The 57,671-nt window shown below is 37.7% G+C and carries 51 protein-coding genes and 1 rRNA gene (1 of these 52 running past the window's edge); 1 reads left to right on the forward strand and 51 read right to left on the reverse strand.

Going from position 1 to position 57,671, the window contains the following annotated elements; all coding sequences use genetic code 11:
- The 29 genes from NV377_RS23160 to NV377_RS23300 form a co-directional block, all read right to left on the reverse strand.
- Nucleotides 1-107: ribosomal RNA gene (locus tag NV377_RS23160) — 16S ribosomal RNA — on the reverse strand; the annotation flags it as partial.
- Between the two features lie 1,256 nt (nucleotides 108-1,363).
- On the reverse strand, nucleotides 1,364-2,128 hold the full coding sequence (locus tag NV377_RS23165; protein WP_258203195.1) for a prolipoprotein diacylglyceryl transferase: 765 nt from the start codon (nucleotides 2,126-2,128) through the stop codon (nucleotides 1,364-1,366).
- Between the two features lie 23 nt (nucleotides 2,129-2,151).
- Nucleotides 2,152-2,760, reverse strand: a complete 609-nt coding sequence (locus NV377_RS23170) for a TetR/AcrR family transcriptional regulator (protein ID WP_258203196.1) — start codon at nucleotides 2,758-2,760, stop codon at nucleotides 2,152-2,154.
- A gap of 335 nt (nucleotides 2,761-3,095) precedes the next feature.
- A complete protein-coding gene (gene lacZ / locus NV377_RS23175; protein ID WP_258203197.1) occupies nucleotides 3,096-6,128 on the reverse strand; it encodes a beta-galactosidase, LacZ type in 3,033 nt (1,010 codons plus the stop codon).
- A 78-nt stretch (nucleotides 6,129-6,206) separates the two neighbouring features.
- Complete coding sequence (locus NV377_RS23180) at nucleotides 6,207-7,031, reverse strand: carbohydrate ABC transporter permease (protein WP_258203198.1); 825 nt, start codon at nucleotides 7,029-7,031, stop codon at nucleotides 6,207-6,209.
- Nucleotides 7,028-7,900 (reverse strand): carbohydrate ABC transporter permease, encoded by an 873-nt coding sequence (locus tag NV377_RS23185; RefSeq protein ID WP_373425850.1) that lies wholly within the window; start codon nucleotides 7,898-7,900, stop codon nucleotides 7,028-7,030. Before NV377_RS23185 ends, NV377_RS23180 begins: the two co-directional genes overlap by 4 nt.
- Nucleotides 7,901-8,042: 142 nt before the next feature.
- Nucleotides 8,043-9,341, reverse strand: coding sequence for an ABC transporter substrate-binding protein (locus NV377_RS23190; RefSeq protein ID WP_258203200.1), 1,299 nt, complete (start codon nucleotides 9,339-9,341; stop codon nucleotides 8,043-8,045).
- A gap of 159 nt (nucleotides 9,342-9,500) precedes the next feature.
- Entirely contained in the window at nucleotides 9,501-11,288 is a 1,788-nt protein-coding gene (locus NV377_RS23195; RefSeq protein WP_258203201.1) for a cache domain-containing sensor histidine kinase, read from the reverse strand.
- A gap of 14 nt (nucleotides 11,289-11,302) precedes the next feature.
- Nucleotides 11,303-12,856, reverse strand: a complete 1,554-nt coding sequence (locus NV377_RS23200; protein WP_258203202.1) for a response regulator transcription factor — start codon at nucleotides 12,854-12,856, stop codon at nucleotides 11,303-11,305.
- 270 nt (nucleotides 12,857-13,126) lie between these two features.
- On the reverse strand, nucleotides 13,127-13,807 hold the full coding sequence (locus NV377_RS23205) for a DnaD domain protein (RefSeq protein WP_258203203.1): 681 nt from the start codon (nucleotides 13,805-13,807) through the stop codon (nucleotides 13,127-13,129).
- 247 nt (nucleotides 13,808-14,054) lie between these two features.
- Complete coding sequence (locus tag NV377_RS23210; RefSeq protein WP_258203204.1) at nucleotides 14,055-15,248, reverse strand: acetate/propionate family kinase; 1,194 nt, start codon at nucleotides 15,246-15,248, stop codon at nucleotides 14,055-14,057.
- Nucleotides 15,248-16,117 carry a 3-hydroxyacyl-CoA dehydrogenase family protein gene (locus NV377_RS23215; protein ID WP_258203205.1) on the reverse strand — a complete coding sequence of 290 codons (870 nt, stop codon included), beginning with the start codon at nucleotides 16,115-16,117 and terminating at the stop codon, nucleotides 15,248-15,250. Before NV377_RS23215 ends, NV377_RS23210 begins: the two co-directional genes overlap by 1 nt.
- 107 nt (nucleotides 16,118-16,224) lie before the next feature.
- Nucleotides 16,225-17,718 carry an AAA family ATPase gene (locus tag NV377_RS23220; RefSeq protein WP_258203206.1) on the reverse strand — a complete coding sequence of 498 codons (1,494 nt, stop codon included), beginning with the start codon at nucleotides 17,716-17,718 and terminating at the stop codon, nucleotides 16,225-16,227.
- Nucleotides 17,711-18,253, reverse strand: coding sequence for a hypothetical protein (locus NV377_RS23225; protein WP_258203207.1), 543 nt, complete (start codon nucleotides 18,251-18,253; stop codon nucleotides 17,711-17,713). The genes NV377_RS23220 and NV377_RS23225 overlap by 8 nt, the downstream gene beginning before the upstream one ends.
- A gap of 111 nt (nucleotides 18,254-18,364) precedes the next feature.
- A complete protein-coding gene (locus NV377_RS23230) occupies nucleotides 18,365-18,892 on the reverse strand; it encodes a hypothetical protein (protein ID WP_258203208.1) in 528 nt (175 codons plus the stop codon).
- Between the two features lies 1 nt (nucleotide 18,893).
- On the reverse strand, nucleotides 18,894-20,189 hold the full coding sequence (locus tag NV377_RS23235; protein WP_258203209.1) for an amidohydrolase: 1,296 nt from the start codon (nucleotides 20,187-20,189) through the stop codon (nucleotides 18,894-18,896).
- Nucleotides 20,182-20,826, reverse strand: coding sequence for a redox-sensing transcriptional repressor Rex (locus NV377_RS23240; RefSeq protein WP_258203210.1), 645 nt, complete (start codon nucleotides 20,824-20,826; stop codon nucleotides 20,182-20,184). The genes NV377_RS23235 and NV377_RS23240 overlap by 8 nt, the downstream gene beginning before the upstream one ends.
- Nucleotides 20,813-23,701: an ATP-dependent DNA helicase DinG gene (gene dinG / locus NV377_RS23245; RefSeq protein WP_258203211.1), complete on the reverse strand. Its 2,889-nt coding sequence runs from the start codon at nucleotides 23,699-23,701 to the stop codon at nucleotides 20,813-20,815. Before dinG ends, NV377_RS23240 begins: the two co-directional genes overlap by 14 nt.
- Nucleotides 23,702-23,717: 16 nt before the next feature.
- On the reverse strand, nucleotides 23,718-24,461 hold the full coding sequence (locus tag NV377_RS23250; RefSeq protein ID WP_258203212.1) for a tetratricopeptide repeat protein: 744 nt from the start codon (nucleotides 24,459-24,461) through the stop codon (nucleotides 23,718-23,720).
- A gap of 107 nt (nucleotides 24,462-24,568) precedes the next feature.
- The gene (gene panD, locus NV377_RS23255) at nucleotides 24,569-24,952 is read right to left on the reverse strand and encodes an aspartate 1-decarboxylase (protein ID WP_258203213.1); all 384 of its coding nucleotides are present in this window, start codon (nucleotides 24,950-24,952) and stop codon (nucleotides 24,569-24,571) included.
- Nucleotides 24,945-25,838: a pantoate--beta-alanine ligase gene (gene panC, locus NV377_RS23260; RefSeq protein WP_258203214.1), complete on the reverse strand. Its 894-nt coding sequence runs from the start codon at nucleotides 25,836-25,838 to the stop codon at nucleotides 24,945-24,947. The genes panD and panC overlap by 8 nt, the downstream gene beginning before the upstream one ends.
- Before the next feature lie 26 nt (nucleotides 25,839-25,864).
- A complete protein-coding gene (panB, locus tag NV377_RS23265) occupies nucleotides 25,865-26,716 on the reverse strand; it encodes a 3-methyl-2-oxobutanoate hydroxymethyltransferase (protein ID WP_258203215.1) in 852 nt (283 codons plus the stop codon).
- 297 nt (nucleotides 26,717-27,013) lie between these two features.
- The gene (locus NV377_RS23270) at nucleotides 27,014-28,018 is read right to left on the reverse strand and encodes a biotin--[acetyl-CoA-carboxylase] ligase (RefSeq protein WP_258203216.1); all 1,005 of its coding nucleotides are present in this window, start codon (nucleotides 28,016-28,018) and stop codon (nucleotides 27,014-27,016) included.
- Nucleotides 28,015-29,286 (reverse strand): CCA tRNA nucleotidyltransferase, encoded by a 1,272-nt coding sequence (locus NV377_RS23275; protein WP_258203217.1) that lies wholly within the window; start codon nucleotides 29,284-29,286, stop codon nucleotides 28,015-28,017. Before NV377_RS23275 ends, NV377_RS23270 begins: the two co-directional genes overlap by 4 nt.
- A gap of 17 nt (nucleotides 29,287-29,303) precedes the next feature.
- Nucleotides 29,304-30,476: an N-acetyl-alpha-D-glucosaminyl L-malate synthase BshA gene (gene bshA, locus NV377_RS23280; protein WP_258203218.1), complete on the reverse strand. Its 1,173-nt coding sequence runs from the start codon at nucleotides 30,474-30,476 to the stop codon at nucleotides 29,304-29,306.
- 830 nt (nucleotides 30,477-31,306) lie between these two features.
- On the reverse strand, nucleotides 31,307-31,999 hold the full coding sequence (gene bshB1 / locus NV377_RS23285; RefSeq protein ID WP_258203219.1) for a bacillithiol biosynthesis deacetylase BshB1: 693 nt from the start codon (nucleotides 31,997-31,999) through the stop codon (nucleotides 31,307-31,309).
- On the reverse strand, nucleotides 31,999-32,421 hold the full coding sequence (gene mgsA / locus NV377_RS23290) for a methylglyoxal synthase (RefSeq protein WP_258203220.1): 423 nt from the start codon (nucleotides 32,419-32,421) through the stop codon (nucleotides 31,999-32,001). Before mgsA ends, bshB1 begins: the two co-directional genes overlap by 1 nt.
- A gap of 36 nt (nucleotides 32,422-32,457) precedes the next feature.
- Nucleotides 32,458-33,255, reverse strand: coding sequence for a 4-hydroxy-tetrahydrodipicolinate reductase (dapB, locus tag NV377_RS23295; protein WP_258203221.1), 798 nt, complete (start codon nucleotides 33,253-33,255; stop codon nucleotides 32,458-32,460).
- Nucleotides 33,245-33,601 carry a nucleotide pyrophosphohydrolase gene (locus NV377_RS23300; protein ID WP_258203222.1) on the reverse strand — a complete coding sequence of 119 codons (357 nt, stop codon included), beginning with the start codon at nucleotides 33,599-33,601 and terminating at the stop codon, nucleotides 33,245-33,247. The genes dapB and NV377_RS23300 overlap by 11 nt, the downstream gene beginning before the upstream one ends.
- A 134-nt stretch (nucleotides 33,602-33,735) precedes the next feature.
- Here NV377_RS23300 and NV377_RS23305 point away from each other — a divergent pair, with 134 nt between their 5' ends.
- The gene (locus NV377_RS23305) at nucleotides 33,736-34,605 is read left to right on the forward strand and encodes a YitT family protein (RefSeq protein ID WP_258203223.1); all 870 of its coding nucleotides are present in this window, start codon (nucleotides 33,736-33,738) and stop codon (nucleotides 34,603-34,605) included.
- 25 nt (nucleotides 34,606-34,630) lie between these two features.
- On the opposite strand, the gene NV377_RS23310 is transcribed toward NV377_RS23305, so the two are convergent.
- The 22 genes from NV377_RS23310 to trpD form a co-directional block, all read right to left on the reverse strand.
- On the reverse strand, nucleotides 34,631-35,506 hold the full coding sequence (locus tag NV377_RS23310) for a sporulation protein YpjB (RefSeq protein ID WP_258203224.1): 876 nt from the start codon (nucleotides 35,504-35,506) through the stop codon (nucleotides 34,631-34,633).
- 44 nt (nucleotides 35,507-35,550) lie between these two features.
- Nucleotides 35,551-36,189, reverse strand: a complete 639-nt coding sequence (locus tag NV377_RS23315) for a DUF1405 domain-containing protein (RefSeq protein WP_258203225.1) — start codon at nucleotides 36,187-36,189, stop codon at nucleotides 35,551-35,553.
- A gap of 61 nt (nucleotides 36,190-36,250) precedes the next feature.
- Nucleotides 36,251-37,117: a menaquinol-cytochrome c reductase cytochrome b/c subunit gene (locus NV377_RS23320; protein ID WP_258203226.1), complete on the reverse strand. Its 867-nt coding sequence runs from the start codon at nucleotides 37,115-37,117 to the stop codon at nucleotides 36,251-36,253.
- A gap of 19 nt (nucleotides 37,118-37,136) precedes the next feature.
- On the reverse strand, nucleotides 37,137-37,808 hold the full coding sequence (qcrB, locus tag NV377_RS23325) for a menaquinol-cytochrome c reductase cytochrome b subunit (protein WP_258203227.1): 672 nt from the start codon (nucleotides 37,806-37,808) through the stop codon (nucleotides 37,137-37,139).
- A gap of 15 nt (nucleotides 37,809-37,823) precedes the next feature.
- Nucleotides 37,824-38,354 (reverse strand): Rieske (2Fe-2S) protein, encoded by a 531-nt coding sequence (locus NV377_RS23330; protein ID WP_258203228.1) that lies wholly within the window; start codon nucleotides 38,352-38,354, stop codon nucleotides 37,824-37,826.
- A gap of 240 nt (nucleotides 38,355-38,594) precedes the next feature.
- Nucleotides 38,595-39,017 carry a DUF2487 family protein gene (locus tag NV377_RS23335; protein WP_258203229.1) on the reverse strand — a complete coding sequence of 141 codons (423 nt, stop codon included), beginning with the start codon at nucleotides 39,015-39,017 and terminating at the stop codon, nucleotides 38,595-38,597.
- 107 nt (nucleotides 39,018-39,124) lie between these two features.
- Nucleotides 39,125-39,304, reverse strand: coding sequence for an IDEAL domain-containing protein (locus NV377_RS23340; RefSeq protein ID WP_258203369.1), 180 nt, complete (start codon nucleotides 39,302-39,304; stop codon nucleotides 39,125-39,127).
- A gap of 22 nt (nucleotides 39,305-39,326) precedes the next feature.
- Entirely contained in the window at nucleotides 39,327-39,833 is a 507-nt protein-coding gene (locus NV377_RS23345; RefSeq protein WP_258203230.1) for a gamma carbonic anhydrase family protein, read from the reverse strand.
- Between the two features lie 53 nt (nucleotides 39,834-39,886).
- Nucleotides 39,887-41,062 (reverse strand): hypothetical protein, encoded by a 1,176-nt coding sequence (locus tag NV377_RS23350; RefSeq protein ID WP_258203231.1) that lies wholly within the window; start codon nucleotides 41,060-41,062, stop codon nucleotides 39,887-39,889.
- 213 nt (nucleotides 41,063-41,275) lie between these two features.
- The gene (locus tag NV377_RS23355) at nucleotides 41,276-42,418 is read right to left on the reverse strand and encodes an SEC-C metal-binding domain-containing protein (protein WP_258203232.1); all 1,143 of its coding nucleotides are present in this window, start codon (nucleotides 42,416-42,418) and stop codon (nucleotides 41,276-41,278) included.
- Nucleotides 42,419-43,232: 814 nt separating this feature from the next.
- Complete coding sequence (locus NV377_RS23360) at nucleotides 43,233-45,053, reverse strand: ABC transporter ATP-binding protein (protein WP_258203233.1); 1,821 nt, start codon at nucleotides 45,051-45,053, stop codon at nucleotides 43,233-43,235.
- Nucleotides 45,043-46,899, reverse strand: a complete 1,857-nt coding sequence (locus NV377_RS23365) for an ABC transporter ATP-binding protein (RefSeq protein ID WP_258203234.1) — start codon at nucleotides 46,897-46,899, stop codon at nucleotides 45,043-45,045. The genes NV377_RS23360 and NV377_RS23365 overlap by 11 nt, the downstream gene beginning before the upstream one ends.
- Before the next feature lie 801 nt (nucleotides 46,900-47,700).
- Nucleotides 47,701-48,429 (reverse strand): histidine phosphatase family protein, encoded by a 729-nt coding sequence (locus NV377_RS23370; RefSeq protein ID WP_308860215.1) that lies wholly within the window; start codon nucleotides 48,427-48,429, stop codon nucleotides 47,701-47,703.
- A gap of 576 nt (nucleotides 48,430-49,005) precedes the next feature.
- Nucleotides 49,006-49,614 (reverse strand): anti-sigma factor family protein, encoded by a 609-nt coding sequence (locus tag NV377_RS23375; protein ID WP_258203235.1) that lies wholly within the window; start codon nucleotides 49,612-49,614, stop codon nucleotides 49,006-49,008.
- Nucleotides 49,611-50,207 carry an RNA polymerase sigma factor gene (locus NV377_RS23380; RefSeq protein ID WP_258203236.1) on the reverse strand — a complete coding sequence of 199 codons (597 nt, stop codon included), beginning with the start codon at nucleotides 50,205-50,207 and terminating at the stop codon, nucleotides 49,611-49,613. The genes NV377_RS23375 and NV377_RS23380 overlap by 4 nt, the downstream gene beginning before the upstream one ends.
- 506 nt (nucleotides 50,208-50,713) lie before the next feature.
- On the reverse strand, nucleotides 50,714-51,805 hold the full coding sequence (locus tag NV377_RS23385) for a prephenate dehydrogenase (RefSeq protein WP_258203237.1): 1,092 nt from the start codon (nucleotides 51,803-51,805) through the stop codon (nucleotides 50,714-50,716).
- 3 nt (nucleotides 51,806-51,808) lie between these two features.
- The gene (gene hisC / locus NV377_RS23390) at nucleotides 51,809-52,906 is read right to left on the reverse strand and encodes a histidinol-phosphate transaminase (protein WP_258203238.1); all 1,098 of its coding nucleotides are present in this window, start codon (nucleotides 52,904-52,906) and stop codon (nucleotides 51,809-51,811) included.
- Between the two features lie 255 nt (nucleotides 52,907-53,161).
- Nucleotides 53,162-53,968: a tryptophan synthase subunit alpha gene (gene trpA, locus NV377_RS23395; RefSeq protein ID WP_258203239.1), complete on the reverse strand. Its 807-nt coding sequence runs from the start codon at nucleotides 53,966-53,968 to the stop codon at nucleotides 53,162-53,164.
- A 272-nt stretch (nucleotides 53,969-54,240) separates the two neighbouring features.
- Nucleotides 54,241-55,452, reverse strand: coding sequence for a tryptophan synthase subunit beta (gene trpB, locus NV377_RS23400; RefSeq protein ID WP_258203240.1), 1,212 nt, complete (start codon nucleotides 55,450-55,452; stop codon nucleotides 54,241-54,243).
- On the reverse strand, nucleotides 55,449-56,150 hold the full coding sequence (locus NV377_RS23405) for a phosphoribosylanthranilate isomerase (RefSeq protein ID WP_258203241.1): 702 nt from the start codon (nucleotides 56,148-56,150) through the stop codon (nucleotides 55,449-55,451). The genes trpB and NV377_RS23405 overlap by 4 nt, the downstream gene beginning before the upstream one ends.
- A complete protein-coding gene (gene trpC / locus NV377_RS23410) occupies nucleotides 56,147-56,947 on the reverse strand; it encodes an indole-3-glycerol phosphate synthase TrpC (protein WP_258203242.1) in 801 nt (266 codons plus the stop codon). The genes NV377_RS23405 and trpC overlap by 4 nt, the downstream gene beginning before the upstream one ends.
- Nucleotides 56,937-57,671 carry the 3' portion of an anthranilate phosphoribosyltransferase gene (gene trpD / locus NV377_RS23415; protein ID WP_258203243.1) on the reverse strand. 309 nt of this gene lie beyond the right edge of the window, so only the last 735 of its 1,044 coding nucleotides appear in the window; its start codon lies beyond the right edge, outside the window — the gene reads right to left on this strand; its stop codon occupies nucleotides 56,937-56,939. The genes trpC and trpD overlap by 11 nt, the downstream gene beginning before the upstream one ends.

Here is a 57,671-nt window from a genome sequence, read left to right on the forward strand (position 1 = left end):
CGCCGCTAAGTATCAGAGAAGCAAGCTTCTCTTCAACTCCGCTCGACTTGCATGTATTAGGCACGCCGCCAGCGTTCGTCCTGAGCCAGGATCAAACTCTCCATTAAAGTGTTTGACTTGCTCATTTTGTTTCGCTTGTTATTATCATTTTCACGGGGTGAAAATGATAATGGCAGTTCTTACTCGTTGTTCAGTTTTCAAAGATCAAGCGAAAATATCAAAGCGTTTCTCATTTACTTATGTAAGTGTGATTCGCATTTCGTTTTCGTGTGTGTCTCGCAATCTCTCGCGGCGACAAGTAGTAATTTACCATAGAACTTATAGGCTTTGCAAGCTTTTTTGTATATTATTTTTAATTATTTTATTACACACTATATCATGATGTATTACTTCAAATTAATACTAGATGATGTGTTATTTCAATTTTTCTGAAAACTATTAAATTAATGATATATTATTTTTTCTTTAATCATAATTATTTTATTTAAAACACTTAGTCATTTTCTTGCTGGTAATTTAACTTAGAAACATATAAAGCCTTTAATAAACGTCTCTCTCACATAAGATCTGCTACTCTATCTAATCTAGAATTACTTATATTGTTAATAGGAGAATTACTATAAAAATTTATAAGTCGACAAAATAGGCAGTTCCTAAAACAATACATAGTAATATAGATAGCAACAATGGTGTATTAGTGCTAGTGATAGCCAGAAAACAATGTTCTCTGTTGTTTTTGGACGTAGACTTATTCGGACAACATAATTAAATGAGGCTCTTGGTGATTATTTATCAGATGCGAATGTAGTTCGTACATATTTATGACGGACATTAAGATCATAAGCTAATTCGAAAGGGTTAGAGCATTTCCGCTACAAGTCTGATGGAAACAACGAGTTAAAGGTGTATCCGACATTCAGACTGTGAACAGTTATCAAAGTTGTTTAAACCGTTGTATTGATCATTTCGATTGTGTTGCAACCAAGTATTTATAACATTATTTGTCTTGGTTTCGTTATCAAGGTAACAAGGAGTATGAGAACACAATGTCAAATAAACTATTAAGTTTACAATTAAGTAATAAAACTCGTACCGGGTAATACACTTTTGATAACCATCACAAAAACAACCGTGGTGATTTTTTTGATTTCAAGAAAGGTTGTGAAATATGTTAAATAAGAAATTCATACTACGTTTCGGTTTAACTGGATAATATTGGACCCTTCAACATTTTTCTGATTTAGCCTTTTAGAATTAACTTGAGTCATTACTACCAAGTAAGGTAGCATTGGCAACAGGGAAACGAACAGCGCTACAATCAATACTATATTTACTATACGGATGTACCTCAAAACCTCTAAGTTTAAGTTATCCTCAGACTCAGTTTCTTGAAAGATATCACAATCATTCCGATACTGATTATAATTAGAATAATTGCTATAAATTGAGACGTGGATAACATGCCCACATTTCCGCGGATGATATCTCCTCTGTAAAATTCAAGTACAAATCTTCCGCTGCTATATAGAAGTAGATATAATGCTGCAACTTGTCCATGAGCTTTTTTCTTCTTAGCAAAGAAAACCAATATAAGAAAGAGAAGAAAATCGAGCACGCTTGAAATCAATTGCGTAGGGACTAATGCAACGCCACTAGGAGCAAACGAGGATGCAGGAAATACGACACCAAACCAACTAGTTGTTTCTTGACCATAGCAGCAACCCGCGAGAAAACATCCGATTCGACCAAAGCCTTGCGCCAACGCTACAGATGGAATTATCAGATCAAAGCATTGCATGAAATTAAGATTAGACTTTCGGCAATACAAATATCCTGCCAAGATCCCCCCAATAATACCTCCATAAACCACGAATCCATCAGTAAAGTTTAACAAAATCATCGGGTCCTGTAAGATGCTCTTAACTTGAGTCGTCCAGTACAATAGTTTTGCACCTAATATTCCGCCCACCAAACACCAAATTATTAATGAAGCAATATGATCACTCTGTAGATGAAGACGCTTGGCCCAATATAAGGTTGCCGAGTACGCGACAACGATACCCAGCGCAATCATCAAGCCATAACCGTGAATCGTCAACGGACCGATGGTTAACAAGTCATTGTGCATACGTTCACAACCTTCCTATATTCTCATTCTTTAAAGCGAAAATTCTTTTCATCTGCTCCAAGTAATAGTGAAACTAGTTTTGATGACTGAGCAAAAATGTGAGATGCATTTTCATTGGATGAAAGGCGGTTTCTTTCTTCCTGGGTTAGCCCAAATAAGCCATAAACCAATACGATGGCGGACTGACGACTATTATCCGTGATCATCAATCCCCTTTTTATACCTTCATCTATATACAGTGTGACAGGATGAATTGCTCCGCTCAACATTTTTCCTGATAGTATTCGAAACACTTCCACATCATGTTGCGTACCACGTACTTTATCACGCCCAAGAATTAACTCCAGCCAATGCGAAAAAACGAGTTGATACCGTTGCTCAAAGGGAATTTCTGTATTTTGCAAAATATCAGAAATTTCCTTTACAAACTGATCAGTATACTTAGCCATCGCAGCCTCAAAAATTTCTTCCTTCGACTTAAAATGGTAATAAAACATACCGAACGAGCCATTGACCGCCATATAAATGTCTTTGACTGATGTATGGACATACCCCTTTTCCATAAATAGCTTTATTGCAACTCCCAGTAATTCTTCTTTTCTTTCTTCGGGTTGTTTAACGACTCTTACCACCAGAAATCATCTCCTAACAGAGCGATGCTCTGTCTATATTTTGAATGATGTTACGTTGTTTTGTCAATAATTTTTGCCAATATTAACTTTTAATGTAATTATGACTATTTAAAAGACTATCCTTTGCTATGGTCTTTTTCGTACAGAACATATCGTAACTTCTCTAACCATCTTCATTAGATAAGTTTGTTAAGACAATATCTAGCAAATATCTTATTTATTAAAACACAAAAAATCCTCAACCTCATGAGATTGCGGATTTACATGGTGGAGACCAGGGGAAGTTGATCCCCTGGCTCGACAATTTCTATACTATTATCTTTATAAACTTTGCTCTAAGCTCGCTCGATCGTGAACTCGAAGCTTAGGTTTTGATTTGCTTGAATTAGATACTCGTCATGAACTGGAGCTCCCCAGCTATCATCACCGCCAACACCCATCTGCTTCCCAGCTACCGTTACAACGGTATAGTGAACATTTGGTAATTCATAATGATGCATTGCACTTTCAAGCTCAAAAGCAGTGTACGGTGAAATATTACATTCCACTGGTGTTGTTGCAGGAGAAGTTAACTTAATACCTTGACCTAGCTTATTCGTTACAGCTACTCGACGTACGCCAGTACGGTTACCTGATTCTTGTGGTACAACATATGCTGACACATTGTCTTTCGCTTCATTACTGAATGACATTAGACGGGCACCGAAAGCACGATCAATATAGTTCTCATCTGGTCCCATTGCATACCAGTCTAATTGATCGTAATCGGCTGGAACTTTGAAGGAAAGTGCGAAGATCGGAAGTTTTGGTAAGTTCTCTGCACCAAAGTATTCTGATTTCACATGAATCGCTCCACTTTCTGATACCGTATAAGCAACAGTTACCGTTACTGCATCACTAATGTTTAGTTTATAAGTGTATTTCACAGTTACGGAATTTTCTGTTTCGATAAGCTCAAGATTAACACATTTACGAGTTAAGCTAGCTGCGAACCATGCACCTGACTCAAAACCTTGTGCAAAACCTTTATCATTGTCCGTCATAGCTCTCCAGAATAATGGTGCTGGTTGGCCAGCAATCATCTCACGACCAGCATAGTTCACTGAGATTAGTGTTCCTGCTTGCTTAGAGAACATGATGCTAAAGTCTCTACCATGAACACCAATATTAACATCACCTTCAGCTACGCGGAATGTACGTTTCATTGGTGCTACTACTTCCTCAGCTTCAATTACGAAAATATGCTGACCGAAAGCAACTTCATGCCCAGCTTCTGCCCACAGCGTCGCTTCTTTCAAATTCAATGAAGCCGTAACTGAATACTCACCCATTTCAAATTCTGTATAGAAATCGACAGGAATGTATGATTCATTACCTGCTGGTACATCGATATCCAATGCAATATCTTCAACTAATTCACCGTTATGATGTAATGCAATTACAAGTTCATAACCTTCAGTACCAATGAACAAATTCTCATTGACGATATTAACACCATTTGCATCAGGTGTTAATTTCATGTTCTGATATAGGAATTTCACTTCTTGCATTTTTGGTGATACCCGGCGATCTGCGTATACAATACCATTAGTACAGAAGTTGTAATCTGTTGAACGATCATCAAAATCTCCACCATAGGCAAGGAACTCCTTACCATAACGATCTTCTTTCACGATCACTTGATCGATGTAATCCCAGATAAAACCACCTTGATACATTGCATATTTATTTTCAAGCTCAGTGTATTTATGCATACCTCCGACAGAGTTACCCATCGCGTGCATATACTCACAGCTAATATAAGGCTTGTCAGGATTATCATTCAAATACGCTTCAATATCTGCTGGTTTCGCGTACATACGACTTTCCATATCACTTGTATCATTGTACTTACGGTTATGGAATACTCCCTCATAATGTACAAGTCGAGATGGGTCAATACTACGGAAATAGTTAGCAACATTTAATAATACTTGCCCTGCATATGCTTCGTTACCTACGGACCAGATTAGAATGGAAGGATGATTCTTATCACGTTCAACCATAGAAATCGCACGATCCATTACGATATCTTGCCATTCTTCCTTGTTCTCTGGAACGTTCCAAGAAGGTTCTACTGCCCCCATCTTCTGCCAAGAACCGTGAGTTTCTAGATTCATCTCATCAATTAGATAGATTCCATACTCATCACAAAGCTCATACCAAAGCGATTGGTTAGGGTAATGTGAGGTACGAACAGCATTCAAATTGTTTTGTTTAATTGTTTTAATATCCCATCGCATATCTTCATCCGTAATTGCACGACCGCGACGGCTATTGAATTCATGACGATTCACACCTTTAAACACAATACGTTGACCATTAATATGCATTACTTTATTAATCATCTCAAAGCGACGGAATCCAACACGATAAGTAATAACTTCAATTAATTCCCCTTGCTCATCTGAAACCATAACGAAAAGTTCATAGAGATACGGAGATTCTGCACTCCAAGAATTAACTTCTCCAGCATCTAGACTAACAGTAACTTTATTAGCTGAACTTAACGTAGAGTTCGTTTCAGCAACTGGCTCTCCACTTGCATCATATAATTGCATAGCAATGCTGTAACCTTTATCTGCTTGCATAGTAAAGTCTACAGAAAGAGCACCTTTTTTATACGTATCATCTAGATCAGCATGGATAAACATATCTTGCACATGAATTTCCGGTACAGCATACAAGTATACATCACGGAAAATACCTGAAAAACGCCAAAAATCTTGATCTTCTAGCCAACTACCGGTACTACGTTGATACACTTCTACTGCTAGTTTGTTTTCACCATCGATTAAGTAAGGACTTAATTCAAATTCTGAAGGTGTAAAGCTATCTTCACTATAACCAACAAATTGACCATTAAGCCAAACGTAAAATGCTGATTCTACACCTTGAAACGAAATATATGTTTTTTTATCTTTCATAGTAGATGGAGTATTAAAGTAAGTAATATAGCTACCAACTGGATTATCATTCATCGCAACTGCTGGTGGTCTAAGTTCGTGGTGACCATCCCATGGGTACATCGTATTCACATATTGTGGCTTACCATGACCTTGAAGTTGAATATGACCGGGAACTTCGATATATCCCCAGCTTGAACTATCATGATTACTTTCAAAGAAAGTCGTAGGACGATCTATTGGGTTAGGTGAGTATTGAAATTTCCAGTTACCATTTAATGAATGACGTAATGCCATCGGTGCTCTTTGAATGGCTTCATCAAACGTCTCATAATATTTGTGATCAGAATGTGCTTGTACGCGATTCACTGCAAATACTTCTGTATCCGTTAGCCAGTCTAGTTTCGGTGTAGTTGTTGTCATTAATAAATCCTCCAATACATAATGTAAAAGCCAGATAATGCCCACAAGGAGCATTGCCTGGCTTTAGGTAAGATAATGTTATTTCACAGAACCTGTCATACCTGCCACGAAATGCTTCTGCATGAAGAAGAATACAAGTGCTGTAGGAATCGTAGAAATAACGATTGCTGTCATTATAATACCATAATCAGGTGTGTAACTTGAACCTAGATTGGATATTAACATTGGCACAGTTCTCTTCTCTGGAGATTGAAGAATAATTAGTGGCCATAAATAGTTGTTCCAGCTTGACATGAACGTAATAATACCTGCTGCTGCATAAGTTGTTTTCATTGTTGGCATAAATACTTTGAAGAATAATCCAAGCTCTGTCAACCCATCAATTCGGCCTGCTTCCAAAAGATCTTTCGGGAACATTTTCGAGTTTTGACGGAAGAAGAAAATCAAGAATGCAGTGGTTACAGTTGGTAGAATCACCCCTGCTAATGTATCAACACCGATGCCTGGTGCAGTAGATGATACTTTAGCAAACATTTGGAACAAAGGAACCATAATTGCTGCAAATGGAATCATCATTGATAACAGCAATACGGAGAATACTCTATCCTTTGCCTTACTACGATAAATTTCAAAGCCGTATCCAGCTAATGAAGCAATTAGTAGTGATAATACAGTTGTCGTAACCGAAATTTTCGCTGAGTTCCATAATGCTGGACCGATATCAACCGTAGCGAATAAGTTTTTAATATTTTCAATAAGATGGGTACCTGGTAGTATTGTTCCTTTTGTTACATCTGCTGATGTATTCGTCGCACTTACAATCATCCATAAGAAAGGGAAAATTGAGACGATCGCTGCAACGATTAGGAATAAGTAGATGAAAGTACTTTTTAACTTACTCATTTGTCGTCACCTGCCAATTTGAACTGCAAGAATGCTAATATAATGATGATTATTACGATGGAATAAGAAACCGTCGCTGCATAACCAAAGTCTGATGAATACTTGAATGATAAGTTGTAAATGTATTGAGAAATCGACAGAGTACTATTTCCTGGTCCGCCTTTAGTAATATTAACGACCTCATCAAATAGTTGTAATGTTCCGATAGTCGATGTTATTGACGTAAATAAGATAATCGGTTTAAGTAACGGAATTGTAATACCGAAAAATTGTCGAGTAGCTGATGCACCATCAATTCGTGCTGCTTCATAAATTGAGTTATCAATATTTTGCAATGAAGATAGATAGAAAATCATGTTGTAACCTGTCCAACGCCATGTAATAGCAATGATAATTGTTACTTTAGCCCAGAAAGGATCTGTAATCCATTCGATAGGAGTATTCATTAAATGTAATTTCATAAGCATTTGGTTAATTAAACCATCTGTTCCGAATAAGTACTTGAAAATTACTGAGTAAGCTACTAATGATGTAACTGCAGGTAAGAAAATTGCAGTACGGAAAAATCCTTTAAATTTCAAATTGCTACTATTAAGTAATACTGATATAAATAGCGCAAATAATATCATAACCGGTACTTGAATTACTAAGTATAACATCGTGTTTTTCAGTGCTGCGATGAACGTTGTATCAGTGAATAATCTTACGTAGTTGTCAAATCCAACAAATTCTAAGTTCATTCCTTTTCCTGATTTGAAAGAAAGAAGCAAGGCTTGAATCATTGGATAAAAGTAAAAGATAAAAATCATGATGCATGCAATACTGATGAAAGCCCAACCTGTTAAGTTCGACTTTGTTTGTATACTCATGCCTTTCTTAGCTGTTTTCACTATAATAGCCCCTTTCTTTATGGCCATATTAACCTTGGTCCTTTGTTCTACTGCTACAATTCCAGTAGCAGTAGAACAAAGGATCCTTAATTAATAATCTTGACTTCGAGCTACAAATCCATTATTTAATTTGTGACTCAGCTTGTGTTTGAGCGTTACCTAATGCTTTTTTAAGATCAGTTCCGTTCAAGTAATTTTGCATTTCTACAACTAGAAGATCTTCGATCGCATAAGTATGCATACCGTAGTTTACATTAGGAATTTTCTCTGTCCATGCAGCAAGATCAGAGATGGCTTTTTGACCACCAAAGAACTCATCTTCTTTTGTATAAGCATCGCCAGTTGCAGCAGCTTTGAAAGTACCAATTACACCGATATCAGTAACTAATGATTGATATAGATCAACATTAGAAGCGAAAGTTGCTTTTAGGAATTCAGCAGCAGCTTCTTTACCATCAACATTCAATACATACCAAGAGCTACCACCAAGGTTAGATGCATGTACAGATTCAGCTATGTTAGGAAGTGTTGGGAATGGAACAATCGCCCATTTACCAGATTGATCTGCCTCTGCTTTAACTGATGCAGTGATCCAGTTACCAGTAGGAATAGTAGCAACTTCACCACTATTGAATGCACCAACGAATTGGCTCCAGTCAGAAATAACTTTAACGAATCCAGCATCCATAATATTTTTATAAGTTTCAAATGCTTGAGCTAAAGCTGCGTTATTTGCAAGAGCAGGAGTTGTTCCATCCTCTTCCATATACCAAGAACCAGCAGATTGAATCATCATACGAATTAATCCAAGGTCATTAGGGTCTTGTGTAAGCATATCTTTACCTGTTTTAGCTTTTACTGCTTTTCCGATTTCAATATATTGATCCCAAGTAATATCTTGCAGATCAGCTACAGTGTAACCAGCTTCTTCTAAGTAATCTGTTCTAACATATAGTCCAGTTACACCACTATCGAAAGGCACGCCATATTGCTTACCGTCGAAGCTTGTAGAACCGATTTTGTAATCTGCGAAATCTGCAGTGTTGATGAATTCATCAAGTGCGAAGAATGAATCTGGATAAGCTTGAAGGAAACTTTGAGCGCGATAATCTTCGATCAACACAATTGTTGGAAGACTTTTTGAAGTTCCAGAGTTAAATCCAGCATTCAATTTTTGAATGATATCTGCTTGTGCATTTTCAATAATTTTAACTGATACGTCTGGGTTTGTTTTAGCATAAGCTTCTTTTGCTTTTTCCATTGCTGCAATATTGAATGCTTTATCCCAAGCCCACACTGTGATTTCTTGTTTGCCTGTTGTGTTAGAACCAGTATTTCCGTTGTTTCCAGTGTTTGTGTTGCTAGAACAAGCTGTTAGAAGCATAAAACTTGCTAACATTACTGTTAATAACTTCTTCACTTTGATATTCGCCCCTTTGTTTTCTATAATTTGAAAGCGTTTGCCGGCTAACGATTACATTATATCAACTACAAATATGCTCTCGTTAGCAATATATTTGTTTGGATTGGTCATATCTATTGTTCCTATTGGGGCTAATTTTATGAATTATGATTTTCTTTATATTTTGGTATTTTTTTGAGGCATCATTATAGGCATATTAATAATAATTCGAGTTCCTTGGTCTGGAGAGCTAATAATTTTCACTCCATAATTATCTCCATATAGTAATTCAAGGCGATCATTGACGTTTCTAATCCCTATTCCAGAGAAAAAATGACTAGAGTGTCGTGTACTCTTTTGCTCACTATTCTGCTTCAGATCCATTCCAATTCCGTTATCTACGATCTCACAAACAAGATTACTACCTTCTCGAGATATCATAACGTATATATACCCATCATTACGTCCGCGGAATGCATGGAAAAACGCATTCTCGATAAACGGTTGTATAATTAATTTTGGGAGCTGATACTCTTTACAGTTATCATCAATAAAATAACTTACATTAATTTGCTCTCCATATCGAATATGATTGATTAACACGTAATTTTTCAAGTTAACAAGTTCCTCTTCAACTGAAATTGTTTCACTTGCATTACCGATTGTATTTTGCAGTAGTTCAATTAGTGCATTAATGGTCAGCGTAGCTTTCTCTTTATTACCTTGTTGAACTAATATTTTTACCGAAGCTAATGTGTTATAGAGAAAATGCGGATTAATTTGCATCTGTAATGCAGATAATTCAGCATTTCGTTGATCTTTCTGTGTCTTTATAAGTTGGCTAATGTAGTCATTAAGTTCATCTAACATGTAGTTATAAGCATTACCAAGCTCTCTAACTTCATAACTGCCTGAAACGGTGAAGTAATTCCCGAAATTACGCTTCGTAATTCTCGACATTTGTCTTGCTAGTAATGTTAAAGATTTCGTAATGCGATGCGTAATGATGAATACAATAAACAGCGCTATGCAAACTATTAAAGCACAAATAACAGCTACCACCTTAAAGTTCATCATCTGACTTAATGCAGCTCTTTTATCTACAGTATTCACAATAAATAAGTCATAAGTGGGTAAATATTTTGCTATTAAAAGATGCTGTTTACCTTCCCATTCAACTTCTATTACGTTAGATCCATTTGTGTTCATCTCAACAACTTCTGACAATAATTGTCGCTCATTCGTACCAATTAAAGAATTTCGATTTGAAGACATCACTAATCCATCTTGATCTAACAAAAGTACATCATTTCCGACAGTTGTAAATCCAGTATAACTTTTCTTAAATTCTGATTCTTGCATCGCAAAATAAAGCGTGCCATACAAAAGACCACTCGAACGGTCCATTAAAGCTTTTGTAGTTACAATAACAACTTTATCATTTTGAGCAGTTAATGATCTCCGATCTAGATGATATTGCAGTTTTCTAGGTTCTTTTAATGTATCAATCGTTATTGGATCATCGTTCATGTCCATATAAGTTAGTGGCCAAAAAGCACTATCCGTCGAATGACGATAACCATTCATTCCCGTTATCATCATCGTAATTGGATATGTGGCAACTGTTGATTGCAAACGGTTCATCTCGTTAGTGACGAGATAATGGCTTCGTAAAGCTTCTATTGTCGTTTCATTATTAACAGTTAAAAACCTTTTAATTTCTCCACTGCTATTGGCATTACTAGCTGTCATTGAAACCGCATAATTCATATTTTCTAAACTCGTTTGAATTTGAGTCATAATTTTACTATTCGTTATGCTAAAGGTATCCATAAATACTTTTTCAGACATCTGCAGCATAACTAACCAAGTGAGTAATGCTACAGTAATTACACTAATCAAAGTTACGGAGAACATTTTAATAAATAATCCTTTAAATTGAAATTTTTCCTTTAGCCATTTCATCACAGATCTCCTTTCTATGTCTGGTTACCTTTACGATATTGGCTCGGTGATACCCCATTAATTTTTTTGAATACCTTAGTGAAATAACTATGATCAGAATATCCTACTTTCTCACTAATATCAGAAATCGACAATTCACCTTTTTGTAGCAATTCTGCAGCCTTATTCACACGAACACGATTCAAATATTCACTAAATCCTTCATCATTATGTGACGAGAAAAAGCTTGATAAATAAGATGGATTGAAGTGAAAATGATTCGCGATATCCGTTAAATTAATCGGGTCCATATAATGCTGCCTTATATAGCTAAGGATCATCGACATATTAGGATTTACTGATGTTTGTTTACTCATCGCTAATGTTACATTCATTTCATCAATAAAGGCATGTAGTTCTTTTAAGGCATCGGAGACGTGTTTCGCCTCATTAATTGATCTGAAATAATTATATTTCTTGTTTTCAATAAGCTCTGTATCCATTTCTAACTTTCCCAAAATGATTGTAATATTGAACACAATGTTGCCTAATACCGTCTTGAATGCAAATACATCCTTCTCATAATCAGTTGATGCGTATTTGATATAATCAAATAAAACCTCTAAAGCACGATTGAAATTACGTGATTGCATTAGCTCAGTAAATTGACTCATATTAAATTCAACAGAGTCGGAATGTAGTTTCGGTAATTCATTTCGTATAATAAGTGTCGTATTCTGTGGTAAATAAAAACGGTACGAGCACATTTTCAAGTAACCTTGATGATATTTTTCATATAATTCACTGATTTTTGTAAATGGATCTCCTAATGTCCAACACAGGCCGGTTACATTTGCGGTGGAGTGAATAGCAAAACTACGTATCTCAGCCATTATCTGCTCCCAATCACGATCGTTCATATTCAAAAGATACACAGCCATATTATTATCAGTAGGCACGACCATTGCCACGATTTTTTCCTCATATGAATGAAACATCGTACTTAATTGCTCAAGCCAAAACTCTTTATTAGCATTTTCAATGTATTTCATCTCCGCTCCAAAGAAACGAAAACTATTATGTGGAAAAACATTATGAATACTTTCCATAGAGGCATCCATCTCATACCCTGACATTAATTTATCAAGTGTCATCTTAACGCTAAGAAATTCATCTTTATCATTTTCAACAAGTTGTAATGATGGAATTTTTTTTGCTGCCCGCTTTAAAATTGTTAATAATTGATTAGCTTCTAATTTCGGCTTTAATATATAATCTGCTACGCCACTTTGAAAAGTTGATCGCACATAGTTGAATTCACCAAAACTACTCAATACAACAACTTCAATTTGAGGATAATTACTTTTTAGAATACTTGTAAATTCAACACCATCCATCAATGGCATTACGATATCAGTAATGACAATATGCGGTGATAATTTTCCGACTAACTCTAACGCTTCTTTACCATTTGACGCTTCTCCAACGATACTGAACCCTTCGCTCTCCCAATTCAGTAAATGCTTTATACCTTGTCTTACTAATACTTCATCGTCAACAATTAAAATTTGACAGGTTGGGTTCATCATTATTTCCTCCCAAAACGTTTCATTATCTTCTCGATACTCTTCTAAATGAAAAGTTTTATCAAAAAGCTTATATTTCATCGCGTATGTTTATATAATTTTCTCATTCTACATCAAGTTTCATATTTTTCATATGGTATATTGCAATTCCATCTATTCGTGCAAATGTTTTTTATTTCAGTAATTAACATTACTTTATATCATGCACAAATAAAAAACCTATAAGTCATGTGAGCATGATGCAGATGTTTGCACCATAATCTCACTATTGACTTATAGGTTTTTGGAATAAAATTTCTGCGAATGTAGCTTTGCTTCTTCTGCTGTTGTTACACGATTTCTAGCCCATTCTATTAATATGCGGTCAATATACCTTAAGCTTAACTTTCCAGAAAATACAGATTCTTTCAATGCAAAGCGAATGATTTCATCTGAGTATCGATCTTGATCAATCCAAGCGCCGATCGTTTCATATTCCATTGGTGATAAAGGTCTACCAAACTCTTGTTCAAATAATGAAAATAGATCTGCAGATTGATCTTGATGAACAACTTTATTTACTTTCTGACGTTCAACTTTCTTCGATGCACGCAGTTCCTTGGCATACCAATTCGTTGCAAGCATATACCAACCAGACCAATTATAAGTTTCACCGATAATATCATGAATTGTTTCCTGCTCAATCGTTAGGAAACCGCTATTAAAAAGCTTTTGTAGCCACCCAGTAATGACATGACTATGTACACCCATCCGCTCAGAAAGCTCCTCAGGAGTTGGGAAAGGATTATGTTCAACCTCTGCATACTGAATAATATGTAGTAATAGCATAGCTTCTGAATCCTCTAAACCAAGGGCACGATAACTACGAAGTAACAGGGAAGAAACTTGAATTCCACCTTCTTGCAGTATCACATTCATACCATGGGCATATGCCTTCCAGATATGATCACTCATAATATCCCTCCCTTCTCCTTATTTAGCTCTATATGTATTTTTGCTGTTGTTGTTGCCCTTAATTTAAATAAAGGTTCAAAAAGCGGGCTTTCAGAATCGAGAAGATGCCCCACAACGAAAACGAGTAGCACAGCGTACGTTTTGTGTACGTGAGCACACGCAGGCTTTCGATGGGGGAGCATATTCGATGTCGAATAGTCTACGTTAGTATACACATCGTGATCAAAGTCCGCTTTTTGAACTACTTCTATTTTACGAGATTATATGTGTCTCTTGCGATTAATAGCTCCTCATTCGTCGGCACGACCATGATTTTCACACGTGAATTTGGAGTTGAAATGACGCGCGGCTCTTTGCTACGTTTTGCATTCAATTCCTCATCAATTTCAATACCTAGGAATGTAAGACCATCACATACTGCTTTACGAAGAACAACTGAGTTCTCACCCACACCTGCAGTAAACACCATCACATCAAGACCATTCATAGCAGCAGCATAGCTACCAACATATTTTCTTACACGGTATACATACATATCGAATGCAAGCTTAGCATCTTCGTTCTCACCCATTGAATCGGTAATTTCTCGCATATCAGAGCTTAGTCCTGATACTGCCAGAAGTCCACTATGCTTGTTCAACATAGAATTTACTTCATTCAATGTTAAGTCTTCTTTGTTCATAACGAAAGGAACGATTGCAGGATCCAAATCACCACTACGAGTACCCATCATAAGTCCTTCAAGCGGAGTCATACCCATACTTGTATCGAATGATTTACCATCCAGAATTGCTGTTAGACTACCGCCGTTACCAATATGGCAAGTAATCATTTTTAAGGAAGCCAAATCTTCTCCAAGCACCTTTGCAGCAACATCACTCACATATGCATGAGATGTTCCATGGAATCCGTAGCGACGTACTTTATGACGTTTGTACAATGATTTTGGAATTGCATATAGATAAGACGTTTTTGGCATTGTTTGATGGAAAGCTGTGTCAAATACAACAACTTGCGGTACATTTGGCAAGTTCATTTCAACAGCTACAATTCCCATCATATGCGCTGGGTTATGAAGTGGAGCAAGCTCGAACAATCGTTTGATCTCACTTTTCACTTCATCTGTTACAATAACAGAATTTTTGAAAATTTCGCCACCATGTACAATACGGTGACCTACAGCATCTATTTCTGCCATTGACTTCACTACGCCATGTTCGGAATGAATTAACATATCTATAACACGTTTAACCGCAGTTACATGGTCCAATATTTCTTTAACTTCAACAACTTCTTCTTTACCAACTGGTTCATGAGTAACGATGGAAGAATCCATTCCAATACGCTCTACTCGACCACTAGCTAGTACAGATTCGTTCGTCATATCGAACAATTGATATTTCAATGATGAACTTCCAGCATTAATTACAAGTACTTTCATTAGATTCGATCTCCATCCACATCATATTTGAAAAATCCTACTCCAGCTTTGACTCCTAAATGTCCTGCGCGTACCATTTTTTTAAGTACGAATGATGGTCTATATTTCAACTCACCATATTCACGGAACATATTTTCAAGCGCAGCTTGAACGGAATCTAATCCAAAATGATCAGCCATTTGGAATGGACCATATTTGAATGAATAACCAACACGCATCGCGTTATCGATATCTTCTGCTGTAGCAACGCCTTCTTCAAGTACATGAAGTGCCTCATTGATTAATAGACAGATCAAACGAGTCGTTACGAATCCTGGAGATTCAAATACCATAACTCCTTTTTTCTGAATAACAATTTCTGCAAATTCTTTTGTTGCTTCAACAGTAGCTTCTGATGTTTTCAGACCACGAACAATTTCAACCATATCTATCGTTGCTACTGGATGAATGAAGTGCATACCAATAACACGTTCAGGTGAACGCGTTGCGCTAGCGATTTCTGTTAAGCTAAGTGAAGATGTATTACTTGCAAGAATTGTATCAGAACTTGTTACTTGATCAAGTTGTTTAAATATTTCTTTTTTCTTATCCAAATCTTCTGTAATGGACTCGATAATTAACTCACAATTCGTTAATTCTTCCATTTCAGTGATTGCATGAATACGAGATAGAATCAATTTTTTTTCTGATGATGTGATAGCCCACTTCTCTATTTGTTTATCTAGGCTAACCTCAATCATATGCAAAGCATGTTCTAGTCGGTCTTTAGAATTTTCAAGCATGTAGACATCTAAGCTGTTTTTAGCTAGCATCTCAGCAATTCCTTGACCCATTGTCCCTACTCCAACAACTCCAACTTTCTTAATCATAGGTTTTTCGTTTCTCCCTTACAACATTTTGTCCTTTACATTATACCTCTTTTTTAAAAACTTTGTAGGCTCAGTAAGCGCTCTTATGCATTTTGTCATAAATTTTTCTAAAATCTTTGGTTATTTAACAATAAATTTCTAAAATTGTCACCACTAACAAACTCATCTTCCATTAAATGAGGCATCGTTTTATCAAATATCACATAATACTCTTCTAATTTTTGCTTTGTCTTCATCAATAATTCATTTAAAACTTGATTTGTTATTGAATTCCAACGATCTGGTGTCATCATGCTACTATCAATAATTCCAACTGATGTTAATCCTGACTCTACCATAGTCTTTACCAACTGCAATGCTTGATCAAAATCACCCTTTGATCCTGTACTACGCTCACCATAAAATAATTCTTCAGCAACTGAGCCACCTAAAGTAACCATAATTTTGCCTTCGATCTCAGTCTTTGTATATAAATATTTATCAGTTGTTGGTGTATGTCGTACAAATCCAAGTGCACCCCCACGTGGAGTAAGTACTACTTGTGCTACTGAACCGGGGGCAGTAACTTCTGCCATAATAGCATGACCTAGTTCATGACGTGCTACTCTTAATTTGTCTTCATACGTTGCCTCACGATTGTTTTTCTCACCCAATAACACTTTATCGATAGCTGCTTGTACATGTTCTCTAGTTATACGCTCATGTCCGTCACGCAACGTATAAATTGCCGCCTCATTCATAACGGCTTCAAGTTGTGCACCTGAAAATTGATACGTATCTTTAGCAATTTGATCAAAATCAACATCTTCGTGGAGTTTTTTATTCGCTGCATGCAATTCAAGAATATGACGACGACCCTTTTTATCAGGTAGAGATACTTCGATATGTCGATCGAATCGACCTGGTCTAACAAGTGCTTCATCTAATATATCTTTTCGATTCGTTGCTGCTATTAGTAATATGTTTACTTCTGCATTATGGTATATACCATCTAATTCGGTTAAAAGTTGATTTAATGTTTGATCATACTCACGATGTTGTCCACCGTCACGTTTCCCACCAATCACATCTATTTCATCGATAAAAACTATCGCATTTTTCTTATTTTGATCTTTCGCTTGTTTTCTAGCTTTAGTGAATAATTCACGAACCCGATTTGCTCCTGTACCTACATACTTCTCAACAAATTCACTACCTGATGCTGCAATAAATACACTGTCCGTGTAATTAGCAGCAGCTTTAGCTAACATTGTTTTACCTGTACCTGGAGGACCCGTAAGCAGAATACCTTTCATCAGTCGAATACCGCGCTTTGCTATTTGATCACGTTGAACTAGAAAGTCTAATGCTTCTTGTAATTCTTGTTTAACATGTAATTGACCACCAACTTGATCAAATGTGATGGGTTCAATGAATGATTTGTTTTGTTTCTTCAAACTAGCTAACCCTAATTGTTTATTCGGTTGTGTTGCCATCATATAGATCACTCCGAATAAAATCACACTAAATATTCCCGCTCCTATATTAACGAAAAAACCAATAGACACACTTAATATTGCGACAAATATACCGACTGCAATTTCCTTAGCATAGTTACGCATTATTCCATACCCCCATCTCCTGATTGTTGATCGGAAGTAATACATGTTTAATTAAATTATCTTTACTTAATGTTACGTATACATAGTTTGAATCGATAGATGCGATTGTCTCTAATCCCTCTACTTGCTGCTGGAGAGAATCCATTAAAACTGGCAACTTGCTATACTGTTTGGAGGACATCGCTTCAGCAACAGTGAACAACTGGTTTTCCCAAAGTGAATCAAGTTCGCCCTGATCTTGCTTAGCGAGTGTAATATTAATGAGATCCGATTCTTTGGAATGTTTGGACATGATCATTTCTATTTCATGCACTGCATCTTCAAGACTCGCATTAGATTGAGGAGAAATCTCAATCGTGATGCGCTCTGCTTCTTGTTCAATTGGTAAAGTTACCAATGAATACTGGGCTTGCTTCAGCTGTGTTTCTAGTGGTTTTTGCTGTGCTACATACTGATAAGTAAATCCACCAGTCACTGTAACTATAATCGTAATAATAAATGCGATAATCATTGGCTTTAGCTTGAAATTTTGCAATTAATCCACCTCAATTATCAATATATAAATTTCATATTGTTATTTTGTATATCAAATAGTATATCATTTTTGCTACACGATTTGATTGCATAAATAAAGGAAACGAGACCTTTATGATCTCGTTTCCTTAGGAATTGTATATTCATTTATTAACTTTCCATCACTCATTGCGTAAAATGCGTAGATGGTATAGTCACTTGCATTCTCACTGTAATGTACTTCCCATGCTAGCTGTCCAGACAAATATGCTTCTTCTATTGTAATATTTTGTGCTGCTGGATTTGATGATTGCAGTCTTTGTAATATTACTTCTGAAGATACAATTGCATCCGTATTTACAGATGTTAGAATATTGTTGTCTTGCCAAACAGCATACTGTTCTTGCCCATTCCAAGTTTTGGCTAACAATATCCAATACTGTTCTTCCCATATATATTTCTCAAGATAGCTTTCAGTGGATAAGTCATATTGTTCTTGAAGACTAATGCGTACTGCAGCTTTTTCATTCCAACGATCCATCTGAATACTGCGATAGAACATGACCAGTAGAACAGTTATGAGAATAAGGAACAATATACTGAAAGTTATCCATTTACGTGGAGTCATCCATGCGGAACGTTTCTTATCTATCGCTCTCATCTTATTTCAACAGACGCTCAAAGCTAGCTTGCGCTTCATAGCGAACTTTCTCCTCATCCATAGTAAGTAACTTTCTATTACTTACAACTTGCCTGCCATCAATCCATACATGTGCTACGTCTCTACCATTGGCAGCATATACTAGATGAGAGATAAGATCAGTTCTTGGGAAGAAATGTGGTTGATCAATATTAATGGCAATAAAGTCAGCTTTCTTGCCAACTTCAAGCGTACCGATCTCCGAGTTCCAAATTGCTTCTGCCCCCATCGAAGTACCTAGTTGCAAAGCTGTGTAAGCAGGAACTACTGTCGGATCTCCTGTAACTCCTTTATGAAGTAATGCCGCTGCTCTGATCTCTTGGAATAAATCTAAGTTATTATTACTTGCAACTCCATCAGTTCCTAGAGAAAGCTTCACTCCAGCCTTCAACAATTCAGGTACTCTTGCTACACCACTTGCTAGCTTTAAGTTACTAATCGGATTATGAGAAATAGAGGCACCTCGAGCTGCCAACAACTCAATCTCCTCATCCGTAAGGTGAACAGCATGTGCTAGCAAAGCCGGACGACTGAAGAAACCAAGATCATCTAGATGTGCAACCGGACGTTTTCCATACTCGTCAACATTTTGCTGTACTTCAGCTTTTGTCTCCGACATATGAGTATGTAACGGCAAATTCAAATCATGCGCTGCTTGAACAATACGAGCAATATAATCTGGAGGACAAGTATAAGGTGAATGAGGAGATAACATAGTAGATATTCTACCATTACCTTGACCATTCCATTGTTTTGCAAATGAGATTGCATCCTCTAATTTGGCAGTTTGTACATCAGGAGGACAAAGTCCAATTACTCCTCTCGTAAGAAAAGCACGAATACCCGCTTCAACCGAAGCTTCAGCTACTTGTTCCATACGGTCGTACATATCAACAAACGTTGTTGTACCACTAAGTAACATCTCAGCTATTGCCAAATTACTTCCTGCTCGTGTATCTTGATCAACATATTTCTCTTCCATTGGCCACATTTTTTCTTGTAACCACACTTGTAAATTCAAATCATCTGAAAATCCACGAAGTAATGTCATTGCAGCATGACCATGTGTATTAATTAGACCTGGCATAAATACAAGTCCTTTACCATCTACACGTTCAAAACCTTCTACATCCTCTGGACTAGCTTCACCTATATATGTGATAACATCATTAGTTACAACCATATGTCCATTCAAAACTTTTGGTGTAGCTCCTGCCATTGTAACGAATAAGCCGTTCTCAATCCAAATCTTACTCATCGTTTGCCTCCTCTTTATTATTTAAATAATATGCTAAACTCAATAATTCTTTCGTAAAATCAGCATATTGAATACGAACACTGTCCGGAGCACGTAGTATTGTAGGTGCGAAGTTAAGAATACCTTCTATACCAGAATCTATTAATTGATTCGCAACATTTTGTGCTTCAGAAGCAGGAACAGTTACGATGCCAATCCGAATATTTAACTCATCAATCTTATCAGCTAACTGTCCCATTGGTAGTACAGTTAAGTTATTAATTTCTGTGCCTACTTTACTTTCCACATTGTCAAATACAGCAACAATTTGCATGTTATCATTACTGTATTTATTATAATTACATAATGCATGACCGAGGTTACCCGCACCTATTAAGGCAACATTAATCGTTTGATTTATTTTGAGAATATGGCGTATTTTATCAATAAGATAATCCACTTCATATCCAATACCTTTACGACCAAAGTCTCCAAAGTATGCAAGGTCTTTTCTAATTTGTGCGGGATTGAAGTCTAATCGATTACCAAGATCTTGTGAGGAAACCGTTTGAATTTCACGACTTTTCAATTCATGAAGTACTTGCAAATATATAGGTAATCTTCTGACAACTGCTTCAGAAATTTTAGTTTGCTTCATCCGTTTTTTCCTCCTTTAACCACTCTTCCATCCGCTTCGGCATTTGACTCGTATGCATCGTTTCGATTTTCGGACCAGGTAATGAATATAAAAAATGTTTACCATAGTAAGCTTCAATTACTCTAGTATCATATATGATTACAATCCCTTTGTCAGTAGCCGTACGAACTAACCTACCAAAGCCTTGTTTGAAGCGAATAACAGCTTGTGGGATAGATAATTTCATAAATGGATTTTTCTTTTGTCTAAGTAATAATTCCGATTTCGCCTCAACTAATGGATGATTAGGAGGTTGGAAAGGTAATCGAACAATGGCAAGACATTGCAATGATTCTCCCGGAATGTCTACACCTTCCCAGAAACTACTTGTACCAAGTAACACTGATGCTTGATTTTGTAGAAATCTTCTCGTCAATTTAGTTCGATTATTGCTATCAATTCCTTGACCAAGCACTTGAATATTACTGCTTTGAAGCGCAGATTTTAATGGATCATAAACTTGCTTTAACAATCGATAAGAGGTAAATAATATGAGCATTTTACCGCCAAGTATTTGAGCACTTTCAGTTAATGATTTCACTAATTTATCCAAATAAGCTGCATCTATATTAGTACCCTTCAACACAGGGAAATCACGAGGAATAATGACTAAAGCTTGCTCTCGATAATTGAACGGTGAATCCAGCATGACCGCTTTCATCCGATTGGAATTTTCATACGTAGATAACCCAAGTTGCTCTTCTACATATTCGAAGTTTTTCTGAATAGATAATGTTGCCGATGTCATAACGACAGTATCTTTCACTTCAAATAGATACTTCTTCAACAATCCACTAACATCAACAGGAGCGGATAACAATTGTAGCGATCTGAATTTATACGCTTGTGTGCCTTCCATCCAGTACACATAGTCTTCTTGCTCAAGTTTCATGAACATCCGCAATTCATCTTTAATACGATTCAAATCACGTAATATTCCATTCAAGTCAATCAGAATACTTTGCAAACCTGTATCTTCCTCAAGGCGCTCTTTCACATCTGTCGAAAGCTTCTCAAGCGATTTAACTAAACGCGACAATTGTACATGGAAGTTATTTTCAACTTCCATAGCTTCATTCCATTCGCTCGGTAATTTATGTCGATCTAAGCGGAACACCATACTTGCAGTTCCTTCAGATCCTACTTCATTACTTTGCGTTGAATCCGTAGTAACGATATTGTAGAGCCATTCAAATAACTTGTCCCAATGCTCTTTAATATCTTGAAGTTGTGGATACGCAGTATCGATTACTTCGTTCCACGCAGCTGTATGATCGTCATTATCTTCTTGGACTCGAATGCGAAGAGATGGAAGTACTCCAGTCCTCATATCTTTGAATAACATATTCATCGCATAGATATACGAAGTGTAGGTCATTTGGTTACCTAGATGTTTCCCGGCTACTTCCTCAAGATGATGTGCCTCATCTAATATTAAATTAGTATATCCAGGTAAAAGTCTGTGATCTGCTTGAATATCTGTAAAAATCATCGAATGATTCGTAATACATACATCGGATATGTTTGACTCATGCTTAGCACGATGATAATAGCATCGCTTGAACCAAGGACATGCGCGATTCAAACATGAATCTGCATCACTTGATACCGTACCCCAAAAGTCAGCGCCACGTAGCCCAAGATTAAGTTCTTCTTGATCACCCGTTTCTGTTTCTGACAACCAGATAACCATCTGTGCTGCCGTTACTGGATCATCAACAGGTGCAACGAAGTCCTTCATATTTAATTTATGTTCGAATTTCCTCATACAAAGATAATTGCCTCTACCTTTCAGTAATGACGCTCTGAAAGGAAACGGTAAAATTTCATTAAGTAAAGGGATATCTCTGTTGCGAAGCTGTTCTTGTAAATTTATTGTATGAGTGCTGACAATCACTTTTTCTTCTGCTTTTATACCGTAGTATAACGCTGGAATTAGATACCCTAACGATTTTCCTGTACCCGTTCCCGCTTCGATTAGAAGATGCTTATCTTCATCAAGTGCTTCATACACTTCTTCGTACATTTGAATTTGTGGTTTTCGTTCTTCATAATTTTCAAACATTTCTTTGAAGCGATTTTGCACATCTTGAATATATTGTTCAAAGCTAGTTACTCGTTCAAAATACTCATTCGCATTTTCTTTTTCTCTGGCTGATGTTTCGTCAGCCCAAGGTGTAGCCTTTAATGCGAACTGACGATAATAATCATATTCGGCTGAATCAAATACAGATTGTTGCTCGATTAATTTTTCAGTATAGTTCAAATACCAGCCAATATCTCGCGACTCATCAAAAAATGAAGATAGCCGCTGCAATGTAAGCAGCGGCATAGAACGAAGCTTTGATACACAATCAATGAAAATATGAGCTGTAGCCAGTGCGTCACTATCCGCACGGTGCTGCATTTCATGTTCTACTCCTAATTGCTCAGCTACCGTTCCTAACTGATACGAAGTAATGGATGGGTACAAAATGCGTAAAAAATCCATTGTATCTAGTCTTCTCCCATTAAAAGGAAGATATCCACATTGGTCAAGGGCATGATTCAAAAAATTAGCATCAAAGCCCACGTTATGAGCAACAAGAACAGCATCATCAAGATGTGGTATTAACCCAACTAAAGCATCATTCAAATCAGGAGCATCTTGGACATCACTAAATTGGATCCCTGTAAGACCAGTAATAAAAGCAGGAATCTCAACCGTTGGCTTAACAAATGTACTATACGTATCGATGATCTCTAAATCATCTGATACAACGACTAGTCCAATTTGTATAATTTCATCCAAGGCACTATGTCCAGTTGTCTCCAAATCCAAAATGGCATACTTCATTCAATGACCGTTCCTCTCACGTACAGATCAACTCTGTGCTACCAAAATATAATGATAACTGCTTTGGCGTCTCCAAGCAGCATTGTAAATTTTTAAGTGAATCCTCAAACTCTGGATAAATAGAATAAGCTTTACGAAATAAGTGCTCCGCTTGGTTCATATTCAATTTAATGGCATGAATACAGCCAAGTGCATTAAAACTTAATGCTAACCATTTAGGAAAATCGCTTAAAACAGTTAAAAGTTGAAATTGTCTTTGTGCTTCATTCCAGTTACGCATATGCATTAATGTCATACCATAATATAGTCTTGCCATATTACATTCTGGAGTTGTGGTTACAATTCGACCAAATAAATCTGCTGCTTCAGGGAACATAAAAAGTTTATAATAGCCTTGAGCTCGATCAAGAATAAGTTCGTCTTCAACGGGTGTGAAAAGATCACACTCATTACATGGTTGCACTTGCTCTGTATATAACTGCTTAGCAAGTATGGCTTCTGCAATCGACGATTCATCTAATGCTGTAGATTGCTCAGACATTCCACTTGTAGCCTCATGTTCTCGCTCACGATAAGACTCGAAAAATACTGCAAGCTTTTCTTCAAATGACACCCAATGATCCATAAATAAGTCATTCGTTTCCTTCAACTCTTGAATTCGAAAACAGTACTCTTGTCTTTCCTCATCATCAGCTTCTTCATAATGCTGAATAATGTAATCGAGCAACTCATGCATCGATGAAAACATTTCACTTATCATACCGTATCCCGCCTTCTTTTGAATGTAGGAGTCTACGGTCATTTTTTGTTGAAATTGAACTTTTCATTCAGCATGGGATTCGTTACATAAACAAGGGATTAACTTGATTATAGTATGGTCGAGTGAATTTCACCATTCATAAATTGTGTCGGCTTGTTATTATTGTCAAGGACAACGATTGTTGGCTTGTAAGAATGTGCTTGTTCTTCCGTCATTAAGCTGTATGACATTATAATAACATTGTCACCTGGTTGTACAAGTCTTGCAGCTGCACCATTTAGACAAATTACGCCTGTTCCACGTCCACCTTTAATAACATAAGTTTCTAATCGAGCACCATTATTATTGTTAACAATTTGAACTTTCTCATTTTCTAATAAGTCTGCAGCATCCATTAAATCCTCGTCAATGGTAATACTTCCAACATAATTTAGGTTTGCTTCTGTTACCGTAGCGCGATGCAACTTAGATTTCATCATTGTTCTATACACGCTCAATCACCTCTCCAACTTGAAATAACGCATTATCTATTAATCGGGTAGTACCGAACTTCACGGCAACCGCTACTATAAATCTTTGGTTTTCAAAACTTTCAGCAATAGAAAGTCGATCTTGCACTGCTGTTAATGAAGGATAATGCAATAATTCTACATAATCAATTTCACCCGAAGTATTCGTGATAATCTCATTGGTAATAAAAGCTACACATTCATCAGATGTCATCTTATTGTTATCTTTAAGTTGATGATGCAGTTTGTTCAGCGACTTACTTAATGTAGTTGCTTCCATTCGATGTTTTGCTGATAAATATACATTTCGCGAACTTAATGCAAGTCCATCTGGCTCTCTAATGATTGGACAATGAACAATATCTACGTTCATATCAAGATCCTGAACCATTTGTTCGATAACAGCTACTTGTTGCGCATCTTTCATTCCAAAATATGCTCTTTGTGGTTGCACAATATTGAAAAGCTTACTAACAACTAGACCAACGCCATCAAAATGCCCTGGTCGAGATGCACCGCAAAGGCGACTTGTTACTTCTTCTACTTTAATTGTAGTTAAAGGTTTTTTCGGATACATCTCTTCTACAGATGGTAAAAACACAATATCAACACCACATGATGCAGCAAGTGCTAGGTCTCTTTCTTCATCACGCGGATAACGATCTAAATCTTCGTTAGGTCCAAATTGCATCGGATTCACGAATATACTGAGAACAACCACATCATTATCAGATCTAGCTTCACGCAATAAGCTAGCATGGCCTTCATGTAAGTAACCCATCGTAGGAACGAATCCAATCGTTTGTTGATGCTTCTGGGCGTCTCTAATCGCTAATCTTAGCTGTTGCTTTGTGCGACAAATATTCATGTTGATTATTCTCCTCTATCTATTTGCTACTTATCCTGATTACCATATAAATTGTCTATATTATGATTTGGAGATTGGAAAGAGTGCTCCTCTTGTGGAAATTGTCCAGATTTTACATCTGTAACATATTCCCCTATCGCATTACGAATGATCTCTCCAAGATTAGCATAAGTTTTTACAAATTTCTTCGCATAATTAGGTGAAGAATATTGCAGGATATCGTGATAAACCAGCACCTGACCATCACAACTTCGACCTGCACCAATTCCAATTGTCGGTATATGCAACTTTTGACTAATAATAGTCGCGATTTGCTCTGTTACAAGCTCAATCACGATTGCAAAAGCACCCGCTTCTTGTAATGCGATCGCATCATCTAACAATTTTTTCGCTTCGCCTTCGAGTTTACCTTGTACTTTATATCCACTTAGTTGATGAACCGCTTGTGGAGTTAAACCGATATGTCCCATTACTGGAATACCTGCTCCAACTAATGCTTTCACATGCTCAGTAATTTCAATACCACCTTCAAGTTTTAATGCTTGAACATGGCCTTCTTGCATTATTTTTGCTGCATTAATTAGAGTGTGCTCTTTGCTTATACCATAAGTCATGAACGGCATGTCTGCGACTATAAATGTATTCGTTGCTGCTCTTGCAACAGCTCTCGAATGATATACAATATCATCTATCGTTACTGGGATCGTTGTATCGTATCCAAGTACTACATTTCCTAAAGAATCTCCTACTAATATAACATCAATTGCTGCTTCCTCTGCAAGCTTAGCTGAGGGATAGTCATATGCTGTTATTACAGAAATAGGATTTCCCTCCTGCTTCATCTTAGCCATAGCGGAAATCGTTAATCTCTTCTTCATGAAGTTCAGCTCCTTTAATTGTTGGTCAACGCAAAAAAACCTTTTAGCCATGCTAAAAAGTCCCCAAACATACAAAGGAAATCATCAATAGTAATGCTTCCTTCTGTCTCGGTCCTTTAGGCTCTGAGCAGAGTGTGCATTCTAAAACCTAGATTAGAATTTAACACAATTTCTAGTGCAGCTTCAAAGAATACCGCCTAGTACAAATAGTGTATCAGAAAATTGTTTTGTCGTAAATATACGAAGGGTATCACTTCAAATTCGATGTCGACTAAGCTACAACGAGTTACATCGTTATCAAAGTCCGCTTTTCGAACTACCTTTAACTTCGCCCATTTCTGCTGAATAGATCTCCTTCTCCGTCCCATCTTCAAGTTGAACAACGATAGAACCTGCATCTGTTAGGCGTAAAGGTGTACCCATAAACGTTTCAGTTGGCGTTGTGAGGCTTACTTTGTGACCTAGAGAAATAGCATTAGCTTCCCATAAATTCGCTATGTTTCGGAAGCCATCCTGTTCGTATATTGCCATTAACAATTCCCACTCTGACAAAAACAGTTGAATAAGTTCCGTGCGATCAATTACTTTTCCCATAATCAAGCGCAATGAAGTAGCTTTAAGTTGTAATTGCTCATCATAGTCTTGTGCTGATAAGTTTGCATCTATACCTATTCCGGCAATGACATATTTCAACATTTGATCTTCAGCACTTGACTCCAGTAAAATTCCACTTATTTTTTTCCCTTGATATAACAGATCATTCGGCCATTTGATTCCTATTTCTAAACCTGAATAAGAACGAATCGCACGACAAAGGGCAACGGCTGTTAAAAGTGTTAATTGTGGTGCTAATTGAATGGGGATATGTGGACGTAAAACTACACTCATCCATATCCCTTTACCATATGGAGAATGCCAATGGCGTCCAAGTCTGCCTTTTCCTTTATTTTGTTGTTCCGCTATGACGACAGTCCCTTCTTCAGCACCATCTTCTGCTAATTGCTTAGCAACAATTTGGGTAGAATCAATCGCATCATAATGATGAACATTAAAGCCGAGACGTTTGCCTTGAAAATGATGTTGCAATTTATTGTGGTCGATAGCGACCGGTTGATATATCAAGCGATAACCAAGTTTTGTAACTGCTTCGATTTCATAGCCTAAAGCTTCTAATTTTTTGATTTGCTTCCAAACAGCTGCTCGACTAATTCCTAATTGTTGACTAATCATTTCTCCCGAAACATACTGTTGTGGATGTTGTAATAACATTTGTAATAATGGTGACTGTGTTGTTTCATTCAATGATTATTCACCCCAAATCTTTTGATGAAATCTATCCGTATTTTCACTTTGTCATTCTCCAATTCACCAATAGCTACATGTTTCATAATATATGCCAATTGCTCCTTCACCCATGTGCCGGAAGGTTGTCCACTCCACTTCATCAGGTCATTACCTTTGATGCGAAGTTCTTTAATAGAATGGATGTGCAGCGATTGATGGATTGTTGAAAGCTTCTTATATACAGATTGTGCGAAGATTGGTGCAAGTTGGTACAACCATAATTCAAGATAACTTAATGGATTGGATAATAATAGTTCTAACCAATAATTTTGTAATACGTGTTCGTCTTCCTCGCGTACTCGCATTATAGATTCATGAATTGAAAGGCATCCAACAATGGTTGCACGTTGCTCATTGGAGAATTTAAGCGCTCGTAAATCACTTGCTGTCTGTTCAATTGATAAATTCGAGACAAGGAATATCGCTGCCCATCGTGTGTGTATATGAGTTAGCAGCTTTGTATCTAGCGAAACAATTTGTGTAATATTTATCTTCTGCCAACTTCTCGCAAGAAATAATGGTTCTTTTGTATGTAACAACAAACCTGTTCGCTTAAGTAGATGTACTCCTCTAATAAATGATGAGTGCTGAAGCATACGAGTAACTTCATAACTAACTCTCTCCATCGCGATAAAAGATAACAATGAAGCTTGCTTGGAAATAGCTCTCCATAAAGATAATACAGGAGTTAGTTCGTACGTCGTGCTAAACCTTACCGCTCGTAACATTCGCAATGCATCTTCCTCAAACCGTTCATCACTTCTGCCAACACAGCGTAAATGTCCATTCATAAGGTCAGAATAACCATGGAACGGGTCATGAAGCACAAAATCACGATCTAAAGCCATTGCATTCATTGTAAAATCTCTTCGCTGTAAATCTTCATAAATATGTTGTACAAAATTTACTGATTGAGGTCGACGATGATCCTCATATTGGTCTTCAGCTCGATATGTAGTAACCTCATAGCTCTGACCCGATTCTAATACAGTAACTGTGCCATGCTGTAATCCAGTAGGGATGCAACGCTTGAATACAGACATTACTTGCTCTGGTCTAGCACTTGTAGCGATATCAACGTCGGAAATATTCCGTTCTACAAGTGTATCTCTTACTGCACCACCAACAATGTATGCAGTAAAACCTGCATGTTGAAGTTTATCTAATATAAGACAAGCTTCAACTAATGCAGGCTGAATGTTCTTTTTCTGAAGTTGGTTCTTCATTATAACCACCTAATTTGTTAGGAGAGACATATATCAGCAGAAAGAGGCTCAATTTCCGACTCTAAACCTAACACTTTATAATAAATACTTTCATATTCATACGTAATACGATCATTGCAGAAATCTTCTTGAGCACGCTTAATACAAGCAGCTTTGAATTTTTCATGTAAATTCTCATCACGTAATAAAAGTAATGCATTGTCAGCCATTGAATCTACGTCGCCAATCGGTGAGAGAAATCCAGTTTCACCATGTGTAACAAGTTCTGGAATACCTCCTGCATTTGAACCAATAGTTGGAACACCACAAGCCATTGCTTCAAGCGCAACTAGTCCAAAGCTTTCTTTCTCAGAAGGTAACAATAACACATCAGCTAACGAAATAATTTGAGCTACATCCTCTTGTTTCCCGAGGAATAGCACTTTATCTTCAAGACCTAGATTATTTATTTTACATTGAATTTTTGTTAATTCAGGACCTTCGCCGACTAATAGTAGTTTAGAAGGTATTTGTTTCTGTACTTTTGCAAATATGTCTACAACATCCGAAACACGTTTTACTGGACGGAAATTTGAAATATGCATCAATATTTTTTCATTCGGTGCTGCATAATCATTCCGTAATGTAGATACATCTCTAGGATAGTAAATACGTTTATCTACAAAATTATATGTAAGTTCAATCGGAGTCGTAATATCAAGCAATTGTCGAGTCTCTCGAATTAGATCTTGTGAAACAGCAGTAACTGCATCACTTTGATGAATGGCTAAACGAATCAAATCTTTAAGTGACTCATCTTGAGCTAGAACAGTAATATCTGTTCCATGTAACGTGGTTACCGTCTTCATACCGTTATTAAGCATTTGCTTCGCAAGAAAAGCACATACAGCATGTGGAACGGCGTAGTGCACATGCAAAATATCAAGATTTTGCATCTTAGCTACTTGAGCCATTTTACTTGCTAAACTTAGATCGTACGGCGGATAACGGAATACATAATAATCATTCACTTCTACTTCATGGAAAAAAATATTTTTATGAAATTTCCCTAAACGAAAAGGGATACTATGTGTAATAAAATGAATTTCATGCCCTTTTTCAGCAAGTAATTTCCCTAATTCAGTCGCAACAACACCTGAACCGCCAAGTGTCGGATAACATGTAATTCCTATTTTTAGTTTACGCGCCAACGGCGACGCACCTCCTGTGTTCCTAACTATGTACCTTACATATGATTGAATTTCACAATACATAACTACAAAATTTCAACATGATCCCTGTCTACCATTCTACAACACAATCCCCAGCAATGTGTACACTTGTGGACACGAGCGAACAAAGATCGAAACTCCAAATATAAGCTCAATCCACTCACGCATAACACCCAGCAATGTGTACACTTGTGGACACGAGCGAACAAAGATCGAAACTCCAAAAATAAGCTCAATCCACTCACGCATAAACCCAGCAATGTGTACACTTGTGGACACGAGCGAACATTGATCGAAACTTCAAATAAAAGCTCAATCCACTCACGCATAACCCCCAGCAATGTGGACACTTATGGACACGAGCGAACAAAGGATCGAAGCTTCAAACATAAGCTCAATCCACTCACGCATAACACCCAGCAATGTGGACACTTGTGGACACGAGCGAACAAAGATCGAAGCTTCAAATAAAAGCTCAATCCACTCACGCATAAACCCAGCAATGTGTACACTTGTGGGCACGGGCGAACTAAGATCGATACTTCAAACATAAGCTCAATCCACTTACGCATAACCCCCAGCAATGTGGACACTTGTGGGCACGGGCGAACAAAGATCGATACTTCAAATAAAAGCTCAAATTGTTCACCTGTCAGCACCAAGAAGATGACATGAAGCTAGGAAACGAGAAGCGGAGTGTACGTTATTGGTACACGAGCATCACAGGCTTCCGATGAATGGCAACTTCGCCGCCGAATCCACGTCGTAGCATTCACATCGTGATCACAGGCGAGCAATTTGAGTTTCCTCTACAGGAGGGATACTGGGAATGGTTTTTTTGTTGCAAACCCCTCCGCAAACCGCCAGCCCTGTGCTTGGGCTAATAATGCGTCGCGGTACTCAACTGACTCTATATAGCGATTCGTTAATGGTGTACTGACTGCATCAGGCGTTGCAGATGTATCAAATTGAGATGCATAACATCGTAATGCTTGCTCTTTATCTGCTTGTTGTTCACTAATGTCAATTGCGATGGATACATTGCTCACATCATTAATATAGTAGAACAACACTTGATCAACTTTCCAGGCAGGTAGTTCTGGCATATAGTTACGAAGCTTCGAATTGAATACCGCTTCCTCAATCATTTTACTACATATAACATGATCAGGATGTCGATCTTCCCAATAAGGAGCAAATACAATTCGCGGACGATACTTGCGAATCTGAGCCACTACTTGATCAATCTGCTCTTTAACTAGTTGTAGCCCTCGATCAGGCAAACCTAGACAAGTACGTGCAGATAGACCAAGCACCGCAGAGGCCATGGCAGCTTCTTGCTGCCTCAGCTCCACGGTGCCATTAGATGACATCTCTGCTTTCGTCAAATCACATATACCGACCTTATACCCTGCTTGAACATGTTTCATAATCGTTCCGCCCATTCCGATTTCCGCATCGTCTGGATGTGCACCGAAAACTAATATGTCTAGCTGTTGCATTATTCTTCCACTCCTGGCTTGTATTTATGTACAAGTTCTCTCCAAGAGAAATCTCCTCGTTCAACAGCTTTTACTAATAACTCTGCCGTCGCTATATTTGTTGCAACAGGAATACCCTGTACATCACATAAACGAAGTAATGCCGTAATATCCGGCTCATGTGGTTGTGCCATAAGTGGATCACGCATGAATATGATTAGATCCATGTAGTTTTGAGCTACTAATGCACCAATTTGTTGGTCGCCACCAAGTGGGCCCGAGCAGAAACGAGTAATTTGCAATTCTGTTTGCTCCATAATTCGAAGTCCAGTTGTACCCGTTGAATATAATTTATGTGGTAAAAATACATGCTCATAAGCAATAACGAAGTTAACCATTTCATCTTTTTTTCTATCGTGTGCGATAAATGCTATATTCAACATTATTATTCTCCTCTTTAGCTGTAGTATAAATGTATGTTAGTCCATAATATGTTCGAATCCATATACTAATCCAACATATTTCATAACCTTTTTGACTGCCACATTAACACCAGGCATATACCCCGCACGATCGTAGGAGTCATGACGAAGTTTTAACGTTTGCCCATTTCCACCAAAAATAACTTCTTGTTGAGCAAAAACGCCAGGTAAGCGTACACTATGTATACGGAAACCTTCATAATATCCTCCACGCGCGCCTTCAATAGTCTCTTGCTCATTAGGATTTCCTTGACGTAACTCTTGTCTTGTTTGAGCAATCAATTCAGCAGTTTTAATAGATGTACCTGATGGCGCATCTAACTTCTGATCTCCATGGTATTCAATAATCTCAACATGCGGCATATATTTAGCTGCTTCTTGAGCGAATTTCATCATTAGTATAGCACCAATTGAGAAGTTAGGGGCAATTAATCCACCAATTCCTTTGTCATTACAAAGCAACTCTAATTCAGCAATTTGTTCAGGAGTGAATCCTGTTGTCCCCATAATAGGGCGTACGCCATATTCTATCGAAAGCTTTGCATGCTCATAGGCAAGGTGTGGAACAGTAAAATCAACCATAACATCTGCTTTTGTAGAACTTAGTGCTTCTTCTAAAGTTGAAACAACGGTTACTCCAGTTAGTTCAGAACCTACAATAAAACCTGCATCTTGACCTTCGTAAGAAGGGGCAACTGCAGATACTAATTGTAGTTGTTCATCTGCTAATACCATTCTCACAACTTCTTTACCCATACGACCACTTGCGCCTATTACTGCGACCTTAATTGTCATTGATGTTCTCCTTATTCTCTGAATCAATTTTTGTCCATCTATTTGCATCTCTTGTATTGAATTTATGCATAACCTTATCATGAGCAGCCGTAAGATCAATGTTCAGTGAATTAGCAAAGCAATTCACTATGAACAAAATATCAGCAAGTTCTAACTCAATAGAATTATCTGCCTCATCAGGTTTCTTGGGCTTCTCACCGTAAGTGTGGTTAACTTCTCTAGCAAGTTCCCCAACTTCTTCAGCAAGTCTGGCAACTAAAGCAAGTGGACTGAAATAACCTTCCTTGAATTGTGATATGTAATCATCGACTTCACGCTGTAGTTGTGCTAAAGATTTCTCAGCCATATTCATACGCCCCTTCTTCAAGAACCATTCCCTTATATGTTACCGTATCAGTATTAATAAAACAATGTTTTTTGCGAGAGAAAGTAAGGCATACTAATGCTTGATAATAAACTGCGCGAAAAGGATTGATTCATATGCCATACAAAATAAGTACCTCAATAAAACAGCTAATTCCTATTACGATAGGTGCTGCCTTATACGCTTTTGGTTTGCAAGTTTTCGTAATTCCTAATCAGCTTATGGAGGGCGGAGTTACAGGAATAGCTGTTCTTTTAAATTATATTTTTAGCCTTCCAATGTCTATCACTACACTGATAATCAACATTCCACTTTTTCTTGTAGGCTGGAAAATACTTGGAAGCAAAAAAATGGTATATACGATATATGGTTCTGTAATGTTATCAATTTTTCTCGCATTATTAGAATATTCATCTCATCGTAACTATCTCATAGCATTTGATCAGAGCTATGATTCTATGCTTATCGTACTCTATGCGGGCGTAACACTCGGGGCTGGCCTTGGCATCGTATTTCGCTATGGAGGAACTACTGGTGGTATTGACATTATCGCCCGCATTCTTTCTCGTTGGCGTGGATATAGTATGGGCCAAATTATATTAGTATTTGATGCAATAATTATTGGTGTTTCAGTATTCTACATTTCACTTGATAAAATATTGTATACGTTAGTGATGGTTTTCATTGCCTCAAAAATGATTGATTTCATTCAAAATGGCGCTTATACAGCAAAAGCATTCTCCATTATTACAGATCGTGGAGATGAAATTGCTCAACAGATTACGATTGAGCTTGAAAGAGGAGTAACGATCGTACCCGCTTTAGGCGCCTATTCTGGAAAAGACAAAAAGGTCGTATATTGCGTAGTTCCGCGCTCCGAGACTCATCGTCTGAAGCAACTTGTTCGCAATATCGACCCTATCGCATTTATCGTTATCAATGAAGTGCAGGATGTGCTTGGAGAAGGATTTAAAGAAGAGGATTAGCAATATCTTACCTACAGAACTCCAATTATACCTTTTTCACTCCGTAAGGTGCTTGCTTGTATTTGCGATACGCAGTAAACGTTAACAAGCCTGAAATAAGTGCACCGATTAACAAAGCTAACGTCGTAGGATTCCATCCACTTGAGGCGCTCACTACTGGAACAGTGATCGTCTCTTCTGCTTGAGCAAATAAAGTATGAATCGTCTCTTCTATATTATTAATTGCAGACTCTATTTCCTTAAACTGCTGTGGTGTCCATGTTACTTGTGAGGATTCTTCAAAAAAATCATTAAGCTGATCTGTACGTTGAATTAATTCTGTCATCCGCAACTCATCTCCAACCATATAAGCAGCAGTTTGCATGCGATCAACTCTTTGTTTGAAAATTGTTAGATGAGCAACGACAGCATTCGTCTTCTTATTGTCTGTTATTGTGAATGAACTCGCTCTACGTATAGATTGTAAATCATCTAACAATACAGACTCATATTGAAGCCAAGGTCCATGTTCATCTTGTAAGAGAGCATCACTTGCTAATAGTAATGAACTAATTGGTTCTCTCCAAACTACATTCGGTTCATTTTTAATTATTCCTTGCTCGATCGTTAATACGTCTTGCTTCATTTGTTTCCAAGCGGTAACTGTTCCATATTGTAATAACTCAATATTATTGAGTTGATTCTTTATATTTTGCAAAGTTTTATAAGCTGCTTGCTTATGTGAATCATTCCCTTGAGCATATAGTTCGGAAATTGATCGATCTAATTTCAACAAACGAACATAGGTTTGATCTTTGACATCACTTGTCCCATTTGTATCGTTATATCCTAATACGGAAGCTCCGGAAGATAACAAACAGATAATACAAAATAGTGCTAGTAAAATTATTTTAAATTTCATAACAGCAACCCCCCTATTTCTATCATATGGGGGGTATGGACAAGTTATGACCGTATTTTCTTTTTCCATACAAGATAGCCTACTAATAAACTAGCAAGTGATAAACCGATTGTAAACCATTTCACTTCGGTAACACTATCATGTAATGCTCTTGGTAAAAATGGATAGATGCCATAGTGATAATCCAACGTATCGTTAAGTAATAGCCATCCTGTTGCAATACTTAATGAAATTCCACTTACACGCATGAACCTGACATACAGTAATGCTTCAAACGCCATCGCTAAATGCGATGTCATGAGCATATAGCTTTGCCATTCAAGCGGCTCACCTTGCGTTGCTCCCGCAATAATAATTGCAGTAGCCCAAACTCCATATTTCACTGAACATACTACTGCAAGTGATTCTATAATGGTACGACTCCATCTAACGAATCGGGAAGTTCCCTTTGGTGGATATAGCATGTAAAGAACGGCAATGGTAAAAAAGAGACTAGCGGTAGGTGAATCAGGTACAAATACTAATAACCAACGCCAATTCTCATAGTTGGCAATTGTCCATTGTAATTGACTATCATACCAAATATATCCATAGATTGTACCAAGTAAATTAATAAGGAACAGCGGCCAAAGAAAATTGCGATTCATTAAAAAAGATTTACTGAAAAACCATTTGATCTCCATTGATGATATCCCTTTCAAAAAAGACCTGATCGCAACTTGCGATCAGGTCTTAACAGATATGTTACTCTTGCGTTTGCTTCGATAACCAAGTTGCTAGTTGAGTAATTTCGTCATCTGTCAATGTACCCATTTCTTTGAATGCAGGCATTCCGCCTTCTGTACCATTAGCGATGATATTATGGATTTCTTCAACCGACTTAGAGTTACCGATACCAAGTAATGACGGTCCTACTTGACCATTAAGATCAGCAGCGTGACATGCTAGACATTGAGATGAATAGACAGCCATTGCTGGATCTTCTGCTTCAATTATAGCAGGTACTGCAGCTGCTTTCAACGGATTAGGACGTGGCTTACCCGCTTCAATTGCTTCTTTCGCTTTCTCAGCACGAACATGATGCTCTGGAGTCATTCCTTTTTCTTCAAGCTGATGTTGGTAATGGGACCAAGAAACAACTGTAAGATAAGTAACTGCCACAAGCGATAGAATCATTAGAGAAGAAGCGATAGGGCGACGATAGAAACGACGCTCTTTACCTGTATCAAGGAATGGCGCTAATAGTAATCCACCGAACATAATCGCTGGAATTATTAGTGTTCCAATTAATACATATTGTTGTGATACATATGGATATTTCAAAAATTGGTATAAGAATAAGAAATACCAGTCTGGCATCGGAATGAACGCTGCATTGGTCGGATCTGCTGGGTAACCAAGTGGAGCTGCTTCAGCCATTACCCATACTAGAAAACCAACTAATACTACGCAACCTACCATCCACTCTTTCAGTAGAAAGTTAGGAATGAAGGCTTCCGATTTACCTGGATAAGCCGTATAGTCTGGTGGCGTGGCATCCATATTCGTACGTTTTACACGCGAATCACCAACATACACAACTTTCTCATTCGATTTATGACTATGTGCCATAATTGTAGCCTCCCTTCGCTTATAGTGGACCAGAAATTCCTTGTTTACGGATCATAATAAAGTGGGCAGCAAGCATTGCAATTAATGCACCTGGTAAGAAGAATACATGAACTGCAAAGAATGTTGTCAATGTTCGAGCACCTACGATGTCGCCACCATATAAGATCTTAGCAATATAATCACCGATTACTGGTACAGATGCAGCAATTTGCACCCCTACTTTAGTAGCATAGTAAGCTTTGTTATCCCAAGGAAGTAAATATCCTGTGAAACCAAGGCCTAACATTATGAAGAAGATAAGCATTCCGACTACCCAGTTCATTTCACGAGGTGCTTTATAAGAACCTGTAAAGAAGACTCGTAGTGTATGTAAGAACATCATAACAATAACTAAACTTGCCCCGAAGTGATGCATACCACGAACAATATTACCAAATGGAATTTGATGTTGTAAGTAATCAACACTTGCATAAGCATTAACGATATCTGGTACATAATACATTGTTAAAAACATACCTGATAGAATTTGAATGACAGTAATGAAGAACGTAAGACCACCAAAGCAATATACGAATGCTGAGAAGTGATGTGCTGGGTTAACATGCTCAGGAACTTCATGGTCAGCTACATCTCTCCATAGCGGCGTAATATCAAGACGTTCGTCAATCCAGTTGTATATATTTTTAAACATCTAACATACGCCCTCCTATACTCTTGTGTTTGGAATAATACCGCCAATATAAACGACGCCATCTTTTACAACTACTTCATACTCATCAAGTGGTGAGTTTGCAACGGCAAGATTTTTGCCGTCTTTGGAATAACGCGCATCATGACAAGGACAGTCATATTCGTTTTTTCCGTGTGTATTCCATGCGATTGTACAACCTAAGTGCTTACAAATTGGAGAAAGTGCAAAAACTTTTCCAGCTGAATCTTTGGAGATCCATGCTACCTTTTGAGTTTCACTTTCATACCATGCGTCAACTTGATGTACCTTGAATTTTACTTCTTGCGGCTCAGTTGTAACTTTATTTTCATCTAATACTTTAACCAATGTACTTCCGCTTCCTTTAGCCAATAAAGGATTTACTGCAAAGCGAACCATTGGTAATACTGCACCCCCTACCATGAAGGCAGTAGTGCCGCCAAGCGTGTATGATAAAAACTGACGCCGGGACATATCTTTTCTTTGAACCGGTTGATGTTCCGACTCATGTTGTTCATGGTTACTCATTTTCTGTTCTAACCCCCTTTGCCAACCAATTCTTCCGTATTGCTCAAAAGCAAAACCACATGACGAACTAGGACATAATTATAATAGCCTAGCTACCAAATACCGTCAAGAATTTGACAGGACATTTGCGACAATTAGGAAATATCGTTCATTAATTTGTTGTCAAATTGTCACATTTGGCATTCTATCGGGATTGTTTTCCCCTATTATAAGCCAGTTTATACATAATTAACATGAAAATTATGAATTATTGTGACGCCACAGTTCACGAATTTGTAAATTCACTTGTTCAGCGGAAGGGTTTTCACCGTTTTCTGTTGGTGTAATCCACAAGTCCGCTTCATTTAATTGAAACGCAGTATGTAATTTTGCCGTAATAAGGATGATATACTTAAATCCTTGTCCTTTTAAAGCGCTACAATATGAAGAAATTTGCGAATGAGCAGATGGATCATCACTTATATAATGGCATGCAGGATAGGTAACAACTCTACCCTTGAAAGGGATCTCTACTAGATCCATAATATCTCTAAGATTTTCTAATGCTAACGTTGCTTCAACAGGAGATTCACTACCATCTAATCCGGTTATCGGTAGCAAGCATGTATCGAGATATGGCTTAAGCTCTTCCCACTGCTCCTGTTCAATTTCACTAAACTTCAATGTCTGTCCCTCCTGAAAACTATTAATTCTTTTTGAACTACTCCTATAATATTACATAAGAAAGCCTTCAAATGCTATAGCACTCGAAGGCATTCGATATCATTACTCTATTCTAACTGTTTCAACTGATTACTAAGTTCGTAGAATAAATGTTCATCACCTGTTGCAAGTGCTTCATCTATCCCTGTTTCCAGCTTATTGCGCTGATAACTTTTTAGAGCTTCGTCTAATATCATTTCTGCTGTTAATCCTAACATCGCTTCGTATTTTACATTCATCTTGTCGATAGGTAACACCTCCATAACGGTGCTATACATTCCTATACTCATATCCTTTAGTTACGTAGCTTTCCATTGTTCTTTTCATTCTAGCTAGATCATCTTCCGTTAACTCACGAACAACTTTAGCTGGAGTTCCAAGTGATAATGTATAGGGCGGGATTTTTTTATTTTCCGTAATGACAGCACCTGCACCTATTAAAGCATATTCACCAATCTCTGCACCGTTAAGTACAATAGCCCCCATGCCGATTAAACTTCCTCTCCCAATTACACATCCGTGAATGATCGCAGCGTGTCCAACAGATACGTCATCCGCTAAAATAAGCGGTTGAAACGCATTCACATGTCCAACAACACCGTCTTGTATATTACAGCGATCACCAATCCGAATTGGAGCTAAATCACCACGAAGTACAGCATTATACCAGATCGTGCTTTGTTGACCGATTGAAACTTCTCCAATTATTTTTGCACCTTCAGCAATAAATACTTCACTACTAATCGTTGGCATTAAGCCTTTATACGGCAATAGCATACAATCATCCCTCTCATAAATTAGAGAGATTCTAACAATGAGGTATTAGATTGTCAATGTTTATTGTTGCCCATTGGTAAGCTCTCTACCATTTTTTGCCCGAAGACAGATCTTTTGATTACTATTCCTTGCTCCGTTTCACCGATTGCGATCAAACCAAAGTGCAGTAACATTTTTACAATGCGTTTATGCAAAATAGCTCCAGCAGAATCGAAGTAGTACGGTTTAATATAAGGTTCTAGTATAGCTTCAAAAGATTTTAATGTAGTCCAATCCTTGGATAAGCTACAAATCCAATAATATAGCGAAGTAATATTCGGAATTGCACCCTTATACAACTTTAGCCAATGAGAGATTATAGATTGCATCTCTTGATTACTCATGTTGTCTTTTACGAGTTCTCCACCTTTGGTTAAGGCAACTACATCGCCATCGATACATAACCATCCTTTGGCGAAGCAATAATCATACATGAATGACATTCGATCTGGATATTCACCAAATCCTTTGCCATACCCGAATTTCCATGCACCTTTACCTGGTAATTCTTCTTGTATTGCAAATAGTTCATTTAATTGCATAACAAATCTTCTGTGCATCGTACCGTCCAGAGCAACATTCGGTTTGTAAGTGACTATATAATTGAGCATCACCTTCAAATCAAGTAGTATTTGGCCACCTTCTTCTCGATAGATCGATGGTTCTGTCCCACGCTCAATAGCTACCGACATTACTTCGCCCAATGTTGCTTTGAATCGTTCCTTCAAATCTTGGGGAACATGAAACAAATAGCGATCATTGCCACCGTATCCATTGAATAACCAACCTTGCTGTTTGAATTTTGCAATAATTTCACGTGGGGTCAATTCAATTACTTGTTGCTTTGTAGACTTTTTCGGTTTTACTTTCTTTTGCTTCTCTTCTACAACTGGAATGTTCGTACTGAGTACTTCATTCTGAACTGGAAATCTACACTGTTGTACTCTTGCTAGTAAGTCTTCTAAGCTAAAGGACTTCCGAGTTTCAAACAATAAGTAATTGACAAACCTTAATTCCTCTAGCTCCATTTTTGCTAATTTCTCTTTAATGACATCACGTCTATGTACGGTTGCTAGAATGGACTGAATTAATTCATGCTTTGAATTTCCATTACACTCACAACCATACACAGAAGCTATTCTTGTGAGTTGAGTAATATCGGCATAGCTAAGCATATCTGATAAATTCATTGGAACTCCTTTCCCGCAAACATCGTAACTACGTCAATCAAAAGTTCTAGTTTATAGTTTCTAGTATTACTATTTTTACTTTTTTCATACTTTACTACGAAAATTGTCTACAGAACTCTGCTAATCATCATTCCATCGCTTAATAGACAACAATAAAAAGGCAATCTATATTGACTCCTAATGAGTGAATATAGATTGCCTTCGTTAATTAATTTACTTATTAATACAGCACTTCTTAAACTTCTTACCACTTCCACAATAGCAAGGTTCATTACGTCCGATTTGTGGAGTAGTGTTCACATTGGTCTGTTGTGGTTGAAGTGAATTGTCACTTTGCTCGCTATTTCCTGTTAAACTAGCAGAGTTATGACCTTTCAAAAACCATTGAGCTGTATGATTATACATAATAATTAGACGCGGTAATAATAAATTCATCGTTTGATCATCTTGAATCACTAGCTCGCGTTTCATATATTCAACTAAATGTTGAAGTTGTAGCCCAGCACGAATTCCAAATTCTGCTTGATCTGCAATAAGATTTGCATCAAGTTGTAATACTCTGAATTGTTTCATCAAGAAATCAACTAGTAGTTGATGCGCTTGCGTCCTTTGAATGTAACGCTCGCCTCCCGCTTTATTCAAATCTAAAGCAGTGATGTATGCAAAATCCAATTCTGGACGTTGGTTATGTTCTCTCACAATTAGTGTTGGATCAGGAATAGCAGCATGATGTATAAACTGTTCATTCAATCCTAGATCACTGTGATAATGACGATAATTAATAATTAAATGCATATATGGAACATTAATTTGGTTAAATACAGCATATCTAGAAAGAATATTACCAAGTTGCTCATGTGTAAGAGCGCCATAGTAATACATCATACCTTTCACTGTATTAATTAGACTACTATTCAAAGCTATTCGTTTATGATCTAGTTTTTGCAGATAGTTATCAACTACACTTACTAGTTCGTCAGGCATTGCAACAACATCTTGACCATTAATCTTGGTATGGAAGAGCAAGCCCAATTCCAACCAATATTGAATTTGTTGCGCAGTCAATTGTTCGTTGAAAGCAATGATACCTTTACGACGTACAACCTCTTGTAAAAGTTGAACTCTCTCCTCATCAAATAGTTCAAATAAGGAAGGTAATTCTAATTCATAAGCAGTTGGCAATTGTTCAATAATTGTTAGCTTAAGTTGCTCTCTATTTAACTTACTCACATTTTTGATAGCGGCATGCTTACGTATGCTTGTCAATATATCTTTAGACAAACCTTCAAGCGCATGGTGCAAATTAAACACTTGACTCCCTTGAGCGCGTGCAGCATTTTCTGTAGCTACTGACATTTATAAAAGCCTCATTTCTCATTCGTAATAACGTGTCCAAAATTATATGATACCGTAAATTACAAAACAGCACAACAATCGTTCATTATTTCCAATCATTTGAAAATGAGTGAATAGATCATTAAGAAGCTTTATTTCGCTAAATTAGTTAGTAATTATCGCTTCATTTTAGGTCAGGCAATTTGCCACCTGTAACAATTTCAAAAAAGTTCAGCTAAGTTATTTTTATCTAACTTAGCGTATTTACTTACACTCGTTATAATAATTTCCACCTTGTCATTATTCGGACTAATCCTATATCAGCCAACTTGACTGCATATCTTTATTTGCATTTGATCTGTCGTTTACTTTTGAACTTCCATGTACGTTAGAGCTATCATTCACTTTAGAGCTTCCATTTACATATTCGAACTAAATAAATATATATATTTAGACTATGTTACATCTTAATATTGATTTTCAACCTGAAGAAAACCGCCCTCCGTGCCGGCGATTTATTCAGCTAACGTTCCCCGTTAGAATTCCTGTAAACGAATAATTTGGACTTTGCATAAAAAAGAGCGCCTCTGTAACGTGTACACTTAAAAACGTGTGTATTTAGCGTCTATAAAATGAACCTAAATAGATAAAAGCGAATTCTCATTCAAATTGAATGGAGCACATGAGTAATGAAAATAATGCATTTAATGGTTGAACTTCCAGTAGGATTTTTTATGTTGTTCATTAACATTAACGGCGCTTCCGACCACTTCATCGGGAACGAGGTAAGCTAGGTATAATTCAACCGCTACCTCCTGCTTCAACACATCATCCGTTAAGAAGTTCCAACGACCACGCGATATCTGGACGCCTGAAGGTTAAACATTTGAGCGTATTTCCCGTCCATTCTCATAAGCTCTTCGTGTGAACCTTGCTCAATTATTTGACCATTTTCCATCATGAGAATGCGATCCGCCATTTTGGTAGTCGATAAGCGATGGGAAATGAAAATGATCGGTCTATCTTCTGCCTTCTCTAGCATGACTTGATTCAAATGGTATTCACTCATAGGGTCCAATGCGCTGGAAGGCTCGTCTAATATAATAAGAAGAGTCGGCTTGGCAAATACTCTTGCGATCGCCACCTTCTGAGCCTCTCCGCCAGATAACTCGATCCCGGCATCGTCAAATTCCTTAGTAACGGAAGTCTCGGTCCCTAGTCGCAAAGATTGCAGCTTACTTCCAAAACCACTTTTCTCCAGCGCTTCTCTTATCAGATAGGAATCGCCTGATGCAGCATGGTTCATGACGACGTTTTGAGAAAGCGTAGCAGCGAACAACTGATGATCCTGAAACACGGAGCTAATCTTCATTCGGTAATCGTCCAGCTTCAATTGATCGATTGGTATTCCATTTAAACGAATTTCTCCCGAGCTTGCATCGTATAGACGCATGATCAGCTTCGTCAATGTCGTTTTTCCCGCGCCATTGTAGCCAACGATAGCAATTTTTTCTCCAGGCTTGATGCTTAAATTAACGTTTTGGAGGATTGGCGGCCCGGATTGACCATATTGGAATGATAACTCTCTAAGAGTTAATCCAGTAAACTTATTCGGCACAGGTATTGGATCTTCAACTTCTATCAGACCGTTCTTTTGATCCAGGAAGCTTCTTAACTTCTCAATATACAGGCTGTTTTCTTGCATCTCGCTGATAAGCGTCGTCATATATTGCAAATTGCCCTTTAAACGCCAAGATGAATTGAGCAGCGTAACTGCACTTCCATAGCTTAACGTTCCTTTCACTAACGCCATAAACACAACATAAACGACGTACAAGCCGCTCAAAATCAACTCATTAAAAAAATACTCAGAGGAGAAGTTTAACCAGAACTGCTTTTTCGAATGCTTTTGCACGATTCCATGCATCTCTTTATGTGTATCAGTGAAATCTCTAAAAAATTTCTCCTTGATGGAATAAAGTCTTAATTCCTTCGCATAATCAGCCAAGTAAAACAACCGCTTCAAATAGATTCGTTTACGATCCTTTTCGTTAAGCTCCATCCTCATTTTGTACCTGATTTTATTGGTGATCATGCTGACAATCAGGGTTAAAATGAAGGACACGAGTACAAACAGCAGACCGAGCTTGTCAACGAACAGGAAAAAGCTTATAGATGTCATGATAACTGTCACGGATCTGCAAATTGTTCTGATGTTGTTTATCGTAGCATCAATTCGATTATGAGCATCATTGGCGCTCCACACATAATCATTATAAAAAACGGGATCGTCATAATTCGCCAAATCGGTACTAATCGCTTTTTCGTAGAGATCCATCCTTATCTTTTGATACAGCAATTCTTTTCCTTTAGGTTCAACGCTCTGGTAGTAAATACTGTCCAGCACAAAGCAGATTGCGATAAACAAAATTGTTAGTCCGATATATAAGGCAACAGTAGAAAAGGAAGTTCCATATTGAACGCTGTCGAACACAAACTTAATCAAAAGGACATGCTCGATAAAAATTTCGATTTCCTGCAAGCATGCATACAAGCATGTAAAGATGATATATTTGCGCGAATAGCGCAGCCCGTATTTCATAATAAACCAATTATTTTTAAGGACCCGATTAAAGCTATGCTTATTAGGCTTCATGCAGATTCACCACCTCAGCCAACTCTTCTTGATCAACATACTTTTCTGCTTGCTTTAAGAATAGCTCCGCGTATTTTCCCTGCAGCTGCATCAATTCCATGTGTGAACCAGACTCTTGAATTTCGCCATCCTCCATGTAATAAATGCGATCTGCCAGCATAGCGGATGACATGCGGTGAGAAATAATGACAACAGCTTTATCCTTGCAGGCTTCCATCATACTTTCAAAAATTTCAAATTCTGCAATCGGGTCGAGTGCGCTTGTAGGCTCATCAAGAATGAGTAGTTCGGCCTGTTGCGCAAAAATGCGCGCGATCGCAATCTTTTGAAACTCGCCGCCTGATAAAACAACTCCTTGTTCATCAAACTCCTTCGTAAGCATCGTATCTATTCCCTCCGGCAAAATGGCTACTTTATCGTATACTCTGCTTTTCTTGAGCGCATTTATGACGAGCTGGCGGTCTGCTTCGGTGTCCACATCGCGCATAAGCACATTCTCTGCAATCGTCATCGAAAAAATCTTAAAATCCTGAAATACGGTTCCATACAGTGAGCGATAGGACATGAGATCAAACTCTTTTATATTGCGGCCGTTTAACAATATTTCTCCCTCAGTAGGATCGTACAATCGCATCATGAGCTTGATTAACGTTGATTTGCCTGCTCCATTGTGGCCGACAAGAGCAATTTTCTCATTCTTATTCACTTCCATCGTAATATGGCGAATAGAGGGCCTATCTGCTCCATCATACGTAAATTGAAGCTGCCGAAATGTTAATTGCTGTATCGGCGGCGCGATTGGTTTGACTGGATCGGCATGCTCTTGGATTTCGGAAACATAGCTTAAAAAAGTTTTTAAATTTTCGATGTAAATGCCGTTTTTGTTGATCTCTACAAAACTGTCAGACAGCCGGATGAGCGACCACGCGCCACCAACCATTGCGCTTCCAAGAACGATAAAGGAGCTGATAGAAATCGATTGCTTAACAATGGCTAGATAAGCACCGTACAGCAAAATCCCTTGGAATATAAGTGTGAAGGTAGTAAATATTTTGAAAAAGGAAATGACTCCCGCCTTTACTCGATACTTATGAACGACAGAAATGACACCGTCATACCCTTCTAAATAAGTGTTTCTCAGAACTGAAAAAATGCGGGACAACCGAATTTCCTTGGCAAAGTGCGATAAATAAATGACACGGTTTACATAGTCCATTCTTCTTTGGTAGGGTACCCGCTCATCATTTTGCTGGAACTGAATTCGGTTCAGCTTTTTTCCAAAATAAAAATTTCCGATAATCGGCAATAAAGCAAACCATACCACCCACGGATCTATGGCATACATCACGGCAAATATACTAATCGTTGCAAGCGAGACGAATATTATTCTAGAGAGATTGGCAAGAACAGCGCTTACTCGTTGATCCGCTTCTTGTATGGCTTTGGTATATTTATTATAAAACTCATGATCCTCAAAGCACTTCAATTCCACGGATGCAGCCTTGCGAAAAAGAATGAGATACAGCTTCTCATATAACTTGAGATCGCTTAAAGGCCTGAAGCGATAATCATACCAATTGTCCAGTAAGACTAATGCCAATATCAAAACCAATGTCAGGATTATGAAATAGACAATTTGCTGAAAATCCCTTTCGATTGATATGGACTCAATGATGTACTTCATGAAATATACGGTAAAAAATACATTAGCAAGCTGTCTGCCGGCTTGAACTACAAATTCAGCCACCACTCTTTGCGGATGTATACTCCATGCTAATTTGAACATAAATAAGTTGTTGGCGATATTGACTTTAATGTGTTGGAATGTATGGCTTAGCTTCTGCAAGATCGTTCCTTCCCCCCTGTATCGTTAAGAGCATTCAATCAGCCTTTTAAAAATGCTCCACCTAATAATTAGTAATTCAAAATTTACTACAAGGGATAATGGAAAACAACCCCAGAAATTATATGTATTGTAATTTATAAACAAAAACATAATTTCTTCGTTTAGCACATCACTCCAAATCCATATTAGAAGATTTAAGTATGTTTTTTTGAAACTGCTCAGAAAGAAGTTTAGGAAAGCAGGAATTCAGCATAAGGATATGAGACGTATCAATTCAGCCATGTACGAAGGAAGGATTGTCGTGGTAGACTATGGAAATTTTATAATGGAGGCGGGGTAACTTTTTCATCTCAGGAGTAGGATGGGTCTGTAGTTTAAAGTTCCATCATGACATTGTAAAAGTCTCGTACATGACGGATATATGTACAAAAACGCCCTATTTTATGAATATATAAAAGGAGCTGCCGTGGCAGCTCCTTCATCGTTGTATACAGTCTTTCATTGAACTAACTTTCCTCGTTAGTTCAATGATGTATTTATTTTTTCAAAAAAAAAAAAAACGTTTAAACATAAAATAAGGATTATTTTTTATTTTCCCTAAAATAATCATGTACTAATCTTTCGTATTTATCTGCGACACTTCTATTTTTGTGCTTACTTCAACAAACTCCGATAATGTTGGCTCTAGCATAAGTTTTTCTCTCCAAACCATTTCATGCAACCTTTTCCTTCCTCAATTAATTATGGCCTTCCATATTTAATTAACTTCTGTGTGCAATAATAATTCATGTCTAATTAAGTTTACTTAGAACTAGTTATAGGATTTTGATCAAGATGCTTGTTGCAATTATATAGTACTAGCTTCCATCCCGCTTCATTACGCTCTAATATCGAATACGATAAATTACCGATCCGCTCATCTTCTAGATCCGGAAAAAGTTCGAGCAACAAGTGAGCAATAAAACTACCATGCGTAACACATAAAATATTAGAAGTCGGATAATTTACATATAACTCTTCTAATAATTCAACCCCTCTAGAGCGCATATCCTCTACGGATTCTGCTCCTAGATCAAGACTTTTCCAGTCTTCTCCCCACTTAGCAACACGTTCTTCTAGTGTTGTGCCTTCAACTTGACCAAAAAAGCGCTCTCTAAGACGCTCATCGACAGTAAGAAGAGGTATTTGCAGTGTTTCGTAAATATGTACCCCTGTAACTTTTGCGCGCTCCAAATCGCTTGTTAACACGTAATCCCATATGGCTTCATCAGATTGAAGCCGATTTGCTAGCAATTTAGCTTGAGCAATTCCATTATCGTTAAGGGGAATATCTGTTTGACCTTGAATTCGCTGAATAGCGTTCCAGTGGGTTTCGCCGTGGCGTACTAGTCCTATTAACACATTCACTCTCTCCTTAAGGTAGTTCAAAAAGCGGGCTTTGATGACGATGAACGCACGAACGTTGCTTACTCGGCATCGAATATGTAACGAACTTGGGTAGTCTGGTACGCGTGTACCAGTATCGTACACTTGCGTTTCCTCCTCCCTCAAGTAACGTTCCATCTTCTTGGTCCTGAAAGCCCGCTTTTTGAACTTTCATTTGAATTAGGCAGTTCAAAAACCAGATTTTGATGACGATGAATGCACGAACGTAGCTTAGTCGGCATCGAATATGTAACGAACTTGGGCAGTCCGGTACGCGTGTACCAGTTACGTACACTTGCGTTTCCTCCTCCCTCAAGTAGCGTTCCATCTTCTTGGTCCTGAAAGCCCGCTTTTTGAACTTTCATTTGAATTAGGCAGTTCAAAAACCAGACTTTGATGACGATGAATGCACGAACGTAGCTTAGTCGGCATCGAATATGTAACGAACTTGGGTAGTCCGGTACGCGTGTACCAGTTACGTACACCTGCGTTTCCTTCTCCCTCAAGTAGCGTTCCATCTTCTTGGTCCTGAAAGCCCGCATTTTGAACTTTCGTTTCTAATTTATTAACTACCCAATAAACATCACTGCCGATCAAGAGTACTTTTTAAGCTATCTCTTTTCATCAATTCCCGAAATAAATCAGTACCAAACAAGCACTTCTTAACCATTTGTAGTAAAGTTAACTCCTCGTCCTTGTGAACCAATTTAACACTAGTATCGTCATTATTATGCCCAGCAGAGATAACGCTACATAATATTGCGGGAATGTTGGAACGACTTGCATTACTATCGGATCACTAATACTGGCAACAGGTATTTGACCTTTATAAATATTTGAACTCACAAAATTAGTACTCTCGGCCGTAGCAATATCTACAACCCCTGAAATGTTAGCTGCAATCGTGGATTTCGTATCTTCTTTATAATCAAAAATAAACACGAATAACGCTAGTGAAAACATCGCCAAGCAACATGCAATAATCATTGCAATATTACGCCTAAAATTCCGCGAGAAATGATAATTTTTTGTTGCAATTGGCAAGTACCATGCTTCTTCCGCATAAATTCTATCCATTACATGTTTGTTAATATAATCAATATTCGTCTGTTTTATGTCAGAATCATTGAAAGTATAATCAGAGAATGAAATGCTACTAAAGTCCATCTCAAATAAAGATGAGCAATGCTCGCAATCGAATAAATGTGCTTCGATTTCAATACGCAACGGATCGTTTTCATCCAGTTCCAAGTAGTTATCTATGAATTGTTCGATCTCATTACATTTCATTTCTGATTCATCCTTTCATAATCATCGCTTGATCTATCCTGCTCAATATATGCCTCAAGCTGTTGTTTCACACTGGCTCTTGCTCTGAAAAGCAAAGACTTCACAGAACTAACCGTTTGTCCCAATATGCTAGCAATTTCTTGATAATCCATTTGTTCATATTCACGAAGTATAATAGCAGAACGCTGCTTTTCAGGTAAATTATTAATCGCTTCACGTACCATTTCCATTCGTTCATTAATAAGAAGCTGCTGTTCTGGTGTAGCAGCATCTGAAATAATCGGTTCCATGTTGACTTCCTCTATCGATACATAAGCTGCTTTTTGCTTACGAAGTTCACTCAGTACTGTATTTCGCGCAATCGTATATAGCCATGTAGAAAAGGTTGCATCTATCTCGCGAAACGTATGCAAACTTCGGTACGCTTTATAAAAAGTTTCAGAGCAAAGATCCTCTGCGAGTGACTCTAGCTTTGCACTCTTCAACATATGATAGATAAAGGCCATGATTCTACGTTGATAGCGATTCATTAGCTCAGAGTAGAGCTCGACATTGCCATCCTTGATTTCACGTATTATCTGGGAATCTGTCATGACAGGCGAACCTCCTCCACCTGCAATTTATTCCCGAAATCCACTATACATGTATACTGAATTCGGATCAAAAAGTTGCGTTTTATATATATAATCAATCATCCTTAGTTTATTCGAGCATAACTGACAAAATCCTTCATCTTACATAAATTATCTTTTTTTCCATATGATCATTTATATTCATAGCTTCATATTCTATTATCGTTTATATTGACAGAAAAAAAAAGACCACTCTCAAGGAGTGGTCCGTGTCCATCTATGAACACAAGAGTTATTGGATAGGAGTGGAGAGAAACCATACTGTACTTTTATTATATGTATACGCTTCCAGTTTGTCAATAAGCGCTTACATTTTTATTTTTGTAATGTTTTTTCACATTAATATACAATTTACTTACTTTTATTAGTATTTTCACATTTCAGCTTTATGGAGAGATTAGAACATTAAAAAACGCTCATGAAAGGAAAATCCTCTCATAAGCGTTCAACTAATAACTTATTTCAAGTTATTGTTCTACTCTATATCCTTGTTCGCCTAATAATATAATCGCTTGATCAAGATGTTCCTGAGTTCTAAAACTAAGTTTCAACACTCCAGGAATTTGTTCCCGATTTTCGATAATTTGAATATTACTCAAATTAATTTGAGCTTTACCAAGTTCACTAGCAATGGAACCAATAATACCAGGATGATCTGGAATATCTACATAACAATCATAGATTGAATGAAGCATCCCTTTTCTTCTTTCTGGCATTTTACTGCGGAAGTCTCCAGCTTTACGGAAAGCTTCCACAATACCATCTCCATCACTTTGCTCGAGCAATTGTTTGAAATGATCCATGTTTTTCTGCCAATCATTAAGAAGTCGCAAAAGTACTTCTTTATTATCTAACAAAATATCGCGCCAAAGCGGTGGATCACCAGAAGCGATACGTGTAATATCACGGAAACCTCCGGCAGCAAGAGTCTCGTATAGTCCATTATTATCATTATAGCCTCGGATTTGATTAACAAGTCCAACCGCAATAATATGAGGTAAATGACTAATCGCTCCTACAATCGTATCATGAGCTTTCGCATCTACAGGAACAATATGCGCTCGTGTATAACTCAATAATTCGATTAATTGGTTCAGACTAGCTTCTGATGTATCTTCATCAGCTGTTAGCACGTAAAAAGCATTTTCAAGTAAGCGACTTGATGCTGCCTCTACACCTGAACGCTCCGAACCTGCCATAGGATGTCCACCAATGAAAACAGCAGAAGTTTGCTTGAACACTTGAGCAGAAGCCATTAGAGACGCTTTCGTACTACCCACATCTGTAATAATACATCCTTGTTTCAAATCAAGCTTACTAAGTTGCTGCATGTAATCATCCATCAGACCAACAGGAACACATAAAAATATAAAATCTGCATCTAATGCTGCTTCTTCAACCGAAGTCGTTCCGATATCTACGACTCCACGTTGAACATATTTATCAACAGAAGATGTACGATTAGAATATCCAACAACTGTAATATTCGGTTGTCCCTTTAAGCATAATGCGATTGAGCCTCCAATGAGACCTACACCAAATATCGCTACCTTTGTCATAAATTAAGCTAGCACCGCCAAATCCGTCAGAACTTGTTCTAGGACATTTATGAACTTTTCATTCTGTTCTTGTGTACCAACAGATACTCGAATATAGGTTGGGTATTGCTTCCATCCTGCTCGAATAATAATGCCTTTACGCAACATCAGATTGAATACTTCCATAGACGGCTTACGTACATCAACCATCACGAAGTTACCATGACCTTCGAAGAATTCAAGATTCATACGAGTAAACTCACCGTGCAAATAATCTAGACCTGCACGGTTTGTAACACGGCATTGTTCTAGGAACGCATCATCTTGAAGGGAAGCTTTTGCTGCAACTTGCGCTAAGCGACCTGTATTGAACGGCTCACGCACTTGATTAATGGTACGAATAACTGCAGCGTTACCTACTCCATAACCAATACGATTCGCAGCAAGTCCATACACTTTAGAGAACGTACGAAGTACAACTAAATTTTTAAATTTATCTAGTAACTGAACCCCGTCTGTGAAATTATCATCGAATACATATTCTCCGTAGGCTTCATCAAGCACAACTAGCACATGTTTAGGTACTTGATCTAAGAAAGAAAGCATATCTTCGTGGGCAATAATTGTACCGGTGGGATTATTGGGATTACAAATCCAAAGTACTTTCGTTTTATCCGTTGTTGCTGCAAGCATCGCAGGAAGATCATGCTTACCATCTTTTAATGGGACTTCTACTAACTTCACATTCTCGATCTCAGCATTATGCTTATATTGAGAGAACGTCTCATCTGCCATTACGGTCTCATCACCAGCAACTAGAAATGCTCGAGCAATCATTAGAATAATATCGCTAGAGCCTGTACCAAAAATAATTTGATCAGTATCGACATTAATTTTTTTTGCAAGAACATCTGTTAATTCAACACTTGCGCCATCTGGATACAAGTGTAGTTGATCTATTTCTTCAAGCATTGCTGCTTTTGCTAACGGTGAATAACCTCGTGGATTTTCATTGGATGCAAGTTTAATCACTTCATCTAATCCTAATTCTCTTTTTACATCTTCAACTGGTTTACCTGGTTGATATACCGGTAAATGCATAATATTTAATTTTGGCTGCATGGGCCATTCACCTCTTTGTCTATAATTGCATTAACGCGTTAAATAGTGACTACTTCATATTGTCTCATAACTTATATTACTTTTAAAGTCTATATTTATGTCTTTCATCTTAGTTAACATCACAACAGGAGTCGACTATAGAAAAAGTCGTATGTACGACAGACAAATGTCTATCATTCATACGACTCTATTTACTTAATAACTAGTGAAACCTATTAGTGCTTGGAATATTATTGATAAGGATACTACTTTTCTTTATCCTTTTAAACTAGCTACAAAATCGCCGATCTGTTTCAGTCCTTCTTGCTTCGTCGCTTCATCAGCTAGCAAAGGTAAGCTATTCTCGATCGTACGAACGATTGCGCTACCTACGATAACACCATCGCATTTACCTTCGAAACGAGCAACCTGTTCACGACTAGAGATACCAAAGCCGATCGCAATTGGAACTGAAGATGCACTCTTCACTACCGCTAGAAACTCATCTATACCAGTATGGAAAGTAGCTCTCTCTCCAGTAACTCCTAATGAAGACACACAATATACAAAGCCTTTTGCATGCTGTGTAATACGAATAACCCGTTCATCTGAAGTTGGTGCAACTAAAGGTATAAGGTGAATATTATATTGCTGCGCTAATTCTCTAACTTCACCATCTTCTTCAATTGGAAGATCAGGGATAATTAGTCCACTAATATCATTACTCTTCACAAGATCAAAAAATGGTCTAAGTCCAAATTGGAAAATAGGGTTAAAGTATGTGAACAGAATTAATGGAATTTTAACACCCTCAGCTCGCAACGTTCCACCTAGATTAATACAATCCGTCAATGTAATGTTATGCTGTAGAGCACGTTCAGAGGCACGTTGAATAACGGGACCATCTGCTAATGGATCAGAATAAGGAACACCTAACTCTATAATGTCTGCTCCTGCTGCTTCTAATGTCTTGATAATATCGACAGTGGTTGCAATATTGGGATCGCCTACAGAAATGAAAGGAATTAATGCAGTGTTGTTCTGCTCCTTCAATTCAGCGAATTTTTGATCGATTAAGTTCATTTGATTTACCTCCAATAATTTTTCATTAGCTTATTTCGCCAACTACTTTAAATGCAAGTTCAAAAAGCAGGCTTTTGCAAGTCGAGAAGATAAAGCTAATTTTCGGAAGGAGGAAACGCAAGTGTACATGTTTGGTACACTCGGGCCTACAATGTTTCTGCAAGAAACATACCCAGGAAGCGTATGCTAGACTTCCCAAGTTCGCTTTATGTTCGATGCCAATTAACCTGCCTGTATCACTTCATTATCAAAGTCTGCTTTTTGAACGACCCTTACAAATGAAAAGATCCATCGGAAGAATTACCTAAGTAGCCCATAATAGCTTCTACATCTTTGTCTCCGCGACCAGACAAACTTACTACTATCGTTTGATCTTTGCTTAACGTTGGAGCTAGCTTAATTACTTGTGCAATCGCATGAGCCGATTCTAGTGCTGGGATAATCCCTTCCGTACGAGAAAGCTCTTGCAACGCATCTAGCGCTTCTGCATCTGTAATAGGTACATACTCTGCACGACCGCTATCTTTCAAGTAAGAATGCTCAGGACCAATGCCTGGATAGTCAAGACCAGCTGAGATCGAATGAGCCGGTTGAACTTGGCCATGCTCATCTTGCAATACATAACTCATAGAACCTTGGAATACACCGTGACGACCTTTCGTCATCGTTGCTGCATGCTCATCAGTTTCTACGCCACGTCCAGCAGCTTCTACGCCTAATAACTTAACGCCTTCATCTTGGATAAATGGATAGAAAATACCGATCGCATTACTACCACCACCGACAGCAGCAACTAGATAGTCAGGTAGTTTATTTTCGTATTTCAATATTTGCTCACGAGCTTCATCACCGATAATACGTTGGAAATCACGAACCATCATTGGATATGGATGCGGACCAGTCGCGGAACCAAGAATATAGTAAGTATCCGTGACATTGCTAACCCAATAACGAAGAGTCTCATTACAAGCATCTTTCAATGTACGAGTTCCGCTAGTTACAGGCACAACTTCAGTACCCAGTAAATTCATACGGAAAACATTCAGTTGCTGACGCTTCATATCTTCCTCACCCATAAACACTTTACATTCAAGTCCAAGCAAAGCAGCTACTGTAGCAGAAGCAACTCCATGTTGTCCCGCTCCAGTTTCAGCAATGATCTTCGTTTTGCCCATACGTTTAGCAAGCAATCCTTGTGCAATTGCATTATTAATTTTATGAGCACCTGTATGGTTCAAATCTTCACGTTTCAAGTAAATTTTTGCTCCACCAAGTTTTTCAGTTAAGTTTGGAGCGTAATATAATGACGTCGGACGACCTGAGTAACGATATAGTAAATCAAGTATCTCCGCCTGGAATTCTGGATCTTTGGAATAGTGAAGATAAGCTTCCTCTAATTCTAACAATGCATTCATTAATGTTTCAGGAACATATCTGCCCCCGAATGGCCCAAAGCGACCGTTGGAATCTGGAACTTGTGTCATGCCTCTATCACCTTTCTGACAAACTCATTTATTTTGTGCAAATCTTTCATTCCATCTGATTCTACACCACTAGAAACATCAATTCCATCGCAGTGATAACTTGTAATTAAATCTACTACATTGCCTGCATGTAATCCACCTGCAACATATAGTGGCAATTCAAACTGATCTGCAACTGCTCGATATGCTGCAATAGCTTCCCAATTGAATGGTTTACCTGTCCCTCCACCGGGAGCATCTATTAGAATACTCTCAACATATGGAAGAAATGGAGTCAATTCATCTCTAATTTGTTGCTCCATTTGACTATGATGATCACGTTGCTTGTCGATTGAAATTACTTTCCACAATGCTACATTGGGAAAAGCTTCATGTAACTGACTATAGTATTGCGCATCCTCATTACCATGCAATTGCACGACATCAAGTGGAACATTTTGTAGTAACGCAGTCATTTCTTCAAGCGGATGATTGACGAAGACACCTACAGCACGAACTTTCGCTCCACTTAGCCGATGAATAGCAGCCACTAGTTGCTCAGCTTGAGCTGGTGTAACTTGACGTTTACTCGGAGCAAATAATAACCCTACTTCTTGAATCGGTAATCCTTCCATCGCCTCTATAGTTGCAACATCGCGTAAACCACAAATTTTGATACGCGGTTTAATAGATAATGACTCTAATATTTCTTTATTCATACTTTTGTAACCTGTCCCATTAACTGCTCAATCGCTTGACCAACATCACCTTGACGCATGAAATGCTCACCGATCAGTAATCCTTGTGCACCTACAGATCGTACATACTCATAATCTTCTTGACTCAGTATTCCGCTCTCACTAATGTTCAGAACATGCTCTGGCATCATACCGATCAATTGCTCTGTAGTCTCAAGTTTTGTTTCAAATGTGTGTAAATTGCGATTATTAACACCGATCAATGTTGCCTTATTCAATTTCAGTACTCGTTCTAACTCCGATGCATCATGAACTTCAACAAGAACGTCCATTCCTAACTTTTTCGCAAGATCGTGGAATTCGCCTAGCTGCTCATCACTCAAAATAGCTACAATTAGTAAAATACAGTCTGCACCAATTGCTCTTGCTTCATAAATTTGACGGTAATCAATAATAAAGTCCTTGCGCAGTAACGGAAGCTTCACCGCTTCTGAGATGCTTTTCAAATAGTCATTAGATCCTTGAAAATAATCCACGTCAGTCAAGACAGATAGACAATCTGCTCCAGCTGCCTCATAAGCGAGTGCAAGTTCTACGGGATGGAAATCTTCACGTATTAACCCTTTAGACGGAGATGCTTTTTTCACTTCAGCAATTAACGCTAAGTCCCGATTACGACCCCCTGCACGTAAAGCTTTCTCGAAACCACGGCATGGAGGAAGTGTAGCTATATGTTGCTCATATTCTTTTATATTGAACTTTTCTGCTAACTGCTGTACTTCAACTTTTTTCGTATCGACGATTTTATTAAGAAACATAATTTAATTCTCCTGTCTTTTGAATAAGCTGATCTAGCTTCATAGCAGCTTTTCCAGAATCAATGATCTCTGCTGCGATTTTCACACCTTCAACATGAGTATTTGATAGACCACCAAGGTAGATACATGCTCCAGCATTTGCTAACACGATATCACGATAACCATCAAGGCGTGTTCCATCGAATATTTCTCGAATGATCTGAGCATTTTGAGCTGGCTCCCCTCCAAGTACATCGGAAAGAGGACGAGTAACTAATCCTAATTGTTCTGGTGAAATATGATAAGTGGTCACAATACCATCTTTCAATTCAGATACTTTCGTTGCTGATGAAATACTAATCTCATCTAATCCATCAAAGCTGCTTACAACTAGTGCACGCGTAATCCCCAGCTCACGCAATACTTCTGCTATAACCTCCGTCTTACTTGCATCATAAAGACCTAGTAATTGACGATCAGCTCCAGCAGGATTCGTGAGCGGACCTAACATATTGAATATCGTTCTAGTTCCGATTTCTTTCCGTGGGCCGGCTGCGTGCTTTAATGAAGGATGATAAAGTTGAGCGAACATAAAGCAGATGCCTACTTCATCAAGACAAGTTTTAGCTTGCTCTGGCGTAACATTAATATTAACACCGAGTGCTTCAAGCACATCCGCACTACCGGATTTTCCTGACATTGCACGATTTCCATGTTTTGCAACAGTAATTCCAGCAGCTGCTGC

The sequence above is a fragment of the Paenibacillus endoradicis genome (genome assembly GCF_024721975.1).

Coding starts and splice junctions, on each gene's coding strand:
- NV377_RS23250 (WP_258203212.1), bottom strand. CDS start 24,461: ATGATAAGTGAAATGTTTTCATCGATGCATGAGTTGCTCGATTACATT.
- NV377_RS23305 (WP_258203223.1), top strand. CDS start 33,736: ATGCCATACAAAATAAGTACCTCAATAAAACAGCTAATTCCTATTACG.
- NV377_RS23380 (WP_258203236.1), bottom strand. CDS start 50,207: ATGACAGATTCCCAGATAATACGTGAAATCAAGGATGGCAATGTCGAG.
- NV377_RS23310 (WP_258203224.1), bottom strand. CDS start 35,506: ATGAAATTTAAAATAATTTTACTAGCACTATTTTGTATTATCTGTTTG.
- NV377_RS23215 (WP_258203205.1), bottom strand. CDS start 16,117: ATGATTAAGAAAGTTGGAGTTGTTGGAGTAGGGACAATGGGTCAAGGA.
- lacZ (WP_258203197.1), bottom strand. CDS start 6,128: ATGACAACAACTACACCGAAACTAGACTGGCTAACGGATACAGAAGTA.
- NV377_RS23355 (WP_258203232.1), bottom strand. CDS start 42,418: ATGTCAGTAGCTACAGAAAATGCTGCACGCGCTCAAGGGAGTCAAGTG.
- panC (WP_258203214.1), bottom strand. CDS start 25,838: ATGAATATTTGTCGCACAAAGCAACAGCTAAGATTAGCGATTAGAGAC.
- NV377_RS23275 (WP_258203217.1), bottom strand. CDS start 29,286: ATGAAGAACCAACTTCAGAAAAAGAACATTCAGCCTGCATTAGTTGAA.
- NV377_RS23315 (WP_258203225.1), bottom strand. CDS start 36,189: ATGGAGATCAAATGGTTTTTCAGTAAATCTTTTTTAATGAATCGCAAT.
- mgsA (WP_258203220.1), bottom strand. CDS start 32,421: ATGTTGAATATAGCATTTATCGCACACGATAGAAAAAAAGATGAAATG.
- trpC (WP_258203242.1), bottom strand. CDS start 56,947: ATGTTTCTTAATAAAATCGTCGATACGAAAAAAGTTGAAGTACAGCAG.
- hisC (WP_258203238.1), bottom strand. CDS start 52,906: ATGCAGCCAAAATTAAATATTATGCATTTACCGGTATATCAACCAGGT.
- NV377_RS23185 (WP_373425850.1), bottom strand. CDS start 7,900: ATGAGTATACAAACAAAGTCGAACTTAACAGGTTGGGCTTTCATCAGT.
- NV377_RS23360 (WP_258203233.1), bottom strand. CDS start 45,053: ATGAAGCCTAATAAGCATAGCTTTAATCGGGTCCTTAAAAATAATTGG.
- NV377_RS23375 (WP_258203235.1), bottom strand. CDS start 49,614: ATGAAATGTAATGAGATCGAACAATTCATAGATAACTACTTGGAACTG.
- dinG (WP_258203211.1), bottom strand. CDS start 23,701: ATGAAGTATGCCATTTTGGATTTGGAGACAACTGGACATAGTGCCTTG.
- NV377_RS23180 (WP_258203198.1), bottom strand. CDS start 7,031: ATGAGTAAGTTAAAAAGTACTTTCATCTACTTATTCCTAATCGTTGCA.
- dapB (WP_258203221.1), bottom strand. CDS start 33,255: ATGACAATTAAGGTCGCAGTAATAGGCGCAAGTGGTCGTATGGGTAAA.
- NV377_RS23195 (WP_258203201.1), bottom strand. CDS start 11,288: ATGAAATGGCTAAAGGAAAAATTTCAATTTAAAGGATTATTTATTAAA.
- NV377_RS23205 (WP_258203203.1), bottom strand. CDS start 13,807: ATGAGTGATCATATCTGGAAGGCATATGCCCATGGTATGAATGTGATA.
- NV377_RS23200 (WP_258203202.1), bottom strand. CDS start 12,856: ATGATGAACCCAACCTGTCAAATTTTAATTGTTGACGATGAAGTATTA.
- NV377_RS23350 (WP_258203231.1), bottom strand. CDS start 41,062: ATGAATTTATCAGATATGCTTAGCTATGCCGATATTACTCAACTCACA.
- NV377_RS23345 (WP_258203230.1), bottom strand. CDS start 39,833: ATGCTATTGCCGTATAAAGGCTTAATGCCAACGATTAGTAGTGAAGTA.
- trpB (WP_258203240.1), bottom strand. CDS start 55,452: ATGACACAAGTTCCAGATTCCAACGGTCGCTTTGGGCCATTCGGGGGC.
- trpA (WP_258203239.1), bottom strand. CDS start 53,968: ATGAACTTAATCGATCAAAAATTCGCTGAATTGAAGGAGCAGAACAAC.
- NV377_RS23210 (WP_258203204.1), bottom strand. CDS start 15,248: ATGAAAGTACTTGTAATTAATGCTGGAAGTTCATCATTGAAATATCAA.
- NV377_RS23405 (WP_258203241.1), bottom strand. CDS start 56,150: ATGAATAAAGAAATATTAGAGTCATTATCTATTAAACCGCGTATCAAA.
- NV377_RS23320 (WP_258203226.1), bottom strand. CDS start 37,117: ATGGCACATAGTCATAAATCGAATGAGAAAGTTGTGTATGTTGGTGAT.
- NV377_RS23385 (WP_258203237.1), bottom strand. CDS start 51,805: ATGACAAAGGTAGCGATATTTGGTGTAGGTCTCATTGGAGGCTCAATC.
- qcrB (WP_258203227.1), bottom strand. CDS start 37,808: ATGTTTAAAAATATATACAACTGGATTGACGAACGTCTTGATATTACG.
- NV377_RS23235 (WP_258203209.1), bottom strand. CDS start 20,189: ATGAGTAAGATTTGGATTGAGAACGGCTTATTCGTTACAATGGCAGGA.
- bshB1 (WP_258203219.1), bottom strand. CDS start 31,999: ATGCAACAGCTAGACATATTAGTTTTCGGTGCACATCCAGACGATGCG.
- NV377_RS23240 (WP_258203210.1), bottom strand. CDS start 20,826: ATGAAGCAAACTAAAATTTCTGAAGCAGTTGTCAGAAGATTACCTATA.
- NV377_RS23300 (WP_258203222.1), bottom strand. CDS start 33,601: ATGGCTGAGAAATCTTTAGCACAACTACAGCGTGAAGTCGATGATTAC.
- NV377_RS23330 (WP_258203228.1), bottom strand. CDS start 38,354: ATGAGTAACCATGAACAACATGAGTCGGAACATCAACCGGTTCAAAGA.
- NV377_RS23165 (WP_258203195.1), bottom strand. CDS start 2,128: ATGCACAATGACTTGTTAACCATCGGTCCGTTGACGATTCACGGTTAT.
- NV377_RS23220 (WP_258203206.1), bottom strand. CDS start 17,718: ATGCGTAACTATGCTAAGGAAATTGCAGTCGGTATATTTGTCGCAATA.
- panB (WP_258203215.1), bottom strand. CDS start 26,716: ATGAAGAAGAGATTAACGATTTCCGCTATGGCTAAGATGAAGCAGGAG.
- NV377_RS23230 (WP_258203208.1), bottom strand. CDS start 18,892: ATGAGAGCGATAGATAAGAAACGTTCCGCATGGATGACTCCACGTAAA.